Origin of the sequence: Pseudomonas sp. ABFPK, assembly GCF_001586765.1 — a bacterium.
Taxonomy (GTDB): domain Bacteria; phylum Pseudomonadota; class Gammaproteobacteria; order Pseudomonadales; family Pseudomonadaceae; genus Aquipseudomonas; species Aquipseudomonas asiatica.
The window spans coordinates 1-57,671 of the sequence record NZ_LQXW01000021.1 but is presented as its reverse complement, the minus strand read 5'-3'; the positions used below and the strand labels follow the sequence as shown (position 1 = coordinate 57,671).

Sequence of the window (57,671 nt, the reverse complement as noted above, 5' to 3'; positions counted from 1 at the left end):
TTGGGCAGACGGTACAGCGTGGTCATGGGAACTTCCAGTTCGTAACCTACGCCGTTGACGTCGATAATCAGGTGCGGCGGCTGTTTTTCCGCCAGGGTGCCGCGCAAACGTCCAATCACGTTCCGATCCTTCCTCTCGGGGAGCCGGTCAAAGACCGCTCAACCCTATCAGCAAATGCAGCGGGTGAACGCATCACCCGAACAAAATGTGTATCAGCGCATGAAGCGCCTACAGACGCAAGCGCCCGCCGCGCCGCCGTGCCGTGGCCAGGCCATGCGGCACCAGGCTGGAACGGGTGTGGGCGTGGCACAGGGCGATAGCCAGGGCGTCGGAAGCGTCGATCTGCGGCTTCTGCGTCAGTTTCAGCAGGTGCATGACCATCATCATCACCTGCTCCTTGTTCGCCCCACCGGTACCGGCTACAGCCTGCTTGACCTGGGTGGCGCTGTATTCGGCGATTTCCAGGCCGGCTTCGGCGGCGGCGACGATGGCTGCGCCACGGGCCTGGCCGAGCTTGAGCGCCGAGTCGGCGTTACGGGCCATGAACACCCGCTCGATGCCCATGGTTACCGGGCCGTGCTGGGCGATGATTTCACCCACGCCACGAAAAACGATCTGCAATCGCTCGTGCAGCTCGCCGCTGCCGGTGCGAATGCAGCCCGACGCCACGTATTCGCAACCACGGGCGGTCTGGCGTACCACGCCATAGCCGGTGATGCGCGAGCCGGGGTCGATACCAAGAATCAGAGTCATAGTGCCTGTCGAAAAATTGATGCATCTCTGCAAACTGTACCGGCCCTTTCGCGGGTAAACCCGCTCCCACAGGTACTGCACCGACTCTGAATGTGGTGCAGTACCTGTGGGAGCGGGTTTACCCGCGAAAGGGCCGGTACAGGCGCTGACAAACTTGAAGAACTGGCATGGATCGCCAGGACACCTTAGCCGAGGTTTTCCATGATCTCATCGGAAATCTGGGCATTGGAGTAGACGTTCTGCACGTCATCCAGGTCTTCGAGCATGTCGATCAGCTTGAGTACTTTCTCGGCACCGTCCTGGTCGAGTTCGGCGCTGGTGGTCGGCTGCATGACGATTTCCGCGTCAGCGGCCTTGAAGCCCGCCTCTTCCAGGGCATTGCGCACGGCGTAGAAGCTGTTGAACGAGGTGAACACGTCGAACGAGCCGTCGTCGTTGGCCACCACGTCGTCGGCATCGGCTTCCATCGCCGCTTCCATCAGCGCGTCTTCTTCCACGCCCGGAGCAAAGCTGATCTGCCCCTTGCGCTCGAACAGGTAGGCCACCGAACCGTCGGTGCCCAGGTTGCCACCACACTTGGTGAAGGCATGACGCACGGCGGCGGCAGTACGGTTGCGGTTGTCGGTCATGGCCTCGACCATGATCGCCACACCACCCGGGCCGTAACCTTCGTAACTGAGCTCTTCGACGTTGTCGCTTTCGTTGGTGCCGGCACCACGGGCCACGGCACGATCAATGATGTCGCGGCTCATGTTGGCACCCAGGGCCTTGTCCAGCGCCAAACGCAGGCGCGGGTTGGATGCCGGGTCAGCACCACCCTGCTTGGCAGCGACCGTCAGTTCACGGATCCACTTGGTGAAGATCTTGCCTCTCTTGGCATCCTGGCGCTCTTTGCGGTGCTTGATGTTCGCCCACTTGGAATGACCAGCCATAACGACTCCGAATCCTTTGAATCACAAACAGCCCCGCCCCTGTAGGGGGCGGGACGGGAAATTGCCTGCGCCGGAACGCAAAGGCGCATCCATGTGGATGCGCCCGGGGACTGCTTACTCGACCTTTGTCTGTTCGCGCAGTCGGATGTGCAGCTCGCGCAGGGCCTTGGCGTCGACCAGGCCAGGGGCCTGGGTCATGACGCACGCGGCGCTCTGGGTTTTCGGGAAGGCGATCACTTCACGAATCGACTGGGCACCGGTCATCAGCATGACCAGGCGGTCCAGGCCGAAGGCCAGGCCACCGTGAGGCGGTGCACCGAACTTCAGAGCGTCGAGCAGGAAGCCGAACTTCTCTTCCTGTTCTGCCGCTTCGATGCCCAGCAGGCGGAACACGGCCTGTTGCATCTCTTTACGGTGGATACGGATCGAACCGCCACCCAGCTCGGTACCGTTCAGGACCATGTCGTAGGCACGGGACAGGGCCACGGCCGGGTTGGCCTCGAGCTCTTCCGGGGTGCACTTCGGCGCGGTGAACGGGTGGTGCAGCGCGGTGAAGCTGCCGTCCTCGTTCTCTTCGAACATCGGGAAGTCGACCACCCACATCGGTGCCCACTCGCAGGTCAGCAGCTCGAAGTCGTGGCCCAGGCGGATACGCAGCGCGCCCAGGGCTTCGCTGACCACCTTGAACTTGTCGGCACCAAAGAACACGATGTCGCCGTCAACGGCGCCAACGCGGTCGAGGATGGTGTTGAGGTTGGCCTCGGGGATGTTCTTGACGATCGGCGACTGCAGGCCTTCGACACCCTTGGCGCGCTCGTTGACCTTGATGTAGGCCAGGCCCTTGGCACCGTAGATACCCACGAACTTGGTGTACTCGTCGATCTTGCTGCGCGGCATGCTGGCGCCGCCAGGCAGGCGCAGGGCGGTAACGCGGCACTTCGGATCGTTGGCCGGGCCGGCGAACACCTTGAAGTCGACATCCTTGAGCTGGTCGGCAACGTCGACCAGTTCCAGCGGGATACGCAGGTCCGGTTTGTCAGAGCCGTAGCGGCGCATGGCTTCTTCGAAGGTCATGTGCGGGAATTCGCCGAATTCCAGGTCCAGCACTTCCTTGAACAGCTTGCGGATCATGCTTTCGGTCAGGCCCATGATCTCGCTTTCATCGAGGAAGCTGGTCTCGATGTCGATCTGGGTGAATTCCGGCTGGCGGTCGGCACGCAGGTCTTCGTCACGGAAGCACTTGGCGATCTGGTAGTAGCGATCGAAGCCAGCGACCATCAGCAACTGCTTGAACAGCTGCGGCGACTGCGGCAGGGCAAAGAAGCTGCCGGCATGAGTACGGCTAGGCACCAGGTAGTCACGCGCGCCTTCCGGGGTGGCACGGGTCAGGATCGGCGTCTCGACGTCAAGGAAGCCGTTTTCGTCGAGGAAGCGACGGATGCTGCTGGTGATACGCGAACGCAGGCGCAGCTTGTCGGCCATTTCCGGGCGACGCAGGTCGATGAAACGGTAGCGCAGGCGGGTTTCTTCGCCGACGTCGGAGTATTCGTTCAGCGGGAACGGTGGGGTTTCCGCTTCGTTGAGCACGTTCAGCTGGTAGCCGAGGATCTCGATGGCGCCGGAAGCCATGTTGGCATTCACCGCACCCTCAGGGCGCTTGCGGACCTTGCCGGTGATCTGCACGACGTATTCGCTGCGCACGCGGTCGGCAGCGGCGAAGGTTTCGGCGCGATCCGGGTCGAACACGACCTGGGCCATGCCTTCGCGGTCACGGATGTCGAGGAAGATCACCCCGCCGTGGTCGCGGCGACGATGGACCCAGCCGCAAAGGGTGACTTCCTGGCCGTCCAGGCTCTCGTTCAGTTGGCCGCAATAATGGCTGCGCATCATGATGGTGGTTTCGCTTCTCGTGATTCGTGTATTCGGTGGAGGCCTTGGCCGCCCGGAGAGGGCTAATACTGCAAGACCCGGTCACAGCATTCAACTCAGTCGGCCTTGTCGCCGCCTGCCAGATTCTTTTTCGCCCCGGTCTTGAAGTCGGTTTCGTACCAACCGTTACCGCTCAGGCGGAAGCCTGGCACCGACAGCAGCTTCTTCAGCGCCGGCGCCTGGCAGGCCGGGCAATCGGTCAGCGGCGCGGCGCTGATCTTCTGCAGCACTTCCATGCGGTGCTCGCAGGATGCACATTGATAGTCATAAAGGGGCATGGGTGTCTCTCGTCAACCACAACGCTGGCTGCCGGGGCAGCAAAAAGCGGGATTATATATGGTTAACAAGCACTGCGCAGCCCGCCAGGCGATCAGCGCACACTTGGCGGGTCCAGCAGCCAGGCAACGCAGATCACCCGGATCAGCCCGCTGAAGTTGCGCACCCCGCCTTGTCGCAGGTGCACCTCACGGTCCACGTAGGACAGGACCGCACTGACCGAGCAGCGGTTGGCCGCGGCGATGCGCTCCAGGATACCCCAGTAGACGGCCTCCAGCCGCAGGCAGGTGGAAAAGCCGTTGAGCCGCACCGAGCGTGACACGGGCTGGGTCTGCAACATGTCGAAATCCGCCTTGAACGGGTCGATGCACTGTTTACCCGGCCAACGCCCCTGGCCAGCCACACGTTTGCTTGCTTGCATCATGCGCCACACTTCCTCGTCACAGGTACCAGGTGGCCTATGAAGCGCTGATGGGCGAACTTAAAGCAGCGGCAAAATCTTCCTGCACAAATTGCGCTGGGCCTGTAGGAGCGGCCTTGTGTCGCGATGGGCTGCGAAGCAGCCCCAGGGTTTGAGTGCAATTGCACAAATTGCTGGGGCTGCTTCGCAGCTCATCCCGACACAAGGCCGCTCCTACAAGGGCCGGTACAGCGTTGGGTATCTACTTGCCGTCGAGCAGCACCCGCAGCATCCAGGCGGTCTTCTCGTGCACCTGCATGCGCTGGGTCAGCAGGTCGGCGGTAGGCTCGTCACTGACCTTGTCCACCACCGGGAAGATGCTGCGCGCGGTACGCACCACGGCTTCCTGGCCCTGCACCAGCTGGCGGATCATCTCGTCGGCATGCGGCACCCCTTCCTCCTCCTTGATCGAGGAGTGTCGCGCATAAAATGCATAAGACCCCGGTGCCGGGAAGCCCAGGGCGCGAATGCGCTCGGCGATCGAGTCGACCGCCAGCGCCAGTTCGTTGTACTGCTCTTCGAACATCAGGTGCAGGGTGCGGAACGACGGACCGGTGACGTTCCAGTGGAAGTTATGGGTTTTCAGATACAGCACGTAGGTATCCGACAACAGGCGGGACAGCCCATCGACGATGGATTTGCGATCTTCTTCACTGATACCGATATCGATTGCCATGAAGTTCCCCTTTCCATAAGGCTTGAGACCCAAGCGGGTGCCGACCACTGTAGCAACACTTGGTCTGCACCGCATGTGACATGGCGCAACACATCGCCCATCGGGGACAGCGGTTTGAGTAGCCTGCGGCTTTACTGTTAAATAGGCATGGTGCCACCCGTGCGGATTGCCATTTGCCGGGTGCATAGGCTGGCCTGCCGCGTGTTCGCGCTCTACACCTCATGCGCACCGTGCTGCCAGCTCTTCCTGTGATCGGCCTTATCAACTGTGAGCCAACCCCATGTTCAAGATCGTCCATCTGGTGACGGGCGTGGCAGCCTTGCTGCTATCGCTCATGCCCAGCCTGAAAACCGATGCGTTACCCTTCCTGCAACAACCCGACGCGGTCTACCTCGCCCTGCTCGGCCTGCTCAACCTCGTACTGGCCCCCGTCGTGCCACTGTACTACCGTGGCGCGCGGCAACAACTGCAGCATCTGGCCTGCGCCCTGCTGGTGGTGGCTGTGGTGCTGCAGACCCTGACACTGCTGGCCCGCCCGGAAATGGGCAACCTGGCCGCACTGGTCTGCGCAGCGCTGGCCGTGGCCGTGCACCTGGCCGTAGGCTTTGCCCGCAGCGCACGCAAGGCACGCGCCAGCCAGCATACCGCGCAGGATGCCGGCAATCGTGATACCGGCACCGTGAAATGGTTCAACACGTCCAAAGGCTTCGGCTTCATCTCCCGCGACTCGGGCGATGATATCTTCGTGCACTTTCGCGCCATTCGTGGCGAAGGCCACCGCATCCTGGTGGAAGGCCAGCGCGTGGAGTTTTCCGTGATGCACCGCGACAAGGGCCTGCAGGCCGAGGATGTGGTTGCGGTAACCCGCCGCTGATCTTGTTTGCAGAAACCATCCCCTGCGGGAGCGGGCATGCCCGTTCCCGCAGGGGTTCAGGTATCAATAATGAGGCGGTGGCGCCTCGTCCCCTTCGCTGCCGTACTGGCCAACCATCTCTTCGTAACGCTTGATCAGCTCCGCCATCTGCAATTGCAGCCGCTCGATCACCCGCCCCTGCTCGACCACCACGTCATTCAGCGCCTGGATGGTGTCATCCTGAAACGCCAGGCGGGTTTCCAGTTCGACCACTCGTGATTCAAGCGACATGTCAGGCCTCCTGGTAACCGGCGAGCTGCAGCCCACGCAGGCGCTGGCGGATGGCTTGCACCTGGTCGTCAGTGTACGCCGTCGCCGGGCACTTGCCCCACACCGGTGCCGGCCAGGCCGCGTCGTCGCGCATGCGCACGATCACGTGCATGTGCAACTGACTGACCACATTACCCAACGTAGCCACGTTCATCTTGTCGGCGCTGTAGCTGGCTTTCAGCGCTTCGGCCAGACCGGTGGTTTCCTGCCACAACTGCTGCTGCTCTGCAGCATCGAGCTCGAACACTTCGCTGATGCCAGCGCGCTTGGGCACCAGGATGAACCATGGATAGTTGGCATCCTTGCTCAGCAGCAACTGGCACAGCGCAAACTCCCCCAGCACCAGCGAATCCTGCTGCAAACGCGAATCGAGGACGAACACGGCAAATCTCCTTCTGGCAGAACCAACCCGCTTCACGCGGAAAACAGGCCTGCAAGGATACCCTGCACGTTCCCGGTAACACAGCGCTACTTTTCGCACCAAAATGAGGCTACCGATACCCCACGCCCCACACTTGTCACCCCACGGGTGACGCTGCATGAACAAGTTGCGGTAACACATTGACTTTCATGACAGCTTTTCAAAATTTAATGATTCTTGACTGTACTACTGCATCAGGCGGCTCGCGCCCCGTGTTTACGGCACTTTCCGACCCCCGGTAGCAGGTTTTGTGAAAATTTCATGAAGCGTTGTGAATTTTGAGCACGCTTGTTGCATTCCTTTCACGCCAAGTCGGCACGACATCTGCATCGGCGGGTGAACGCGACAAATAACAACAGCGACAGTGGTTACCAGGGAGTTTCCCAACCGGAATCGGTAGTTACAGGTTCATTACGGTGAAAGAAGCAGCGCTGGTGTTGACGGCCCTTAAACCGGGGCGTGATTTGCGACATGGAACTACCTAGAAGCGACATGGTGAAAAAGTTCCGAAAAGGATGCTTATACCCATATCGCCAAGAACAGTCAGCGTGCTATACATTTTCGCCGACATAACAAGAAAGAGCTGCCCCATATAACTAGAACACTTGGACGCAGCGGTACTCTTCCTAAAAACCAAAGGAGCAAATCACGATGCGCGTGATGAAGTGGAGCATGATCGCCCTGGCCGTTGCGGCAGGGACCTCGCAGTTGGCATTGGCCTCTTCCCAGGACGAGTCCAAAGGTTTCATCGAAGACAGCAAGCTGAACGTCAAGACCCGCATGCTGTACTTCAGCCGTGACTTCCGTAACAACCCAGCCGGCACCCAGAGCCGTCGCGAAGAAACCGGCCTGGGCTTCCTCGGCACCTTCGAGTCCGGCTTCACCCAGGGCACCGTGGGTGTGGGTGTCGATGCCATCGGCATGCTCGGCCTGAAACTGGACAGCGGCAAGGGCCGCGCCGGTACCGGCCTGTTCCCTACCGGCTCTGACGGCCGTTCGCAGGATGACTACTCCAAGGCCGGCGGCGCGGTTAAATTCCGCATCTCCGACACCGTGCTGAAAGTGGGTGACCAGTTCACCGCTCTGCCGGTCTTCGCCACCGACGACAGCCGCCTGCTGCCGGAAATTGCCCAAGGCACCCTGATCACCAGCAACGAGATCGAGGGCCTGACCCTGCACGCTGGTCATTTCACCAGCCTGACCGCCCAGGAGCAGACCAACCGCGACAGCTTCGGCCTGAAGGAAGCCAACGTGGTAGGTGGTACCTACGCCTTCACCGACAACCTCAGCACCAGCCTGTACTACTCGAAGGTTGAAGACTACTGGCGCAAATACTACGCCAACGTCAACTGGGCACTGCCAATCTCGGACAAACAAGGCCTGGTGTTCGACTTCAACATCTATGACACCAAGAGCGAAGGCTCGGCCGAGTACCGCGCATTCGATGGCGACAAGCTGGACAACCGCGCGTTCAGCCTGTCGGGCGCCTACAACATCGGCGCTCACACCTTCACCCTGGCCTACCAGAAAGTCACCGGCGACGGCGACTATGGCTATGGCATCGACGGCGGCGGCACCATCTTCCTGGCCAACTCCGTGGCCCGTTCCGACTTCAACGCCGAAGACGAGAAGTCCTGGCAGGCTCGCTACGACCTGAACTTCGCCGAATACGGCATCCCGGGCCTGACCTTCATGACCCGTTATGTACGCGGTACCGACGCCAACGTCGCCGGCACCAGCAACGGCAAGGAATGGGAACGCGACGTCGACATCAAGTACGTGCTGCAGAGCGGCCCGGCAAAAGACCTGAGCTTCCGCGTGCGTCAAGCCACCTATCGCTCTTCCGATGGCGTCTACTACGATTCCCCATCGATCGACGAACTGCGCCTGATCGTGGAGTACCCGCTGAGCATCCTGTAAGCCTGGCTTGCAGTGCCCCGCACCTGAAAAAGCCCGGCGATCACGCCGGGCTTTTTCTTGGCTGACAAGCGTCACGCCCTGGGGCATCCTGTACGCCTTCGTTTCGCCCCCGTACAATGCGGGGTCATTTCAATGTCTTAGGCAATCGACACGGCTCACCATGCGCACCAGTCAATATTTGCTCGCCACCCAGAAAGAAACCCCTGCCGACGCAGTGGTCATCAGCCATCAGCTCATGCTGCGTGCCGGCATGATCCGCAAACTGGCCTCTGGCCTGTACACCTGGCTGCCGATGGGCTTGCGGGTGATGCGCAAGGTCGAGGCCGTGGTGCGTGAGGAAATGAACGCCGCCGGCGCCCTGGAAGTGCTGATGCCCAGCATCCAGCCCGCCGAACTGTGGCAGGAATCCGGCCGCTGGGAACAGTATGGCCCCGAGCTGCTGCGCCTGAAGGACCGCCACCAGCGCGACTTCTGCGTCGGCCCGACCCACGAGGAAGTGATCACCGACCTGGCCCGCAACGAGCTGTCCAGCTATAAACAGCTGCCGCTCAACATGTACCAGATCCAGACCAAGTTCCGTGACGAGATCCGCCCGCGCTTCGGCCTGATGCGCGGTCGCGAGTTCATCATGAAGGACGCCTACTCGTTCCATGCCGACCAGGCTTCCCTGCAGGAAACCTACGACCGCATGCACCAGGCGTATAGCAACGTGTTCACCCGCCTGGGCCTGGACTTCCGCCCGGTTCAGGCCGACACCGGCTCCATCGGTGGCAGCTATTCGCACGAGTTCCACGTACTGGCCGAGTCCGGCGAAGACGACGTGATCTTCAGCGACAGCTCCGACTACGCCGCCAACATCGAGAAGGCAGAGGCCATCCCGCGTGAAACCGTGCGCCCCGCCCCTACCGAGGAGCTGCGCCTGGTCGACACGCCGAACGCCAAGACCATCGCCCAGCTGGTGGAAAACTTCGGCCTGCCGATCGAGAAAACCGTCAAGACCCTGATCGTGCGCGGCGCCGAAGAAGGCAAGCTGGTAGCACTGATCGTGCGTGGCGACCATGAACTCAACGAAATCAAGGCGGCCAAGCTGGAACAGGTTGCCGACCCGCTGGTCATGGCCACCGACGCCGAACTGCGCGAGGCCATCGGTGCCGGCGCCGGCTCGCTCGGCCCGCTGAACCTGCCGCTGGAAATCGTCATTGACCGCTCGGTTGCCCTGATGAGCGACTTCGGCATTGGCGCCAACATCGACGACAAGCACTACTTCGGCGTGAACTGGGAGCGTGACCTGCCGGTTCCACAGGTCGCCGACCTGCGTAACGTGGTCGAAGGGGACCCGAGCCCGGACGGCCAGGGTACCCTGGTGATCAAGCGCGGCATCGAAGTGGGCCACATCTTCCAGCTCGGCACCAAGTACAGCGAGGCGCTGAAGTGCCAGGTGCTGGGCGAGAACGGCAAGCCGGTAACCCTGTCCATGGGCTGCTACGGCATCGGTGTGTCCCGCGTGGTCGCAGCTGCCATCGAGCAGAGCTACGACGACAAGGGCATCATCTGGAACGACGCCCTGGCCCCGTTCCAGATCGCTCTGGTACCGCTGCGCTACGAAACCGAGGTGGTTCGCGAGGCGACCGACAAGCTGTATGCCGAGCTGACCGCTGCCGGCTACGAAGTGCTGCTGGACGACCGTGACAAGAAGACCAGCCCAGGCATCAAGTTTGCCGACATGGAGCTGATCGGCATCCCGCACCGCATCGTCGTCAGCGATCGCGGCCTGGCCGAAGGCAACCTGGAGTACAAGCACCGCACCGAGCAAGACGCCCAGTCGTTGCCGCTCGATGAAGTGCTGACCTTCTTGCAGGCCCGCGTTCGCCGCTGATAACCAATGCACGAGTGATCATGTTCAAGCGAAGTACCTTTCCCCTGGGGGGCGCCGCACTGTGCGGCGCCCTGCTCGTCAGCGGCTGCGCCAACCAGATGTCCCAGCGCAGCGACCACGAGGAGCGCGTCGAGCGCAAACTGCTCGAGCACACCCTGCAGATCGATGTCGGCGAGCCGAAGGTGATGGAGCTTCCGCAACGACGTGTGCGCGTGCATGAGCAGAAGCGCTTCGAAGTCACCGAATTCGAAGTCACCCGCAGCTATGACCGCTATACGCCTTACCAGCCCTGGCGGGAGATCTACGAGATCCCGCTGGGTGCGGTGGCCGTGGTGGCAGGCGTGGGTGCCAACGTGGTCAATGTCTTCGCCCTGGGCAACCTCCCGGAAAGCATCACCCACGACTGGCTCAGCTACGGCGTGGACGGGCTCAACCCGTTCATGAACGTGCCGTCCAACGGTCGTGCCCAGCAGAACCTGGCTGGGATCAGCGAAGTGCAGAAAGGCAAGCGCGAGGAATCTACCAGCGTGCCCTGGAGCGAACGCCTGGTCGAGGTCAAGGCCGGCAAGATGACCCACGAGCTGACCACCGACAGGAACGGCGTGCTGCGCCTGAACCTGCTCGACAGCCCGTTCTCCGAGCAGAACCTCAACCACATCGGTACCCTGCACCTGCAGGTGCTGGACGAGGACAACGCGGTACGTGGCGATGCCAGCCTGCTGGTCAGCGCCACCCTGCGCAACAAACTGCTCGAGGCCCATGAACTGATCTTCGATGACCTCGAAGATGACGATGTCGGCCAATGGGTTCACCGGGTCAAGCGCTTGTCCGAACTCGGCCTGGAAGAAGAAGCCAGTGAAATGGAACAGAGCCTGATCGAACTGACCCGCAACGATCCGGAGTTGCAGCAGGAGTTTCTGCAGTCGCTGACCAAGGCCACTGGCCGGTTGGTGGCCGACCCGGGCGCGCAGTAACCCGCATCACGCAATACCTTGTAGGAGCGGCCTTGTGTCGCGATGGGCTGCGAAGCAGCCCCGGCAATTCATGCATCAAGGCTGAAATCATGGGGCTGCTTCGCAGCCCATCGCGACACAAGGCCGCTCCTACAGGGACCGCGTTAAATTGGCGGGCCATTTACTGAGGCGGGAACAGCTCCAGCTGCTCATGCGCCCCGCGCAAGTCGCGCAACCTCACGCCTACCCCAAGCAAGCGCACCGGCTTGCCACCACGGGCAAACGCCTGACCCAGCAACTGGCGATAACTCTCCAGGTCCCTGCCCGCCCCCGCCTGCTCCATGGTGGTCTGGCTGAAGTCATGGAACTTGACCTTGACGAAGGGCTTTTCCGGCCGGTAACTGCTATCCATGCGGGCGATACGCTCGTTCAGGCTCTCCAGAAGTTCGGGCAGCCGTGCCAGGCAACTGGCCAGGTCCGGCAGGTCGGTGTCGTAGGTGTTTTCCACGCTGACCGACTGCCGGCGACTGTCATTGTGCACGGCACGCTCATCGACACCCCGTGCCAGCCCCCACAAACGCTCGCCAAAGCTGCCGAACTCGCGCACCAGTGCCAGACGCGACCATTCGCGCAGCTCCAGGCAGGTTTCGATACCCAACCGCGCCAGCTTGTCTGCCGTTACCTTGCCCACCCCGTGCAACCTGGCCACCGGCAGGGCGGCGACGAATGCCTCCACTTCGCCCGGGGTAATCACGAACAGGCCATTGGGCTTGCGCCAGTCACTGGCGATCTTGGCCAGGAACTTGTTTGGCGCCACACCGGCCGAGACAGTGATATGCAGGGTGCGGGCGACACGGCGGCGGATATCCTCGGCAATGCGCGTGGCACTGCCCGAGTACCACTGGCTGTCACTTACATCCAGGTAGGCCTCGTCCAGCGACAGCGGCTCGATCAGCTCGGTGTAGTCACGGAAGATCGTGTGGATTTCCCGCGAGGCTTCACGGTAGGCCTCGAAGCGCGGCTTGACGATCAGCAGGTCCGGGCACAGCTTCAGCGCGTGCCGCGACGACATGGCCGAACGCACGCCGTAGGCACGCGCTTCATAGTTGCAGGTGGCGATCACCCCACGGCGGTCGGCCGAGCCCCCCACCGCCATGGGCCGCCCGGCCAGGCGCGGGTCGTCACGCATTTCGATCGCGGCATAGAAGCAATCGCAGTCGACGTGGATGATCTTGCGCAAGGACATGGATGACCGTCAGCACTGTAAATTCATACAGATAGTATCGCATGCGCCCTCGGGTATGCAGCCTGTGCGCGACATTGCTCGATAATCGGCCTGAAAGCCCCGTCGCGCCTGAGCTGCGAGCCATATACAGACGCTAAGAGTTTGAACAGGAAAGGTTTTTTCAGAAAAAAGCTTGACACCCACGGGTAAATCCGTAGAATTCGATCTCACAGGCGCGGGATGGAGCAGCCTGGTAGCTCGTCGGGCTCATAACCCGAAGGTCGTCGGTTCAAATCCGGCTCCCGCAACCAGATTCGAGAAAAGGCCACTGTTCACGCAGTGGCCTTTTTCTTTGCGTCAAATAATGCGCTGATAGAAATTTCAAAAAAATCAACGACTAGCGCTTGACACCCATTCTGAAAACTGTAGAATTCGCCCCACTGACGCGGGATGGAGCAGCCTGGTAGCTCGTCGGGCTCATAACCCGAAGGTCGTCGGTTCAAATCCGGCTCCCGCAACCATATTCGTCAGAACAAACCCCGCCTGTGTAACAGCAGCGCGGGGTTTGTTGTTTCTCCCCTCCTGCTTTTCGTCGCCCCCGATTCTCCCGTCCTCCAGCCAACCCGCAGGCTTGAGAGGTCATGCCCAGGATGAACTATCTTTAACCCTGCCAGGCCGCTGAAAGCGCTCGAGGCCGGAGTAACATTGGATACGTTTTTCCTAAGGGACTTTCACTTGGCCACACCTTTCCCTCACCTCGCGCTGCATGCCCGGGGCAATCCATGACTTCGCACAATCCCGAATCCCCGGTGCCGCTTGCCACAACGCTGCCTGGCGCCGCGCAACGTTTGCCCTTGCTGGAGCGTCTGAGCCGTTACCGCCAGCCCATCGGCCTGGTAGTTACCCTGGTGTTGTTCACCATGGCCTTGGTCGCCTGTCGCCACCTGTTGAGCGAGCTGGACATCTATGCCTTGCACGATGCCATGCTCAGCGTGCCTACCCAGTCGTTACTTGGCGCCTTGCTGGCAACTGTGCTCGGTTTCGTGATTCTGCTCGGTTACGAGTGGTCGGCCAGCCGCTATGCCGGCGTGAAACTGCCCGCGAGCAGCCTGGTGCTGGGCGGCTTCAGCGCTTTTGCCATAGGCAACGCCATCGGCCTGTCGATGCTTTCGGGCGGTTCGGTGCGCTATCGCCTGTATGCGCGCCAAGGGGTTGGCGCAGGTGAAGTTGCACGGATGACCGTTTTTGCCAGCCTGTCACTGGGCTGCGCGCTACCGCCCCTGGCCGCCTTGGCGACCTTGAGCGACCTGCCGGCGGCCTCGGCCGCACTGGGTTTGGCGCCAGGCTTGCTGGCGGGTATCGCCATAGCGGTGTTGCTGGTGTGCAGCGTGCTGGTGTTCGGCCTGTACCGCCGACGCCTGGCTGAACAGCCACTGGCCAACAACCTGCTGGTACAACTGGGCCGCCGCACGCTGCGCCTGCCGGGCGCACGCCTGGCGGCCCTGCAATTGCTGATCACCGCACTGGATGTCGCCGCTGCCGCCACCGTGCTGTATCTGCTGCTGCCCGAAGCACCGCCGTTCGGTGCCTTTGTCCTGGTGTACCTGCTGGCCTTGGCCGCAGGTGTGCTCAGCCACGTACCGGGCGGCGTCGGGGTATTCGAAGCCATACTACTGGCGGCTTTTGCCGACCAACTTGGCGCGGCGCCGCTGGCAGCGGCACTGCTGCTGTATCGGCTGATCTACGTGGTGCTGCCGCTGCTGCTGGCCTGCGCGCTGCTGCTGGCCAACGAGGCCCGGCGCTTGCTGTTCGCGCAACAGGCTATCAAGGCCGCTTCCGGGCTGGCTGCACCGATCCTTTCGATCCTGGTATTCCTGTCCGGGGTGGTGCTGCTGTTCTCCGGTGCCACGCCCGAAATCGACACCCGCCTGGAGCACATGGGTTTCCTGGTTCCGCACCGCCTGATCGATGCTTCGCATTTTGGCGCCAGCCTGATCGGCGTGCTGTGCCTGCTGCTGGCCCAAGGCCTGCGCCGGCGCCTGTCCGCCGCCTGGCTGCTGACCACCGTGCTGTTGCTGGTCGGTGCCCTGCTGTCGCTGCTCAAGGGCTTCGATTGGGAAGAGGCCTGCTTGCTGACCCTCACTGCCGCCCTGCTCGCTCTGTTCCGCCGTTCCTTCTACCGCCCCAGTCGTTTGCTCGAGTTGCCGTTCTCGCCGGTGTTTCTGGTAGCCAGCGCCTGTGTGGTCGGCGCATCGGTTTGGTTGTTGCTGTTCGCCTACCAGGATGTTCCCTACAGCCATCAGCTGTGGTGGCAGTTCACCCTCGATGCTGATGCCCCGCGTGGTCTGCGCGCCGCCATGGGCAGCGCCTTGCTGCTGGCGGCCGTGGCCCTGACCTGGCTGCTGCGTACCGCACCACCGGTGATCCACTTGCCTGACGAAGAAGAGCTGCTGCGTGCCAACCGCATTCTGCTGGCATCCGACCAGCCAGATGGCGGCCTGGCGCTGACCGGTGACAAGGCGCTGCTGTTCCACCCTGGCAACAACGCCTTCCTTATGTACGCCCGTCGCGGTCGCAGCTTGGTAGCCCTGTACGACCCGATCGGCCCGGCCCAGGAGCGCGCCGAGATGATCTGGCAGTTCCGTGACCTGTGCGACCTGCACCATGCCCGCCCGGTGTTCTATCAGGTGCGCGCCGAGAACCTGCCGTTCTACATGGACATCGGCCTGACTGCGCTGAAGCTGGGTGAAGAAGCCCGGGTCGACTTGCGCCGTTTCGATCTCGAAGCCAAGGGCAAGGAAATGAAGGACCTGCGCTACACCTGGAACCGTGGCGGCCGTGACGGCCTGAGCCTGGAAATCCACGAACCCGGGCATGCCCCGCTGGCAGAGCTGAAGGAAATTTCCGACGCCTGGCTTGGCGGCAAGAACGTGCGCGAGAAAGGCTTCTCGCTGGGGCGCTTCAGCCCTGAATACCTGCAGCATTTTCGCATTGCCCTGATCCGCTTCCAAGGCCGCCCGGTGGCTTTCGCCAACCTGCTGGAAACCCATGGCAAGGAACTGGCCAGCCTCGACCTTATGCGTGCGCACCCCGAGGCCCCGAAGCTGACCATGGAATTCATGATGATCGGCCTGATCTTGCACTACAAAAGCCATGACTACGCCCGCTTCAGCCTGGGCATGGTGCCGCTTTCCGGCCTGCAGCCACGGCGTGGGGCGCCCTTGACCCAGCGCCTGGGCTCGATGGTGTTCCGCCGTGGCGAGCAGTTGTACAACTTCCAGGGGCTTCGACGCTTCAAGGACAAGTTCCAACCGGACTGGGAACCCCGTTACATGGCCGTGCCGGCCGGGCTCGACCCGCTGGTGGCACTGGCTGACACCGCCGCCCTGATCGCAGGCGGCCTGACTGGATTGGTGAAACGTTGATGACCCGACGCTTTTGGCTGTACCTGCTGGTTCCCCTGCTGTTGGCTGCCCTGGGAGGCGCGCTGGCGTTCTGGCTATGGACGCGCCCGGCTCCCGAGGCACGCCTGGAACAACTGAGCATCAATGACACCCGCATCACCCGTGTGACCCCAGCCGTGCACCCCAAGGCCCGGGTGGCCATCGGCGTACCCCAGGACCAGGCGCTGACCGACAGGCAGCTGCTGGACCTGGCCCAGGCTGGCGAAGCGCAACTGGTGCAGGTGATCCTGCCGCCCAATGACTGCAGCAAACAACAACAGGCCCTGGACCAGGCCTTGGGCCAGTTACCGGAGAAGCCGACCCTGGTTGCCGGTATCGGCCCTGGCGCCGCCCAGGCCTGGCGCTGGCTGGCCAGCCAGAACAACGACAAGGCGCGGGCGATTTCCGTGGGCTTCAGCCTGGAACAGCCGGGCTGCCAGACAGCGCTGCCGAAGTCGGCCGCCCACGGCCACTGGAACGTCGCCTGGAACGATAACCCGGATGACGCCAGCGCCGCCTTCGTGCGCGACCAGGCCAATGCCGAAACCAGCATCAGTGACTACGACATCCACCTGCCACAAGTGCTCAAGGCCCAACTGACCCAGGCCCTGGTCGGCCACGACGGCAACGCCCTGGCCATTCCGGTAGTCGAGGTGCCAGCCGGGCAGACCACCGACACGGTCACCCTGTTCCTTTCCGGTGATGGCGGCTGGCGAGACCTGGACCGCGACGTGGCCGGGGAAATGGCCAAGCTTGGTTACCCGGTGGTCGGCATCGACACGCTGCGCTACTACTGGCAACACAAGACCCCGGAACAAAGCGCCGCCGACCTGTCCGAGCTGATGCAGCACTACAGACAGAAGTGGGGCACCAAGCGCTTCGTGCTGACCGGCTATTCGTTCGGTGCCGACGTCCTGCCGGCGATCTACAACCGCCTGCCGGCCGAGGACCAGCAGCGTATCGACGCGGTGATGCTGCTGGCCTTTGCCCGCAGCGGCAGCTTCGAGATCGAAGTCGAGGGCTGGCTGGGCAAGGAAGGCCAGGAAGCGCCAACCGGGCCGGAAATGGCCAAACTGCCGGCGTCCAAGGTGGTGTGTGTGTATGGCGTGGAAGAAACCGACGAGAGCGGTTGCACCGACAAGACTGCGGTGGGTGAACGCCTGAAGCTGCCGGGGGGGCACCACTTCGACGAAAACTACCCGGCACTGGCCAAGCGCCTGATCGGTGAGATCGAGACGCGCCAGGGCAAGTCGAGTGTGGCTGAGCAGAACTGATAAGGCTTGCGGCCCATTCGCGGGTAAACCCGCCCCCACAGGTACAGCGCAAGCTTTGAAAGCTATGCGCTCCCTGTGGGAGCGGGTACTGCCTTGAAATCTGTGTTGCCCCTCAGATCTCGACCTGGGTCCCCAGCTCGATCACCCGGTTCAGCGGCAGGTTGAAGAAGCGCAAGTTGCCGTTGGCATTCTTCAGCAGGAACGCGAACAGGTTGCCCCGCCAGCGCGACATCCCCTCCAGCCGTGAGGCGATCACGGTCTCGCGGCTGAGGAAGAAGGTGGTGCGCATCGGGCTGAAGTCAAGGCCTTCCAGGTGGCACAGCTTCAACGCCGCCGGCACGTCCGGTTCGTCCATGAAGCCGAAGTGCAGCAACACGCGGAAGAACCCATCGCCATAGGCCTCCACTTCAAAGCGCTCCTGTTCCGGCACGCGTGGCCGGTCCTCGCTGACCACCGTCAACAGCACCACCTGGCTGTGCAGCACCTGGTTATGCAGCATGTTGTGCAACAGCGCATGGGGCACCGCATCGGAGCGTGCCGTGAGGAACACCGCCGTGCCTTCGACCCGGTGCGGAGGCTGAATGCGGATACTGCTGATGAACAGCTGCAGCGGCAGCGCGCCTTCGTCGATGCGCTCCATCAGGATCTGCTTGCCACGCTTCCAGGTGCTCATCAACAGGAACAGCACAGCGCCGGCCAAGACCGGGAAGGCCCCGCCCTGGATGATCTTCGGCACGTTGGCGGCAAAGAACAGCCCATCCACCAACAGGAAACCCATCAGGATCGGCACCGCCAGCACCGGCGGCCACTTCCATAGCAGCAGCATCACCGCCGAAACCAGGATGGTGGTCATCAGCATGGTACCGGTCACAGCCACCCCGTACGCCGCCGCCAGGGCACCGGATGACTCGAAACCAAGCACCAGCAGTACCACGCCGACCATCAGTGTCCAGTTGATCGCACCAATATAGATCTGCCCTTGTTCATCGCTGGAAGTGTGCTGGATCTGCATGCGTGGGATGTAGCCCAGCTGAATGGCCTGGCGGGTCAGGGAGAACGCCCCCGAGATCACCGCCTGCGAAGCGATCACCGTGGCCATGGTAGCCAGGCCGACCATCGGCAGCAGTGCCCAGCCCGGCGCCAGCAGGTAGAACGGGTTACGTGCTGCATCCGGGTCCTGCAGCAGCAACGCGCCCTGGCCAAAGTAGTTGAGCACCAGCGCCGGCAGCACCAGGGCAAACCAGGCCCGAGCGATCGGCTTGCGGCCAAAGTGGCCCATGTCGGCGTACAGCGCCTCGGCACCGGTCAGCGACAGGACCACCGCGCCGAGAATGGCAACGCCCATGCCGGGGTGAACCACGAAGAAGTTGACCGCCCAGGCCGGGTTGAAAGCCTTGAGCACTTCCGGGCTCTGCGATATGCCGTACACGCCCAGCGAGCCCAGCGCCAGGAACCAGGTGACCATGATCGGGCCGAACAGCTTGCCGATCTTCTCGGTGCCGTGCTTCTGCACCAGGAACAGCGCCACCAGGATCACCAGCGAAATCGGTACAACCCAGTGATCGATACCATCAAACGCCAGGCCCATGCCTTCCACCGCCGACAGCACCGACACCGCCGGCGTGATCATGCTGTCGCCATAGAACAGCGAAGCGCCGATCAACCCGCACACCACCATCAACGTACGCAACCTCGGGTAGGCCGCCGTGGCCCGCCGCGCCAGCGCGGTCAGCGCCATGGTGCCGCCCTCGCCCTGGTTGTCGGCGCGCAGGATGAACATCACGTACTTGAACGACACTACCCATAGCAGCGACCACAGGATCAGCGACAGGATCCCCAGCACGCCGTCATGGTTGACCGGCACTCCGTACCCGCCGCTGAAGACCTCCTTGAGGGTATACAACGGGCTGGTGCCGATATCGCCATAAACCACCCCGACCGCCGCCACGAGCAGGCTCAACGACCGCGTCGCACCCTGCTTCCCCTCGTGCCCGCCCTCGGCGTGACTGCTTGCCTGAACCATCGACCACTCCCGCAGACGGCCTTGCAAGGCCAGTAAAATTCCCGATGCGCCAGGTGATACTGATACCCCCGGCGCAATGGCGCGAAGCATAGCGCAGCGTTCGTCGCATTTCTGCTGGTCAAGCGACCCTGCGCTCGCTAGAATTGCGCACTTTTTGATCAGAGGCGCCAAAAGCGCCCGTCAAGATCGCCCCCGATTCCGGCCGGGCGACCTGCATTCAATACCGAGGTTAGTCATGTCCACCACGCCCGCCACCCCCAAGGTAGGTTTCGTAAGCCTGGGTTGCCCAAAAGCCCTGGTCGATTCCGAGCGCATCCTGACCCAGCTGCGCATGGAAGGCTATGAAGTCGTGCCCACCTACGAGGACGCCGACGTAGTGGTGGTCAACACCTGCGGCTTCATCGACAGCGCCAAGGCCGAGTCGTTGGAAGTGATCGGCGAAGCGATCAAGGAAAACGGCAAGGTCATCGTCACCGGCTGCATGGGTGTCGAGGAAGGCAGCATCCGTGACGTGCACCCGAGCGTGCTGTCGGTCACCGGCCCGCAGCAGTACGAGCAGGTGGTCAACGCCGTGCACGAAGTGGTGCCACCACGCCAGGACCACAACCCGCTGATCGACCTGGTGCCGCCGCAGGGCGTCAAGCTGACCCCGCGCCATTATGCGTATCTGAAGATTTCCGAAGGCTGCAACCACAGCTGCAGTTTCTGCATCATCCCGTCGATGCGCGGCAAACTGGTCAGCCGCCCGGTCGGCGAAGTGCTGAGCGAGGCCGAGCGCCTGGTCAAGGCCGGGGTCAAGGAGATCCTGGTGATTTCCCAGGACACCAGCGCCTACGGCGTCGACGTCAAGTACAAGACCGACTTCTGGAACGGCCGCCCGGTCAAGACCCGCATGCTCGAGCTGTGCGAAGCCCTGAGCAGCCTGGGTGCCTGGGTACGTCTGCACTACGTGTACCCGTACCCGAACGTCGACGACGTGATCCCGCTGATGGCCGCCGGCAAGATCCTGCCGTACCTGGATATCCCGTTCCAGCACGCCAGCCCGAAAGTGCTCAAGGCCATGAAGCGCCCGGCCTTCGAAGACCGCACCCTGGCACGTATCAAGAACTGGCGCGAGCAGTGCCCGGAGCTGGTGATTCGCTCCACCTTCATCGTCGGCTTCCCGGGCGAGACCGAGGAAGACTTCCAGTACCTGCTGGACTGGCTGACCGAAGCCCAGCTGGACCGCGTGGGCTGCTTCCAGTACTCGCCGGTAGAAGGCGCCCCGGCCAACGACCTGGGCCTGGAAGAAGTGCCGGACGACGTCAAGCAGGACCGCTGGGACCGCTTCATGGCCCACCAGCAGGCCATCAGCGCCGCCCGCCTGCAACTGCGCATCGGCAAGGAAATCGACGTGCTGATCGATGAAGTGGAGGAGCAAGGTTCGGTTGGCCGCAGCTTCTTCGATGCCCCGGAAATCGACGGCAGCGTGTTCATCGATGGCGACCACGGCTTCAAGCCGGGTGACAAGGTACGTTGCCGCGTGGTGGATGCCGACGAATACGACATGTGGGCTGAACCCATCTAACGCAGCAGCAAACTGAAAAGCCCCTGCCCCGCCATTCCCCACAAGGAACTCCCGGGCCAGGGGCTTTTTCGTCAGAACGCGTGAAAAAGCATCAGGCCGCCCTCTGCATCCGGGCTGGCATCCGAGAAGCCTTTGACTGCATAGAGTTGCACTTTCCACTGCTGGTTGAGCTTGTGTGTCAGGAACAGGGTAAGTTCCTTGATCTGCGCACCCGTCGAAACGACCTTCTGCCGCCAGTCGTAGGAGGCACCCGCCGAAGTGCCTGCAGCCACGGGCATGGCGAAGCCGAGGCTGGCAAATATCGGGTCGTCGAAATCACTGTCCGGCGGGTCGCCGAACTTCTTCCAGCCCAGGGTCGCGAAACCGGTCACCGGGCCAAAGGCCTTGGCGATGTCGACCTGGCCGGTGTAGTCGTATTCACCGGTGCCCAGGCACTGGTCTTCATCGGCAGTGGGGAATTTGACCTTGCCGATCAGGTCCAGCATCAGGCCACCGTCACTGCCGTCGAGCAGGGCGTAACCGGCGCTGGCAACCGTGTCTCCCAGCCCGCTTTCCACATCCCGGCAGCCACCGGGCAAGGGGTCACCATTCGGGCCCACTTCAGGGTTGGTGATGCGCAGCCAGGGCACAGTGATCTTGTAGGTCATTGGGCCGGTTTCATACTTGCCGACCACGGGGATGTACCAGATTTCCGAGGTTGTACCCGTGCCATAGTCGCCACTTGAATAGTCCATACCTATGGCGGCGCTGAAGGTATCGCCCAGGACCGACGCGCTGGCGCATGACAGCAAGCAGGCGAAAAGAGGGAGCGTGGGTCTCATCTGCACCTCGGTATCCCGAACTGGAAAGGTGATCGCACCTACCCAGCCTAGTTGCCTAATGCCCGGATCGCTCTGGATGCTCCACTTTTTCGGCTTTCTCTACTGTCTCGGGTCTTTCGACCTTTTCGACCTTTTCGACCTTCTCTACTTTTTCGACCTTCTCTACTTTTTCGACCTTCTCTACTTTCTCGACCTTCTCAACTTTTTCTACCTTCTCGACTTTCTCAGGCTTCTCGATCTTCTCGACTTTTTCAGGCTTTTCGATCTTCTCGACCTTTTCGGGCTTCTCGGCTTTCTCGATCTTCTCTACTTTTTCTACCTTTTCAACCTTCTCTGCTTTTTCAATTTTTTCCACCTTTTCGAGCTCTACCTTCTCTACCCGGTCAGAGCTTCCGCTATTGCTGCTCTCGGGTCGCTCCATGGTGTCGCCATGTTCCGACTTTCCGGACTTGTCCACGCGCTCAGTACCGTCCCGACCACTGGAATCGTCAACACCGCCGTGCCCGCTGTGGTCATCACTGCTTTCAATGCGATCACTGGTCGCATCGCGTCCGCCATGCCCGCTATTGCTGGAACCTTCAGCGTCACGGGTGCCGTGCCCGCTGCCACGCCCCGAATGCCCTCTGTCCGGGTTGTCGGCACGGCCGTCATCGAACTCCACGCGGGTTGCCCGCAGCTCGTGCTTGCCATTGAACACCCCGCTCACCCGCACACGTTGATCGAGCGCCAATGCCGCGGGCTGCTTGCCGACGATCACGGTACCCTGCCCCAGCGTCACCTTGATGCCTGCCACCACCAGTTGTTGAGCGTGGCTGCGCTGTACCAGCCCCTCGATCACCGCCGTCTGCACACGGCCAGCAAAAGGCAGGCTCGGGTCTGGGCGGGTTTGCGCCACTTCCAGCTGGCGTCCGGTCCACTGCCCACGTACCAGCACTTCCCTCGCAGGTGCCACACGGGTTCCCAGCTTCAGCCCCTGGAGGCTGCCGGCGCGGTCTACCGCACCGATGGCACTGGCTTCCCTGAGCCCCGGCGCCCGTTCGATACGGCTGGCTACCACTTCGCCCTTGGCATCGCGCAGGCCACTGACCCTGACCGGCTCGCCCGGGCGCAACCCTTCAGCCACCCGCGCCCCTGCAGCCAGCCGCACGGGTTGGCCCATGACCCGCAGGGGGGCCGATGCATTGGGCAGTGCCGTCAGCGGCCCTTCGTAAACGTTGAGGATCGAGATGCGCCCTGCTTGCAAGCCGCGTTTGCCGGCAAATGCCTCAACCGCGACAACCTGGCCGATTGCCAGGTGAGCGCTACTGGCAGGCGCACCGTTTTCACTCACCGGTACGTCCTTGCCAAAGTGCACTTCCAGGCCATTGACGCAAATCGAGGCGAACCCGGTGATGGTGCCGACGATGCCCGTGCCACCGGTACCGCCCGGGCGCAGGATCGGTGCGCCGGTACCGCCTGCCCCGCCGTGATCGATGAAGGTGCCGTCCACACCGTCGGCCACCGCACCGGTCCCACCCGTGCCGCCGGGACGCTGCGGCAGCGGCGCACCGGTGCCACCCACTCCGCCGTTTTCGCTGCGTACACCGGTACCACCGACACCGCCCGTCCTGGCCCCGGTACCACCAATACCGCCGGGAAACTGCAAGCCCGCCGCCCCCGCCATACCCACTTCGTCACGGCTGACACATACCGGTGCTGCGGCCACTTCGGCAGGCGCCACCAGGTTCAGCCCGAAACCCAGGACCAGTGTGACCACACTGAGGCAGCGCGCGAGGGAAGTCATGGGTCGGGTGTCTTCGACAAATCGGGGTCGGTAGTTTCAGTGTAGAAATAAAGCCCTACCGTGATGCGCTGACGTTGCTCGGCGCTGGGCACATCGGCATCTTCCAGGTCTGATGCAAGCCGGCTGAAGGCAAGCAGCATCTGCATGCCGTCCTTGTCCACCGCTGCACGCAAATGGTCGACGCTGGCCGGGCTCAAGGCGTCGTAGTGCACACTGCGTTCAAAGAACGGCTGGCCGTCCCCACTCAGGTTGTGCACTGCTGCGCAGGCATGGTCATGCAGGTTGTGGCCAAAGTACGCGGCCTTTTCGTCGAAGCCCTTCTGCGGCACGAATGCCTGGGCTTCCAGGTGGACACAGTCCTGGTCGTCGAGCCGGACGATACCCAGGCGCAACCACTCATCCAGCACCACCCGCCCGCGGATGTCGGTGCTGATCTTCGCCACCAGCGCATCGAAGGAACGATCGCCGCCAACGCTCGCCAGACGCGGCAACGGCAGCGCCTGGCCAGGCTCCGAGCAGAACGGCTTGCCAGTGGTCCACATATTGACCAACTGTGCACCTAACGTAATGTTTTCCGGCAGCACGGCGAGCGACGCCCCTCCCTCGCTACGCAAACGCCGGACATCCTTGCGATGCACGCCCGTGAGGAGGCTGATGCGGCTGTCGGTCGGCACTGTACCGTCCAGGCGAAACTCGCGATGCGCCACATCGACGAACACTTCCTTGAGCAGGTCGGCGAACATCGTGTAGGTGACCCCTTTGCGCAGCATCAGGCGCACCAGAGGACGCATGACACGCCGCAGTGCGCTTAACATCGAAGGGGGGATGGTAGGCGATTGCATTGAGCGCATTCCTTGACAGATGAACCCAGTATACGACGCGGGAAAAGATCCCACACCAACTGTGACCATATCCCTGACGAGATGAGGGATAGTCGTCGGCGCTCATTGCATTCGCGTTGAGTGGGGCTGCCGTGTATCCGAACCTGGCCTCATACAGGCCCGCCCCGTGGGCGCTGCATGAGACCGTTCAGAGCCAGTCAGCTCCTGCTGTTGTCATCACCCGGTTCGCCACCCAGATGGTCGCCACGATCATCACCAGGTTCATCACCAACGTGATTGCCGTGGTCATCGCCAGGCTCACCGCCAACATGATTGCCATGATCGTCCCCGGGCTCACCGCCAACGTGATTGCCATGATCGTCACCGGGCTCACCGCCAACGTGATTGCCGTGATCGTCCCCAGGCTCACCGCCAACGTGATTGCCATGATCGTCACCCGCTTCAGCGTGGTTGCCGCTGCGCCCAGAGTTCGAGGAGCCGTCATGGCCGCGCCCACTGTTGCCGGCATGGCCATCTCCATGCCCACCAGCGCCGTGGCCGCCGCCTTCACCGCCATGGCCGCCACCACCACCGCCGTGACCACCACCACCACCACCGCTACCACCGCCACCACCGTGGCCACCGCCGCCACCACCATGGCCTCCACCGCCACCACCGTGGCCACCGCCGCCACCACCGTGACCACCGCCGCCGCCACCATGGCCACCACCACCCCCACCATGGCCACCGCCGCCACCTCCGTGACCGCCTCCACCACCACCATCCTTGGCGTAGGCGCTGGAGCCATTGGAAATCGAGTCAGGGACCAGAACGATGGAAGTCGACAGCACGCCAGCAACGGCAGCCGCCAATATCGCTTTTTTGAACAGCACATGGATTTGCATATTTCGTCTCCAGGTCGTCGCCGTGAGAAACGCCAAATCAAGCCGGGAATCCTGTGTCAGCTTCTTTCTTTTCATTCTGTGGGAATTTTTCCCACATGAAATTAATAGACCGCCACCCCCCGAGATTCAAGCAGCGCACGGAGAAGCCGACCGGTGGTTGGCCTGCTATGTTTGCCTTATCGTCATGGAGGAACACCGGCATGCATTCGGTACTGACGCTGCAAACCCCGCGCTTGAGTGACTACGGCGAACTGGTACAGGTGTGGGAAGAATCGGTACGCGCCACCCACGACTTCTTGCCGGATAGCTACATTGCCTTGCTGCGCGACCATGTGCTGCGTCGCTACCTCGACGCAGTGATGCTGATCTGCTGCAAGGACCGCCAACGCATCTGTGGTTTCGCCGGCGTTGCCAACGGGCGCGTGGACATGCTGTTCGTCGCACCGGACTACCGTGGCAAAGGGGTTGGCAAGCGCCTGCTGCACTATGCGATCGACGAACTGAATGCCGAGCGCCTGGACGTCAATGAACAGAACCCGCAAGCCCTGGGCTTCTACCTGCATGAGGGCTTCGAGGTGATCGGCCGTTCGGAAACCGACGGCCTGGGGCAACCCTACCCGCTGCTGCACATGCGCCTGCGCAAAACGGCGTAAATGACACAGATTCCCAGCCCCTCTGCCGCGCAGGCAGGTACAATGCAGGTCTTTCCCTGCCTTTGCGAATTGCCGTCATGTCCGAACCCGTCCGCCTGTCCAAACGCCTTATCGAGCAGCTTGGCTGCTCCCGCCGCGAGGCCGAGCTGTATATCGAGGGCGGCTGGGTCACGGTCGATGGCGTGGTGGTCGAGCAACCGCAGTTCAAGGTCGAGCAGCAGCGCGTCGAACTGCTGCCGGGTGCCCGTGCCGAAACGCTGGAACCAGTAACCCTGCTGCTGAACCAGGCGGCCAACGTGGACAGCGAAACTGCCCGTGCCAGCATGAACATGGGCACCCTCAGCGAAACCCACCGCGAAGGCGTGCGCGCACTGCACGGGCATTTTGCCCGGCAGGCCTGCGTGGCTCCGCTGGAGCGCGGTGCCAGCGGCCTGCAGGTATTTACCCAGGACTGGCGGGTAACCCGCAAGATCGACGCCGACCTGCGCCGCCTGGAACAGGAATTCATCGTTGAAGTGCGCGGCGAGACCACACCCCAGGCGCTGGAACGCCTGGCGCGCGGTGCCACCCGCAATGACCGCGAGCTGCCTAAAGCCAAGGCCAGCTGGCAGAACGAGACCCACCTGCGCATGGCCCTGAAAAACCCGCAGCCCGGGCAGATCGCCGAGCTGTGCGCCTACCTGCGCCTGGAGCTGGTAGGCATGCGCCGCATTCGCCTGGGCGGCGTATCGATGGGCAAGTTGCCCCTGGGCCAGTGGCGCTACCTGGCCACTACCGAACGTTTCTAAGCAATACGCCGCGCCACAGGTGCGGCACCTGAACAGGATTCTGCAACAATGAACCACAACGACGTCCTGCGCAGCCTGCGCTACATGCTCAAGGTGAATGACGCCAAGATGGCCGAAATCATCGGGCTATCCGGCCTCGACGTGCATCCACTGGTGCTGGCCACCTACCTGAAGAAGGAGGACGAGGAAGGCTTCGTGCGTTGCCCGGAACGGGTCATGGCGCACTTTCTCGACGGCTTGGTGATCCACCGTCGCGGCAAGGATGACAGCCGCCCGCCGCAGCCGATCGAGCTGCCGGTAACCAACAACCTCATCCTCAAGAAGCTGCGGGTGGCCTTCGAGCTCAAGGAAGATGACCTGCATGCGATCCTCAAGTCGGTCAATTTCCCGGTCAGCAAGCCCGAGCTCAGCGCACTGTTCCGCAAGGCCGGCCATGACAACTACCGCCCGTGCGGCGACCAGTTGCTGCGCAACTTCCTCAAGGGCCTGACCCTGCGCGTGCGCGGCTGATTGGCCATGCAGCATACGGTTACCCCGGTCGGCATCATCCGCTCCTGTTTCAAGGAAAAGTTCGCCATCCCGCGCCAGCCGCAACTGGCGCCCGCCGCACGAGGCGTGCTCGAGCTGCTGCCGCCGTTCGACCAGGGCGATGCGGTCGAGGGGCTGGAACAGGTCAGCCATGTCTGGCTGCTGTTCCTGTTCCACCAGGCACTGGAAGACAAACCCCGCCTGAAGGTGCGGCCACCGCGCCTGGGTGGCAACAAGAGCATGGGTGTGTTCGCCACCCGCGCCACTCACCGGCCCAATGGCATCGGCCAGTCGGTGGTGCGCCTGGAAGGCATGGAGCCAGGGCGCCTGCTGCTGTCTGGGATCGACCTGCTCGACGGTACGCCGGTGCTGGATATCAAACCGTATGTGCCGTACGCCGATAGCATCCCTGGCGCCAGCAACCAGATGGCCAGCCAAGCGCCTGTCGCGATCGCCGTTCAGTGGGTCGACAACGCCCTGCCCCAGGCCCGCGAACATGCACTGCGCCTGGGTGAACCGCTGGTGGAGCTGATCGAGCAGTGCCTTGCGCAGGACCCACGGCCGGCCTACCAGATGCCGCCGGCCGAGCGGGTGTATGGGGTGAAGTTCTGGGATGTGCAGGTAAGGTGGCATTACCCGCAGCCGGACGTGATCCGGGTGCTGGAGGTGGTGCTGGCCTGACCTCTGGACTGTACGCGGTCTTCGCGCCTGTACGCGGTCCCTTGTAGGAGCGGCCTTGTGTCGCGAAAGGGGCGCGTAGCGGCCCCAGGATCTCGGCCATCCTGCAAGGTTGCCGGGGCTGCTACGCAGCCCTTTCGCGACACAAGGCCGCTCCTACAGAGGACCGCGCACAGGTATGAAGGCACATGAAAAAGGCGACCCTGAGGTCGCCTTTTTCTTTTCACCATCCCGCGATCAGCGAGCCGGGCCTTCAGCCACGCCCAGGTCGTCGGTCGGACGGGTATCGACCAGCGGCGCACCACCGGAGGCCAGCTCCGATGCCAGCTTGTCGTTGTCCATTTCCTTCACCCACTTGGCCACGACCACGGTGGCAACGGCGTTGCCAACCAGGTTGGTCAGCGCGCGGGCTTCGGACATGAAGCGGTCAATGCCGAGGATCAGCGCCAGGCCGGCAACCGGCAGGTGGCCAACGGCCGACAGGGTGGCGGCCAGGACGATGAAGCCCGAACCGGTAACACCGGCAGCACCTTTGGAAGCCACCAACAGCACCAGCAGCAAGGTGATCTGGTGAGTGATGTCCATGGTGGTGTCAGTGGCCTGGGCGATGAACACCGCAGCCATGGTCAGGTAGATCGAGGTGCCATCGAGGTTGAACGAGTAACCGGTCGGGATCACCAGGCCAACCACCGACTTCTTCGCACCCAGGCGCTCCATCTTGGCCAGCATGCGTGGCAGGGCCGACTCCGAGGACGAAGTGCCCAGCACGATCAGCAGTTCTTCACGGATGTAGCGGATCAGCTTGAGGACACTGAAGCCGTGGGCGCGGCAGATACCGCCCAGCACCACCAGCACGAACAGCAGGCAGGTGATGTAGAAGCAGGCCATCAGGTAGCCCAGTTGCACCAGCGAGCCAACGCCGTACTGGCCGATGGTGAAGGCCATTGCACCGAAGGCACCGACCGGGGCCAGTTTCATGATCATGTTGATGATGTTGAACATGACATGGGCGAAGCGGTCGATCATGTCCAGCACCGGCTTGCCATAGCTGCCCAGGCGGTGCAGGGCGAAGCCGAACAGCACGGAGAACATCAGCACTTGCAGGATGTCGCCGTTGGCGAAGGCGCCGACCACGGTGTTCGGGATGACGTTAAGCAGGAAGCCGACAGTGGTCTGCTGCGCGCCGGCGGCGGCGTAGGCAGCCACGCTGCTGGCGTTCAAGGTGCTGACATCGATGTGCATGCCAGCGCCCGGCTTGACCACGTTGACAACGACGAGGCCGATGATCAGGGCGACCGTGGAGACGATTTCGAAGTACAGCAGCGCGTAGCCGCCGGTCTTGCCGACCGACTTCATGCTCTGCATGCCGGCGATGCCGCTGACCACGGTGCAGAAGATGATCGGGGCGATGACCATCTTGATCAGTTTGACGAAGCCGTCCCCCAAGGGTTTGAGGGCGACGCCCGTCTCCGGATAGTAGTGGCCGAGCAGGATACCGATGGTGATGGCGACCAACACCTGGACATACAGGGATTTGTACAGCGGCTGACGTGTCGTCATGGCTAATTTTCCTCAAGTGTGCCGGTTCACCCTTCCCAGGGCGATGGGGCACCTGAATCGCTAACCCTCCTGCACCCGGAGGGATTTGTCGTTGTGTTCGAGCTGCCTGGGCAGGCCTCTGCGAGGATCAATAGCAAGGGTGGTGCCAAAATGCCCACGAAGGGTGCAAGTGCCGTATTTGCGAGGGATAAACGCCCAACGACGGGGCGAATTGCCTGAGGAAGGCTGGCGGATTTCCGCCCGGTGGCGGGATTTGTACAGGGGCATTGGCGGGAATCCGCCCATTGTGGTTTGCCTGTGCCGGCCTCTTCGCGGGTAAACCCGCTCCCACAGGAACCGCACAGGTCTCGAGTGCAGTGCACCCCTGTGGGAGCGGGTTTACCCGCGAAGAGGCCGGCCAAGCCAGCAAATCACTCGAGGTTGAAGGTGATCCTGAACGCAGCACCCCCCAGAGGAGAATCCCCCAGGCTCAGCTCGGCGTCATAGCTGTCGACGATATCCTTGACCACTGCCAGCCCGATCCCCTGCCCCGGGTGCTGGCTGTCCAGGCGCTCCCCACGCTCCAGAATCCGCTCACGCTGGTCCGCCGGCACCCCCGGTCCGTCGTCCTCGATGCACAAGGTCAACCGCCCAGGCGCCTGCTCCAGGCTCACGCGCACCTGGCCCAGGCTCAGGCGGTAGGCGTTCTCCAGCAGGTTGCCCAGCAGCTCCAGCAACGCGCCCTGCTCCATCGGCACCTGCGCCGCATCGGGCAGTTGCAGCGTCACGTCCACCCGCTTGTCCCGGTACACCTTGGCCAAGGTGCTGCACAGGCTTTCGAGCAACGGCCGCAGCAACACGCTGTGGCGCACCAGGCCGCTCTTGCGCAGGCTGGCGCGTTGCAACTGGTAGTCGATCTGCTGGCTCATGCGCTCGATCTGGCTCTGCAGCACGCGCGCCTGCTCGCGCTCGCCGCTACGCTGCTGCAGGCTTTCGCCCACCCCTTGCAACACCGCCAGCGGCGTCTTCAGGCTGTGCGCCAGGTCATCGAGCGAATCACGGTAGCGCTGACGCTGCTCGCGCTCGCTGCGCAACAGGCGGTTCAGCGAGCCGGTCAGACGCAGCAGCTCCCGTGGGTGTTCGCCGCTCAGGCCATCCCGCACTCCCGACTCCACGTCGTCCAGCTCGTGGCTGAGCCGGCGCAACGACCGCAAGCCCCAGGTCAAACCGGCCCACAGCAGCACCAGCAGCGCCAGCAAGGCCGCGCCAAAGCCCAGGTAGAGCTTTTCGCGCAGGCCATCAAGGGTGTGCTGGTACTCGCGCACAGGTTGCAAGGCAACGATGCTGTAGGCGGCGCTCTGGCCACCCAGCAGCTTGATCTCGACGTCGTACACAAAGAACTCTTCGCCGTCGGCCTGGTGAATGCGGGCGAATTCGTTGCCGCGGCCGTCGTAGCGCGGGCGGTAGTTGATGTTTTGCGCGGCGGTTGCCCGCGACTGCCAGACCAGCTTGCCGTCGCGGTCGAAGATATAGCCGAGCAAGCCGGTGTACGGCAGGTTGTAGCGCTCGTCCGGCAGCAACGTCGGCATCTGCAGTTGGCCGTGTTCGATACGCGCTGCGGAAATCAGCGTGGTCACATCCGAGGCCAGGCGTTGTTCGATCGACTCCTGCAGGGCCAGGCTGAAGGCCTTCTGCAAGGCCGGCAGCAACGCCAGCATGAACAGCAGCGCCAGCACCGCGGCCGCCAGCATCAGGCGCACCCGCAGCGAACGGATCATCGGCAGCGCTCGGTGAACAGGTAGCCCAGGCCGCGCACGGTGTCGATCGGTTTGAAGCCGTGCTCGCCCTCGAGCTTGCGCCGCAAGCGGCCGACCAGCACTTCGATGACATTGGGGTCGCGTTCCTCGTCACCTGGGTACAGTTGCTCCATCAGGCGGTCCTTGGCCACCACCTGCTGGTGATGGCGCATGAGGTATTCGAGGATGCGGTATTCGTAGGCGGTCAGGGCCAGGGGCTGCTCGTCCAGCGTCGCCTGCTTGCGGTTGAGGTCGAGCACCAGCGGGCCGGCGGCAATGGTCGACTGGGTGAAGCCGCTGGAGCGGCGCAGCAGGGCGTTCAGGCGTGCCTCGAGTTCTTCGAACTGGAACGGCTTGACCAGGTAGTCGTCGGCACCGGCGGCCAGGCCCTCGACCTTGTCCTGCCAGTTGCCCCGGGCGGTGAGGATGAGAATGGGGAAGGTCTTGTCCTGGCTGCGCAGCCGCGTGATCAGTTCCAGCCCGCTGATGCCGGGCAGGCCCAGGTCGATGATGGCCAGGTCGAAGTGGTATTGCCCGGCCTGGTAAAGCGCCTCCTCGGCATCGGCGACCGCCTCGACCACATGGCCGCCTTCGCCCAGGCGGGTGTAGAGGTGATGGCGAAGCAGGGCTTCGTCCTCGACCACCAGCAGTTTCATGTGCAGCTCCTTGATATGTATTGCCTGTACCGGCCCTTTCGCGGGTAAACCCGCTCCCACAGGTACTGCACAGGTTTGAAGAACTGCGCGATCCCTGTGGGAGCGGGTTTACCCGCGAAGAGGCCGGTACAGGATAACCCGGCTCGCCCGTCAGAACTTGTAGCTTGCAGCCAGGTAGGTCTGCGCGCTGCTGGTCAGGCGCAGGGTGCCGTCCTTCGGCCCGCCGTGCGCACCCACTTCGGTGGCGGCATTGGTACGCAGGTAACGGTAGCCCAGTTCCACAGAAGCCTTGTCGGTGATGTCCTGGATCACGCCGGCCTGCAGGCCATAGGCGTAACCGTAGTCGGTATCCCGGCTGGCCCCCGGCGAGTCCTGGGTCAGCTTGGTCACGCCCAGGCTGCCGCCGCCGAACAGCTTGGTGGTATCGCCCACCGGCAGGAACAGGTCGTAGCTGCCCAGCAGGTTTTCCTGGCGCAGCTTCAGGCCGCTGTGGTCGCCCGAGACATTGTCGTAAGACATGTAGTAGCGGCCCTGGTCATTGATCTTGCCCACTCGCACGCCCCAGGTGTCGTCCTTGCCGATGATGCCGTCGGCGTTGAGGTGGTCGGTGTTGCGCTGCAGCAGGCCGGACTTGCGAACCTTGTCGCTGGTCTGGCCGTAGGTCAGGCTGGCGAAGTTGTCGTCAGCGGCCTGTGCGGTGGTGATGCCAGCGGCGCAGACGGCCATGGCGGCAAGCAGGGTGTTGAAGGTTTTCATGGCTGGATACTCCAGTTGAGTGCGCTGTTTCGGTCTGGAAGCTAGAGTAAGCAGGGCACCCTGAACCGCGACTGAACCCTGGCTGAACCCCGGCTGAACGAACCGTTTGAAGAACAAGGAGTAGTGACCATGCGCGCCCTGCTGGCCTTGACCCTGATGTGCAGCGCCGCCCTCGCCCAAGCGGCGGTACAAACCCGCGAGATCCCCTACCAGGACGCCGACGGCAATCGCCTGGTCGGTTACTACGCCTATGACGACGCCATCGAAGGCAAGCGCCCCGGCATTGTCGTGGTGCATGAATGGTGGGGGCTGAACGACTATGCCAAGCGCCGCGCCCGCGACTTGGCAGCACTGGGCTACAACGCCCTGGCCATCGACATGTATGGCGACGGCAAGCAAACCGAGCACCCTGCCGACGCCAAGGCATTCATGACGGCAGCGATGAAAGACCCCAAGGCCGCGGAGCGGCGCTTCGATGCCGGCCTCGAACTACTGAAACTGCAGCCGAACACCAACAAGCACCAGTTGGGGGCGGTCGGTTATTGCTTCGGCGGCAAGGTGGTACTGGATGCCGCACGCCGCGGCGAAAAACTGGACGGCGTGGTGAGCTTCCATGGCGCACTGGCCACCCAGACCCCGGCCAGGCCTGGGGTGGTACGCGCGGAGATCCTGGTCGAGCACGGCGCGGCAGATAGCATGGTTACTCAGCAGCAGGTGGAGGCATTCAAGGCCGAGATGGATGCAGCCAAGGTCAACTATGAGTTTGTCAGTATCGAAGGGGCCAAGCATGGGTTTACCAACCCGGATGCAGACCGGCTGAGCCATGGCGAGCATGGCGGGCCGGATATCGGCTACAACAAGGCGGCGGATGAAAGATCGTGGGCGGATATGCAGGCGTTCTTCAAGAAGGTGTTCAAGTAAACAACGCGAGGGGCCGCTTTGCGGACCAATCGCCGGCAAGCCAGCTCCCACAGGGGCCGCGCAAAGCTTGGGCCGTGCCCTGTACCTGCGGGAGCTGGCTTGCCGGCGATTGGGCTGCAAAGCAGCCCCTGCGATCCGATCTCCCACACCGTCGCCTCGGCTGGCACAATACCCACCATGAACACACTTCCCGCCTGCTGCGCCCCGCTCCAGCACCACTGGCCCCTGCCCCGCCCCCTACCCGGCGCGGTGCTGGTCAGTTGCGCCTTCGACCCCGCCCGCCTGGCACCCGATGATTTCCAGCGCGCCGGTGTCGTGCCAGGCGACAGCCTGCAGCGCTCGGTGGCCAAGCGCCAGGCCGAGTACCTGGCCGGCCGGGTATGTGCCCGCGCCGCGCTGCAGCGCCTGGACGGCCGTGACTACGTGCCCGGCACCCACGAGGACCGCTCACCCATCTGGCCCGCCGGCATCCACGGCTCGATCACCCACGGTAAAGGCTGGGCTGCTGCCGTGGTTGCTGCCGAGGGCAGTTGCCGGGGCCTGGGCCTGGATCAGGAAGCGTTTCTGGATGACCAGCGTGCCGAGCGGCTGATGGGCGAAATCCTCACCCCGCCCGAGCTCGAACGCCTCGACCACCGCCAGCTCGGCCTTGCCGTCACCCTGACCTTCTCGCTGAAGGAAAGCCTGTTCAAGACGCTCTACCCGCTGACCCGCCAGCGCTTCTACTTCGAGCACGCCGAAGTGCTGGACTGGTCCGCCGACGGCCTGGCCCGCCTGCGCCTGCTCACCGACCTGTCGCCGCAGTGGCGGCATGGCGCCGAACTGCAGGGCCAGTTCTGCCTGCAGGACGGCCACCTGCTCAGCCTGGTCAGCGTCTGACCGTCACAGCGGTGCCTGCTGCCGTGGCCAGTTCAGGCTGAAGCAGGCGCCACCCAGCGCGGCGCTGCGCCCCACTGTGGCTCGGCCCGCGTGCCAGTAGATGATCCGCCGCACGATCGACAAGCCCAGGCCATGCCCGCCCGAAGCGCGGGTACGGCTGTCGTCGAGGCGGGTGAACGGTGTGAAGATACGGTCCCAGACGCCCTCGGGGATCCCCGGGCCGTCATCCTCCACATCGATGCGGCAGCGTTGCTGCCCCAACTGGTAGCTCAGGCGCACCTCGGCCTCGGCGTGGCGCATGGCGTTGCCCACCAGGTTCTGCAGCGCCCGGTGCAGGTAGCGCGGTTCGGCTTCGACCCAGGCGCCTCCGCCATCGGCACCCTGGCACTCACCGCGCACCACCCTTACCTCGGCACGCAACGGCGCGAGTTCTTCGATCACCCGGTCGAGCAAGGCGTCCAGGTCTACCCGCTCGAACTTCAGCGCCGGTGCGCCCTGCTCCAGGCGGGCGTAAGTGAGCATCTCGTCGACCAATTTGTCGAGGTCCTGGATATCGCCGTCCATGCCCGCCAGGTGCTTGGCCCGGGCCTGCTCGGTGGTGGCACTTTCGATCATCTCCAGGCCAAAGCGCAGACGTGCCACTGGCGTGCGCAGCTCGTGGGAAACCGCCCGCACCAGTTCGCGCTGCATGGTCAGCGAGCGCTGCAGGTGCTCGGCCATGCCGTTGAAAGCCGCGGCCAGACGCCCCACCGAGTCGGCGCCGCCGGCCGGCACGCGGGTGTCCAGGCTGCCTTGGGCGATGCGCGTGGCGGCAATCTCCAGGCCCGACACGCGCCGCTCCAGTTGGCGTACCAGCAGGTAGACCACCAGGCCGATCAGGCACAGACCAAGAAAGGTTATCAGGATCAGCAACTGCGGCGGATAGGGGTTGAGCTGGTACAGCGGGCCGATTTCCAGTACCCAGGGCGAACCCGCCAGCCCGGCGAACACACGGATCGAGTCGCCATCCTTGCCCAGGGCCATGACCGTGTCGCCCTCCTCGACCCGGCGCCGCTGGTCATCGTCCAGGCTCACCCGCTCGATGCGCTGCAGGGCCACGCCAAAGCCGAAGCCCTTCTCTTTCTTGATCTGTGCCAGGCGCTGCTGCTGTTCGGTCACCGGGTAGCGCACCAGTTCGTCGGCCAGCAGATAGAGGGTGGCCCGCGCCAGTTGCTCGCTGATCTGTTTGATCTGCGCCACAAGCATCAGGTCTTCCTGGCCGACCTTGCGTAGCACCTCGGCCGCATGCGGGCCAGTCTTCTCGACCACCACCAGGCCGCGGTACAGGCGCGCCCGCTGGCCGCCATCGAGTGTGCGCGCGGTCATGGGCTGCAGCGCCAGTGGCACGCCGAGCAGGCGCTCCCAGATCAGCAGCGAGCGCTTTCGCTCGGTATCGTTCTGCAGCGCCAGGTTGTCGGCCATCAGGCTGAAGGTGCCCTGGGCCAGGCCTTCTCGGTGCTGGGCGGCACGCACTTCGTTGACCAGGTGCAGGCTGAGTACACCGAGCAGGGCCACCAGCACCAGCACGGCCAGCATGCCGCCATAGATACGCAGGAAGATCGAATTGTTCATGGGGCCTCGCCGACGAACAGGTAGCCCTTGCTGCGAAGGGTCTTGATCAGCCTTGGCTGGAGCGGGTCGTCGCCGATCTTTGGGCGGATCTTGGAAATGCGTATGTCGATGGAACGGTCCTGCCCGTCGTAGCCGACCCCACGTAGCGCGGTGAAGATCTGCTCGCGCGTCAGCACCCGGCCGGCGTTGCTGGCCAGCAGCCAGAGCAGGTCGAATTCGGCGCCGGTCAGCTCTATCAGCTGTTCGCCCAGGCGCGCCTCGCGCAGGCGATTGTCGATGCGCAGCGCGCCGAAGGCCAGGTCCTGGCGCTTGCTGTCCGGTGCTTCGCTGCGCCGCAGCAGTGCCTGGATACGCGCCAGGAGGAGCCGTGGGCGTACGGGTTTGCAGACATAGTCATCGGCCCCAAGGTCCAGGCCCTGGACCTGGTCGAGTTCATCGCTGCGGGCGGTCAGCATGAGGATCGGGCCGGGGTACTGGCTGCGCACCCGACGACAGATGCTCAGACCGTCCTCGCCGGGCAGCATCAGGTCGAGAATGACCAGGTCAGGCTGGCTGTCGACGATGCGCCGCGCGGCGCGAGCGCCATCGCCCTCGACGCTGATTTCGTAGCCGTTGGCCTGCAGATACTCGGCGGTGAGCTCGGCCAGGCGCTGGTCGTCTTCGACAATGAGAATGCGGGGTGCGGGGTGGTCCATGGCTTGTGCCTTATCTTGTTGTTCTTCTGTTGCCTGCACCGGCCCCTTCGCAGCACAAGGCTGCTCCTACAAGGTATGGCGCTCCCCGGTAGGAGCAGCCTTGTGCTGCGAAGGGGCCGGTGCAGGCAACATAACCCTTTAACCAAAAGGCAACATCTGCTTCGGATACTACGTCCCGCCCCCGGGCACTGCCAACCTGCCAGCAGCCCCTCGACTGAACCGTTTTTTGTGATAGGGTTCGCGCCCGAAAAATTCTGCCCCGGGGCTGCAAGACGCAGAAAAATACTGCAAACCACTTGGCACAAGGCCTACAGCGAATACCCACCATTCACTCACAAAGTACGCACAAGTTATCCACAGGCGCTCGCCTTGCAAAGCCCCCGATACCGCATTATCTTGTATCCCGATCGCAGCGAACCACTAGATATAGGGTTTCGTGCAAAATCACACACAAAAGTCAACCCGCAAAATCAAGCGATTTTTCGGGTGAACTTCAAGTGATTCCAGCAGCCAAACCGCTCCTGCGGAGGCGACCGAGGCAAGCCCGCCAGGGCCTTGTTCGGGTATGGGTGTTGCAGGCCAGGCCTGGCATCCATCAGCAACAGTTTTTGGGCCCGGCCCAGAACCTTTGACTTCGGCCAGGGAGCGGCGAGCCATTGCCCCTTATTCCTGAGTCTGTCCCGAAGTTGGTACGCCCGCGCGGGCGGATGCGCATGCATTGCCCATCCCCGCCAGGCCATCGAGCAAGTGGACGGAACGGTGGGCGCCCAAAAGGCGCCTGAACAATATAGAAACTGTGGAGACACCCACCCATGCAAACCGACACAACTCGCGAGAACCCGCAGGCCAAGGTGCCGCAGGCCGCCGATTCCAACCAGGATCTGGCCGCCACCGCTCCCGGCCAACTGCGCGTGATCAAGCGTAACGGCACTGTCGTCCCCTACACCGACGACAAGATCACCGTGGCCATCACCAAGGCGTTCCTCGCAGTTGAAGGCGGCACCGCCGCCGCTTCGTCGCGCATCCACGACACCGTCGCGCGCCTGACCGAGCAGGTCACCGCCACGTTCAAGCGTCGCATGCCATCGGGTGGCACCATCCACATCGAAGAAATCCAGGACCAGGTCGAACTGGCCCTGATGCGCGCCGGCGAGCAGAAGGTCGCCCGTGACTACGTGATCTACCGTGAGCAGCGCGCCAAGGAGCGTGCCACCCGCGTCAACACCGAGTCCGTGGTCGAGCCGCACCCGAGCATTCGCATCACCCTGGCCGACGGCAGCCTGGCGCCGCTCGACATGGCCCGCCTGAACACCATTATCAGCGAAGCCTGCGAAGGCCTGGCCGAAGTCGATGGCGACCTGATCCAGCGCGATACCCTGAAGAACCTGTACGACGGCGTGGCCATCAAGGACGTCAACACTGCCCTGGTGATGACCGCCCGTACCCTGGTGGAGCGCGAGCCGAACTACTCGTTCGTGACCGCCCGCCTGCTGATGGACACCCTGCGTGCCGAAGGCCTGGGCTTCCTGAACGTGGCCGAGAGCGCCACCCACCACGAAATGGCCGACCTGTACGCCAAGGCCCTGCCGGCCTATGTCGAGAAAGGCGTCGAGTTCGAGCTGCTGGACCCGGCCCTGAAAGGCTACGACCTGGAGCGCCTGGGCAAGGCCATCGACCACGAGCGTGACCAGCAATTCACCTACCTGGGCCTGCAGACTCTGTACGACCGCTACTTCATCCACAAGGATGGCGTGCGCTTCGAGCTGCCACAGGTGTTCTTCATGCGTGTGGCCATGGGCCTGGCGCTGGAAGAGAAAGACAAAGAAGCCCGTGCCATCGAGTTCTACAACCTGTTGTCGTCCTTCGACTACATGGCCTCGACCCCGACCCTGTTCAACGCCGGCACCCTGCGCCCGCAGCTGTCCAGCTGCTACCTGACCACCGTGCCGGACGACCTGTCGGGCATCTACCACGCGATCCACGACAACGCCATGCTGTCGAAATTCGCCGGTGGCCTGGGCAACGACTGGACCCCTGTGCGTGCACTGGGCTCCTACATCAAGGGCACCAACGGCAAATCCCAGGGCGTGGTTCCGTTCCTGAAAGTGGTCAACGACACCGCCGTTGCCGTCAACCAGGGTGGCAAGCGCAAGGGCGCCGTGTGTGCCTACCTGGAAACCTGGCACCTGGACATCGAAGAATTCATCGAGCTGCGCAAGAACACCGGTGATGACCGTCGTCGTACCCACGACATGAACACCGCCAACTGGATCCCTGACCTGTTCATGAAGCGTGTCTTCGATGACGGCAAGTGGACCCTGTTCTCGCCTTCGGAAGTACCAGACCTGCACGACCTGACCGGCAAGGCCTTCGAAGAGCGCTACGAGTACTACGAAGCCCTGACCGAGTACAACAAGATCAAGGTGTTCAAGACCATCCAGGCCAAAGACCTGTGGCGCAAGATGCTGTCGATGCTGTTCGAGACCGGCCACCCGTGGCTGACCTTCAAGGACCCGTGCAACCTGCGTTCGCCGCAGCAGCACGTGGGCGTGGTCCACAGCTCGAACCTGTGCACCGAGATCACCCTGAACACCAACAAGGACGAGATCGCGGTCTGCAACCTGGGCTCGATCAACCTGCCGAACCACATCGTCGACGGCAAGCTGGATACCGCCAAGCTGCAACGCACCGTGAACACCGCCGTGCGCATGCTCGACAACGTGATCGACATCAACTACTACTCGGTGCCGCAAGCGCGTAACTCGAACTTCAAGCACCGCCCGGTCGGCCTGGGCATCATGGGCTTCCAGGATGCGCTGTACCTGCAGCACATTCCGTACGGCTCCGATGCTGCCGTCGAGTTCGCCGACAAGTCGATGGAAGCGGTCAGCTTCTACGCCATCCAGGCGTCCTGCGACCTGGCCGACGAGCGCGGTGCGTACGAGACCTTCCAGGGTTCGCTGTGGTCCAAGGGCATCCTGCCGCTGGATTCGCAACAGATCCTGATCGAGGCCCGTGGCGCCAAGTACATCGACGTCAACCTGGAAGAGTCCCTGGACTGGGCCCCGGTGCGCGAGCGCGTCAAGAAAGGTATTCGTAACTCGAACATCATGGCCATCGCGCCGACCGCGACCATCGCCAACATCACCGGCGTGTCGCAGTCCATCGAGCCGACCTACCAGAACCTGTACGTGAAATCGAACCTGTCGGGCGAGTTCACCGTGATCAACCCGTACCTGGTCCGCGACCTGAAGGCCCGTGGCCTGTGGGATTCGGTGATGATCAACGACCTGAAGTACTACGACGGTTCGGTGCAGCAGATCGAGCGTATCCCGCAAGAGCTGAAGGACCTGTACGCCACCGCGTTCGAAGTCGAGACCAAGTGGATCGTCGATGCCGCCTCGCGTCGCCAGAAGTGGATCGACCAGGCCCAGTCGCTGAACCTGTACATCGCCGGCGCCTCGGGCAAGAAGCTGGACGTGACCTACCGCATGGCCTGGTACCGTGGTCTGAAGACCACCTACTACCTCCGTGCCCTGGCCGCGACCAGCACCGAGAAGTCGACCATCAACACCGGCAAGCTCAACGCCGTTTCCAGCGGTGGCGACAGCGCCCCGGTCCAGGCAGCCGGCCCTGCGCCAGTGCCGAAGGCCTGCGCGATCGACGAGCCTGACTGCGAAGCCTGCCAGTAAGGCCAGGCCGAGGCTTCCTGCGGGAAGCCTCAACGCGTTTTCCGCACCACTGCGGACCCTGTGGGAGCGGGTTCACCCGCGATGAGGCCGGCACTCCCGCCGCCTCTCCACAGCCAGACACAACAAGCCATGGCTACAAAGCCGCGGCCGGCCCTTTCGGGCACCTCAGATTTGCGTGCACCGCACCGCAACCAAGATCCACCGGCCATACTTGATAGATGGCCCTCAAGCAGGAGAATCTCACCATGCTGAGCTGGGACGAATTCGATAAAGAAGACGGCGAAGTAGCCGCCAAAGGCAACACCCCTGCGCAGGCCGCTGCCGCCGCCACCCTCGACAAACTCGACAGCGCCGGTGGTGCCGCCGCCCTGGAAGCCCGTGCCGCCACCGCCGACGACTCCGACGCCGTCAAACGCGCCAAGGCTGCCCTGAACGACCTCGACATCGCCGAAGGCCTGGCCGAGCTGGAAGGCTCCGGCGCCCGCGTGCGTGTTGACGAAAAGCGCATGATCAACTGCCGCGCCGACCTCAACCAGCTGGTACCGTTCAAGTACGACTGGGCTTGGCAGAAGTACCTGGACGGCTGCGCCAACCACTGGATGCCGCAAGAGGTCAACATGACCGCCGACATCGCCCTGTGGAAGAGCATGGACGGCCTGACCGAAGACGAGCGTCGCATCGTCATGCGCAACCTTGGCTTCTTCTCCACTGCCGACTCGCTGGTAGCCAACAACCTGGCCCTGGCCGTGTATCGCCTGATCACCAACCCGGAGTGCCGCCAGTACATCCTGCGCCAGGCCTTCGAAGAGGCGATCCACACCCACGCCTACCAGTACTGCATCGAGTCGCTGGGCATGGATGAAGGCGAGATCTTCAACATGTACCATGAGATCCCGTCGGTAGCGAAGAAAGCCGCCTGGGGCCTGAAGTACACCCGCGCCATCTCCGACCCGGAATTCAACACCGGCACCGTCGAAACCGACAAAGAGCTGCTGCGCAACCTGATCGCCTACTACTGCGTGCTGGAAGGCATCTTCTTCTACTGCGGCTTCACCCAGATCCTGTCCATGGGCCGCCGCAACAAGATGACCGGCGTGGCCGAGCAGTTCCAGTACATCCTGCGTGACGAGTCGATGCACCTGAACTTCGGTATCGACGTGATCAACCAGATCAAGATCGAGAACCCGCACCTGTGGGACGCGGCGATGAAGGAAGAAGCGACCCAGATGATCCTGCAAGGGACCCAGCTGGAGATCGAATACGCCCGTGACACCATGCCACGCGGCGTGCTGGGCATGAACGCAGCGATGATGGAAGACTACCTCAAGTTCATCGCCAACCGTCGCCTGACCCAGATTGGTCTGAAGGAAGAGTACCCAGGGACCACCAACCCGTTCCCTTGGATGAGCGAGATCATGGACTTGAAGAAAGAGAAGAACTTCTTCGAGACCCGTGTGATCGAGTATCAGACTGGTGGGGCGTTGAGCTGGGATTGATAATCCGAGCGAAGCATAGAGAAGGCTGCCGATTGGCAGCCTTTTTTATTGGCAGGAAAAAAGCCGAAGAGGAAGCTTCCTACAAGGTTCTCATTGTGACTTTTGTATCGTCGCGATAACGTCTGTTGGCGCTTAAGAACGCTCACGCAGCGGTATTCCGTTCCCGTTAGCAGCGGCTCTCCAATTCAGGATGGCCAATATGGACAGTTTCAATACACCTACCCTCTTCACCCACCGCAACCGCCCCCTCCACACCCTCTGGCTCGAATCCCAAGCCTGGTTTTGCGCCCACGAACTCGGCCGGCTGAGTGGTCACTTCTACGACGAACACTGCATGCGCAAGCTAGACCCAGATCAGTACCGCTCCGTGCAGTTGCTGCGCTATGGCAAGTACCAGGAAACCACGATGGTCAGCGAGTCCGGGGCCTATACCTTGCTGGCGCATCACCATGTGCCGGAGAACCGGCATCTGCGTTGGTGGCTGACGCATGAGGTGGTGGCGGTGTTGCGTGATCGGCAGGCGGACGGGATGGAGGATGTCCCGCGACTGGGGCAGATGTGCTGGCCTGGGGGACAGAGCGCGACGTTGTTGTATTGGCAGAGTGAGCCTTGGGTGAGGATGCGGGATATGCCGGTGGTGCTGGCTGGGGAAGTGCAACAGCTGCCGCCGGTAGAGTAGCCGAAGTTGAGTTGGCGGGAGTGTGCGCAGCGGGCGTTGCGGTTGCATGGGGTTTAAGCGGCAGGTTTGCCGGGGCGGGCCTCTTCGCGGGTGAACCCGCTCCCACAGATAATGCGCTGGCTTCGAGCTCACGCTGTACCTGTGGGAGCGGCCGTGGCCGCGAACACCGGCGCAGCCGGTGCCATGCACCGCACCGCCTGCTTCGCGGGCTTGCCCGCTCCCACAGGTACTACGTTGGCTTCGGGTTCACGCTGTACCTGTGGGAGCGGCCGTGGCCGCGAACACCGGCGCAGCCGGTGCCATCCACTGCGTCGCCTGCTTCGCGGGCTTGCCCGCTCCCACAGGTACTGCGCAGGCTTCGGGATCACGCTGTACCTGTGGGAGCGGTCGTGGCCGCGAACACCGGCGCAGCCGGTGCCATACACCGCGCGGCGCACATTCATACAGAAGCCTCGCTACACCAGCAAAAATGTTACTTGGCAGCTTTCGCCGCCTGCCGGTTGGCCCAGCGAATGTCCCGGTAGCCCACCAGGCGCACGCGCATTTCCCGGTAGCGCTGGGTATTGATGACCAGCAAGGCCAGCAGCCCGAACAGCAAAACCGAGACGTAGCCGCCCATGTGCGGCCGGTAAGCGTAGCTCGGCAGCGCGGCCAACACGGCCAGCCCGTTCAGGCCGATCAGCCCCTGCACGCCCCATGCATAGCCCCGCACCATGGCGATATGCGAAGCGGCGCTCAGCGCCCCTGCCAGCGCCAGTGCCAGCACCGACAGCGACCGGTCCGGGCTGCGCAGCCAGGTGGAGAACACCAGTGAAACACTGCCGCCAATGGCGAAGCAGGACAGCAGGAACTCGGCGATGAAAACGCCGAAATAGCGGGAAAGAAATCTTTGCAGTTCCTGACCCTTTTGAAACTTCGATCCATTCATATGAGTGAGCACTGTCGTCCTTGAAAACCGTAGAGCGCGGCTAGCTTACCTTGACAATTGCGAATGAATAAACCATAAAACCCGACTTCGAAGTGCCTGCCAGCGCGATATCACTTTGGCACTTTATGTAAGTTTCGCACCTGTGCATATTAACAACTCCGCACAGGCACACGCCCTCCCCAGGGCCGATAGGAGATCGAATTCTGGTGAATGAATCGCCGTTGCTTTCAGCGCTGTTCCCGCAGGCCGGTTCTGGGGAACTGAAATGAAGCGTGTGTCCAAAGCCCTGCCGACGCTGCTGGCTGCAATCGCCCTGAATGCATGCGCGCAGGCGCCCGCCCCGTCATCGAATGCGGGGCCTGAAGTTATCCTTGCCGGGCACAAGCTTGCACTTGTGAACCACGAAGGTCGTTGCGCACTGCGCAGCTCCGATGCATCACTGCTAGAGTTGGACATGCCCTGGCCCTGCCAATTCAGCCCGGATAGGGATGGAGGCAAGCCTCGCGTGGAACAGTTCAATGGTGTGCAGATCATCATTGTCAGCCATGTGCAGCCAGCCCCGTCGCTGCCCGGAGGTTGCGATAGCCAGTACCAGGCTGTTCGCCAGGTGGGCAACCGCCTCGAGCCTTCCATCCTGGCACGTGGCGCCAGTTGCTCAAGCGGCCCTGTGGACCAGAAAAACTTCGTAGGGCTGTTCGGGTGGTAACCGAAATCGCTGACTAGCCGTCGCTACGCCAGGTCGTCCGCAAGCGCAAAGGGTGTTACCAGCCATGAAGAAAATCCTCTTGTCCCAACAAGATCGCGGCTTCGGCCAGATCGGTGGCGCGGCTTTGCTCAAGGACCTCTCCTTGTGGCCGAGAAACCCTGAAACCGGCATGTTGCTGACGCCCATCCTGACCCTGAGCGAGCACTTCCAACCGGCCATGTTCGTCCCACCAGGCATGGCCATCACGGTTTTCCTCGCCGTCGAGCAACATCAGGATGGCAGTTTCAGCCGCCCTCTCCAGCGTCGCTATACGGTCAATCAACAAGTCGAACTGCTGAACATCGTCAGCAGCGGCTTTGCCCGGGTCATCCTGCACGAACTCGCCAGCCAGCCGCTGGAGCCCGCCAATCCCCCCTTGCTGCTGGAGCGAGCGTTCATCGATTTCGAAGAAATGACTGACGAAGAGCATGACGAGGAACATCAGGATGAGGACAGCGGGATCGGCCTGAGCAAACCCAGCGGTAGGCCCTGCTGGATGCAGGACACGATCTACGAACCAATGCGCTACATGTTCATGATGCAACTGATAGATGCTGACGTGGCCGAAGCCAGCCCTCAGCATGCGGGGCTGTTCGGCGAAGGTATCGGCTATCTGTTCGTGGACATGCAGGCACGCCGTGGCAAGCAAGGCGACGACGCCGGTTTCTTCTTCATTCAGTTCGCCTGAATGACCAGCCAGGATCAAGGCCCGCCCATGAACATAGCTACGGCACGAATGGCAAGATCTCGGGGGCCTGGTATGAATATCTACCATTTAGACAACGCGCCAGCGCCCTGGGGAGACTGGGGCGCGGCACTGGTCCAGGGCATGATCGCCTGGGACGAAGATACCGATGTAGACAGCATCAAGCGGGCCGGCCCGTATACCCCGGCCGCCTACATACGTTCGGGTTCTCTGGTGCTCACCCAGCCGGTCAAGGAAGCCCTGGAAAAAAGCGGGCTGAAGGGGGTCGGGCGTTACGAGCACCTGGAGAAGACCCATATCGTGCACATCGACTGGCTGCACTGGGATACCAGCAAACCCATTACCGAATACCTCGATCTGGAAGGCGAGCCAACCTGGATCATCGATTCCCTGCCCCATGACCCTGAGCTTGCCGCACGTATGCCGGAGTACTGGCAGGCATTCGTGGTGGGCAAGCTCAACCTGCTCAAGGACCCGCAGCATGACCCTGCCGACCTCGGCCAGTATCTCAAGGTGCTCAAGGCCGACGAGCAAGCCGATTTATTCAAAGGGGATGTCTATCGTGGGTATTTCCTGAGCGAACGCGCCAAGGAGTGGCTGGAACAGCAGTGCCCAGGTTGCTTTACATTCACCCTGCTCGGTTGAATCAGTCCAGCTGCCGAGCCCTCAGCGCCTGCGCCAGCATGTCAATGAAGGCGCGGACCTTGGCCGAACCGTACTTGCTCTCCCGGTGCAGTATATGGATTGGCCACGGCGCCTCTTCGTATTCGGCAAGGATCACCTGCAACTGCCCACTGGCCACCTCATCCGCGACCTGATACGACAGCAGGCGGGCAATGCCCAACCCGCCGCTGGCGGCAGCGATTGCCCCGTCATTGCTGGTCACCATCAAGCGAGGCTTCATGCGCACCAGAGTCGGCTCATCGGTCACCCCGAAACGCCAGCCGGCTCGCGGCGACAGGTTGGTGGTGCCGATCACCGCATGCTCCGCCAGGTCGGACGGGTGCTTCGGCACGCCGTGGCGCGCCAGGTACTCGGGAGAGGCGCACAGCATGCGCCGGACCCTGCCCACCCGCAGTGCTTTGAGCCCGGAGTCGGGCAAGGGGCCGATACGAACGGCCACATCCATGCCCTCTTCGACCATGTTGACGATGCGGTCGAGGAAGTAGGCGGAAACGTCGACCTCGGGGTACTGCTGCAGGTAGTGGACGATGCACGGCATGACGAACTTCTTGCCGAACAGGATAGGCGCGGTGACGGCCAGGTCGCCCTTGGGCGTGGCGTTGATGCCGGCGGCGGCTTCGTTGGCCTCGTTGATGCTGGCGAGGATATGCCGGGTGTCTTCCAGGTAGCGGCCACCGGCTTCGGTCAGGCGTACGCTGCGGGTGGTGCGCAGCAGCAGCTTGACCCCCAGCTGATCCTCCAGGGCGCTGACGGCACGGGTGACCGCAGCTGGGGAGATGTCCAGGCGGCGGGCAGCGGCGGCGAAGCTTTCCAGCTCGCCTACGGCGACGAACACCTTCATCAGGTGGATCTGGTCCATGCGGGTTCCTGGGAGGCTATGAAGTGCCGGGATTATCTTTCATCTGGGCGTTTTGTGTTGCCTGTTCTGACCTCATCGCCGGCAAGCCAGCTCCCACAGGTACTCCACAGGTTTCGGCAACGGTGGAGTACCTGTGGGAGCTGGCTTGCCGGCGATGAGTCGGTAAAGGCATATCAGATATCCAGTACCAACGCCTGCCCTCCCTCCTCCACCCGCGCCGGTATCGCGCAACAGATTAGCGCAGTCCCACTTTCCGGCATTTCCGCCGGCGGATACGGGTAATGCACCCGGCCACTGACCAACCGGGTCTTGCAGGTACCACACGACCCACCTCGGCAACTGAACTCCGGCGACAATCCGCGAGCCTCGGCCAGCTCCAGCAGCGTCCCGCTACCGGGCGCCCAGCGCGCTTCTTTCGCCGAAGCCGCAAAGTACACCGGCACCGGCTCACTGGCCGCGGACGGCTGTTGCAGGGTGGGCTGGTCATCGTCGGTGTGCCGCCGGAGCGTTGACGGGCCAAAGGCTTCGGCATGAATCCGCGCATCCGGCACATGCAGCCCGCGCAGCCCTTCATACAGGTCCTGGGTAAAACTGCCTGGGCCGCACAGGTAGAAATCGTAGTCGTCCAGCGCCAGCGTCGCCTTGACCTGCTCGATACCCAGCCGACCGGCAAACTCGTAATCACGCCCCGTCAGCGCATGCTCTTCCGGCTGGCTCAGGGCGCGGTACACGTGCAGCAGGCCGCCGGCCTGTTGCCGCAAACTTGCCAGTTCCTCACGGAACGGCAGGTCGGCCAGGCTGCGCGCACCATGGAACAGATGAATGCGCCGTGCCTGCCCCTTGCTCAACTGCTCGCGCAGCATTGCCAGTAACGGCGTGATACCCACACCCGCGCAGATCAGCACCAGCGGCCGCGTACTCTGCTGGTCCAGCGTGAAGCTGCCCATCGGCGAGCGCACGTTCAGCACATCGCCTGCCACGACGTGCTCATGCAGGTGCCGCGAGGCCCGACCCTGGGCTTTGACGCTGATGCGCAGGTAACCGTCGGAAGGCGCGCTGGACAGGCTGTAGGTGCGGATCAGCGCCGCCTCACCGTCGAGCTGGACTTGCACCGGAACATGCTGCCCGGGCGCAAAGGCCATCGCACTGCCAGCAGGAGGCTCAAGGTAGAACGAGCGGATATCACGGCTTTCCTGCTCCACCCGCAGCACACGCCAGGCCTGCCATTGGCGCTGCCGCTGGCGTTGCTGCAGGCGTATGTCGGCCTCGGCCCAGGTGCCGGTCATCAGGCTGGTCGGGGCGTACTCCTTGAAGGCCCAACGCAGGGAAACGGCAGCCGGGCGCCGTACCACCTGCTCGACCTCCAGCGTCCACAAGCGCTCGGCGCCTTCGAACGCCTGGATGGCGGGGCTGTCCAGCAGCAACTCGGCATGCCCGTATAGCTGCAACACGTTGCCGTTGCTGAAATCGATGAATAGCAACCCTGCTTGCGGGTTCACCAGCAGGTTGCCCAAGGTGTTGAAGTGCAGGTTGCCAGCATAGTCGGGAATGGTCAGGCGGTTGCCTTCGACCTTGATGAACCCGGGCCGCCCGCCACGGTGGGAGACGTCCACCGAACGCTGGCCGTCGACATGCTCGACATAGCTGGCGACAAAGAAGGTGTCGGCTGCCTGGATCATGCTGACAGCCGAGGCATCGAGTGTCGTCGCATCGACACGCCCTTGGGCGGGTTCCGCGACACGGGTGTAGTCACGCAGCTGGATATACTGCGGGCAGTTGCCGAACGACTGCTCCACAGTCACCTGCAGTTGCCCGTCGCCGGCCTGGTGGATCTGGCCGTTGAGGCGGTTGCGCCGGCGGGTGTGCAGTTCGATCCCCAGCAGGCCGACCGCCTGCCCGGCAGCCAGCCCCGGGGTGGCGGGATCGTCTGCTGGCAGTTGAGTGTCGATCGTCAGCTGGCGCGGGTCCGGCGAGCTGACGAAACCTTCCGGCCCTTCCAGCAGCGTTGCCCAGGGCCGCCCCAGTGCGTCCACGCTGGCGGCGACCATGAACGGCAACTGGTGATAGAAAATACGATGCTGGTCGGGCATGTAGTCACGAATGACCTTCTGCCCGAACGCCTCCATGCGCTCCGCGACACCGGCTTTTTCTTGCAGGGTCTTCTCCCCCGCATGCCAGGGCGAGGAGTGGTGGTCCGGGTTCTGTTGCATGGCGGCGTTCCTCGCAGTGGCGGGATATCAGGCGCTGGTCTGCAGGCCGATCACGGTGCGTGGCATGGGCACGAAGCGCGGCAGCGCCTCGATCCGCGCCAGCCAGCTGCGTACGTTGGCATAGGGCTCCAGCGACACATTGCCCTCCGGTGCGTGGGCGATGTAGGAGTAGTTGGCGATATCGGCGATGGTGGGTGTGCTACCGGCCAGGAAGGGCGTTTTGGCCAGCTCGGCGTCGATCACCTTCAGCAGGGTATGGGCGCGGGTAATCACTTCGTCGGTGTTGAACGAGGCTCCGAACACCGTGACCAGACGCGCGGCAGCAGGACCGAAGGCCAACGGGCCGGCAGCGACCGACAGCCAGCGCTGGACGCGGGCGGCGGCAGCGGGTTCCTCAGGGAGCCAGGTGCCGTTGTCGTACTTCTTGGCCAGGTACACCAGGATGGCATTGGAGTCAGCGATCACCGTGCCGTTGTCGTCGATGACCGGGACCTGGCCGAACGGGTTGAGGGCCAGGAAGTCCGGCTGATTGTGCGCGCCTTTGGCCAAGTCGACGAACACCAGCTCGGTGGGCAGGTTCAGCAGCGAAAGCATCAGCTCGATGCGATGGGCGTGGCCGGACTTGGGGAAGTTGTAAAGCTTGATCGGGTTCGACATGGGCTTGGCTCCTGATCAGCACCGGGGTGGGCTGGTGGAGCACATGCTGCACCGGTTCGGCTGGCAGCAGAATCCGTGTGGCGGGGAAACCATAATTTCGCGGAGCGGAATAATGGAAGTATCCAGATCCGCGTATGCCCTGTGTAGGAGCGGTCCTATCGCGACACAAGGCCGCTCCTACAAACCGATATTGGCCGGTATTATCAAGGCAGGTGCAAGATCAGTGCAGCTTGTTGAAATACCGGAACAACCCACGCGCAGCCTCGATCACCTGCGGCACACAGGCCTGGATGTCCTCTTCGCTCATCTGGTCCAGCAGCTCGAAGTTGTCCTCCAGCCCATGCAGCGAAATGGCCTTGAGCAGTCGGTCCTGCTGCGGCGGCAGCTCGGCCCAGCCAGCGACCTGGGTGCCGCGCATATAGCCGAAGCACCATTCCTCCATCACGACCACCGTGCCTGCCTCGCCTTCACTTTCCTCGAACAGCGGCTCGAAGTGATCGACGTCGTCCCCCAACTCCTCCGCCACCTGGCTGGCATAGCGCAGCATCAATGCCGTATACGCCTCTTCATGCGCCGGCTTCTTGAATTTCGGCACCTTGCCGCCAGCCACCGCGGGCAGCCACTGTTCCGGGGTGACAGTGGTCGGTGAGCTGGCCAGTGCAGTGAAAAAGCCATTGAGCTCGGCCAGGTTGAGTACCGAGTAGTCATTGCCGTAGGTGATCAACAGGTCTTCGAGGCGGTCGAGTTCTTTTTCGCTGAGTGCGGGGAGCATGGGTGAACATCCTGGGAAGCAAAAGTGTGTGCACCCTAGCACAGCAACGCCAGAAGGGCTGCCCGCGCTTACAGCTTTGCGGGCAGATTGCTTAACGTGGCAACCAGCCATGCAGCAGTTGCTGCCTGCCAGTTCCGATCAACAGCCATAGCAGAATGCGACACTTGCGCGGACACAACTGCCCCGCCATATGTACCCCCTTGCTCTGCAGATCGATCTCGGCACCGGCAAAACCGTAAGAGGCCGTGGCTGTTGGGCCACTGCCTGTGCGGCTAGCAACAATCACTGGCAAGGTCGGCGCGAGATGGCCAAGCACTTCGGACCAGCTACCGGAAACGTGGCCGGCACCAAAACCGGCGATGACCAGCCCCTCGTAGCCCAGTGCCGCTGTAGCCTTCAACAACGCCGTATCTGCGTCCAGGCACGCTTCCAGCATTGCAACCCGGTGCCCGGTGCGATGCGGTAACGGCAGCACCTCTCGTGGGCCAGATGGCTGACGATATACCACAGCACCTTCCACAATATCGCCCAGCGCTCCGCACCCGGGCGATTCGAATGCAGCCATCGCGAGGCTTGCCGTCTTGCGAACCCTTGCAGCACAGTGGACCTGATCATTCATCAGTACCAGAACGCCGCGCCCACGGCTGCCCGGCGCCAGTGCAACCTGCGCCGCAGCCAGCAGGTTGGCCGGGCCGTCGTTGCCCGGCTGGCTGGCCGCGCGCATGGCACCGGTCATTACCAATGGCGCATCGAACGGCCAGAGCAGATCGAGGAAATACGCCGTTTCCTCGAGGCTGTCGGTACCTTGGGTCAGTATCACCGCGTGTGCTCCGCGAGCCACCTCGCCCCGGGCCCAGGCCAGCACCTCGAGCATCGCCGCAAAGCCCAGCGAGGCACTGGGGAGCAGACCCAAAGTGGCAGCTTCAAGCTGGGCCATCTCACGCAGTTGCGGCAACTCGGCCAGTTGTTCATCGCAGTCAAGCTTGGGCATCACCCCGCATTCGCTCGCACTTGCCCGCATGCTCACCGTCCCTCCAAGGCTGGCAATCGACAACTTGGGCAGGTTTGCATGCGCTTTCATACGCCACCTCCAGCAAGCAGCCCGACCAGCGGAACGATCGCCAGTGTGCTGATGGCCATCGACACTACATTGCCGATGTAACCATGCATGTAGGCCGGCAAGCGCTGACTGATGGCCACTGCCAACGGTGGCGCTACCAGCGCGCCCAGCACTGCACTGGCTACGACCACTTGCCAGTCTCCACCGTGGGTGAGCACAGCGGCAGGTACGATAGAGACGATGGGAATGTAAGTGGGGTACCAGCCTCGCGCCTGCCATTGGCGACGCCAGAACACGACTCCCACCAGTGATGCCAGCGCCTGCCCGGCAACCAGCGGTATCAGCAGCAGCGAACCGTAGACTGGCGCAGCGGGGGCCAGCATGTATGCCAGGAACACCCCCAACAGCAGCCCGAGGCTGGCCAGTTCATTACCAAAGAATGGCGCTTCGCTGAAATCGGCCAGTACACGCCGCAAGGTCCAGGCCACACCGTAGTCGGGCTGGGCCGCATCGGATTCAGGTGCGGCGGTCGGGTGGCTGGGCCGTACCCATGATGGAAAGCGCCAACACAGCATGAACGCAATCACGCTTGCCAGCGCCATGCCACCTACGTTGCCGACTACCACCGGCAACTGCAGGGGATAGCACAGGTAGTTGACCATCAACAGGCTGGCTGGTGTTACCAACAGCGCTCCCAGCAGTGCGCCGGTGATGGTCACCTGCCAACCCGCACCAAACAACAGCACCATGGCTGCTGGCAAGGATACGAAAGCAACGAAGGTTGGTTGCCAGGTGCCACTGGCCAACGTCCATCCCCACAACGCGTGACTGAGCAACAAGCCCAGCAGCGAACTGGTGAACACCCACGGCCATAGTCCGCTGCCGTAGCAGATGGCAAAGCCGTGCCAGCGATACCCATGCACATGGGCCCAATGCGCCAGGCAAGCTCCCAGTAGCAAGCCCAGGGCGGGCAACTCGTGCTTATAGAAGGCCACTTCGCTGATATCACCAACTATCCAGCGCAGGCGGCTTAGCGGCTGATCGAGCGTCGCGGCCAGTTGCATGTAGTCCGGCCATTGGCCCTGTACAAGGCTGGCTGCCAGCAGCACCAGCAGGCAGGCAAGGATCAACACCGACGAACGCTGCCGGTTGGGGAAGAGTAGCGTTTTCATGTGCAACTCCTCAGCGGGGCATAGGTGCATGAAGGCGATAGCCAAGCGTCGCATCGTAAAGGTCGGTGCGCCTGTCCCGCGGCAAGTCGTTGAGGCTGTTCCAGATCGGCGCCGAGCGGGCGCTGCTGAGGTCGACATCGGCGTAGAGAATGCCCTCCTCCTCTGCACTGGCCACCTCGCCGATGGGCCAGCCATTGGTACCGGCAATCAGCGAACAGCCCAGGAAGCGACCGCCCCGCTCGCTACCTATGCGATTGGCGGCAGCGATGTAAACGTTGTTGGCGTGTGCCGCCGTCATGGTCAGGTAGGACGCCATGCAGCGCCCTGATTCATCGAACAGTGGTGGTGGCGTCCATACCCAGTTGTTCAGGCTGCAGATGATGTCGGCGCCTTGCGCAGCCATCAGCCGCGGCACTTCCGGGAACCAGATATCCCAGCAGATCAGCAGGCCGATACGGCCGATCGGTGTCTCGAACACAGGGAAGCCCAGGTCGCCAGGGGTGAACCAGAGCTTTTCCTGGTTCCACAGATGGGCCTTGCGGTAATGCCCGAGCAAGCCTTGCGGACCGAACAGAATGGCACTGTCGAAAAGTTTCAGTCCCTCACGTTCGGCAAAACCCGCAGCCAGATATACCTGGTACTCCTTGGCGAAATCCGCCCAGGCTTTCAGGCTGCGCCCCTCCTCCAGCGTTTCGGCGTGGGCATAGGCCTCTGCACGCGTGTGGAAGGTGTAGCCGGTGTTGGCCAACTCGGGTAGCACGATCAGGTTGGCGCCTTCACGCGCCGCGCACCGGGCCAATGCCAGGCCCTTGCTCAGGTTGCCATCACAATGCTCCAGCCCGACCTGAGGGTCGTACTGGATGACAGCGATACGTACGGGGCTGACGGGCGTGCAGTGTTCAGACATGGCGGCTTCCTTTTATGGTTGTTTTGGAAGGGCGCCAGTAAAGCGGGGTTGGGCGGGGGAGTGACAGTCGGGGAGTTCCTATGGGATCGAAGGACAAGAGAGGTGTTCCAGTAGGAAACTCCCTACAAAAACGCCCGGATGCAGCTATTTCCCAACTTGATAATGTGGGTAGTGGTTCAGGGTAAAGCCACCATTGAACGATGCCGATGTTCTGTTGCACAGGTTGATGACCACATCAAGCGCCGTGCGTAAACACGGCTCGGTCCAGCCGGCGTCAACAGAGAAGGACTCTCCAGCCAGATACAACCCTGAGCTGGCACTCAGATCACGGTTGTACTTCATCAAGCTCACTGCATCGTAATAGGTCCCAGCCCGATACAACTTTGCGCAACCAAGCGCGTTTCGATCAGTCATCCAACGCTGTATGCGAATGTTTCGGGTATCGATATAAGGCGATATGGGTTCAGCCACGTTGCTGCAGCTAAGGAGGATCCGATCGAGTTCCTTCACGCACTTGTCGCCCAGTTCTTCATCTGAGAACGCGGCCAGTTTCGTTGCATCGTCTTCCCAGGTGTAACTGAGCAGGATGCAGTCATCAGCGTAATGGTCGTTGTAGCGGTAGGCATAGACATCGTGAACGAAACTGTCAGTGACCAGGATTTGCGGAAAAGCTGGGTTGCGGTCCAGGAAGCTCTTATTCAGCGGGGCATAGACCTTGCAGCTTGTCTCCCAGTGAGCATGCTTCCAGGCATCCATGATCGTCTGCGGCAATATCTGACGGCTGAAACCGTCGAGGCGGATGTTGGTTTCGATCAGCCAGGAAGGAATGGTCAAGATCACGCTGTTGAAGTCTTCGTATTGGACGTTCCCCTGCACCGGATCACTGCAATGCCAACGGTATCCGACCCGTACGCGACCATCCTCCAGCTTTTGTAGGGAACAGACCGAAGTGTCAGTCAGTAACCCATCATCTCGTTGCAGCAGGTGGTCATACAGCGAGGAACCGCCCATCCCGACGTCCAGAAACATGAGGCTTTCGTCCATCGCCGCAAGCCCGATATAGGCTGGCCCCTGAAACATCAATCCTTTACTGTCAGGGACGCTGCTGGCTTCAAGATGGGGCGCAGCGTAAGGCACACCGTCCTGGTCAACACGCCCATGCACCAACTGCAAATGACTGCTGAAACCAAAGATTGCTGTACGCAGCGGGTAAAGGCAGCAGACGTCATAAAACGCTCCCCAGCTACCATCTCCAATACCGATTGCATAGAAGATGGCCGACTCGTCGCCACTCATGCCTAGCCCGCCAAAATCACCAGGGGTTGCGGGGTCCCAAGCAGTAAGAGCGGGTAAACGCACCAGATCTCTAAACGATATTCGATGATAGCGCTTGACGATCGCCGACCACATCGACTCCCAACCATAAGTGCCATAAACCGCAGCAATACGCTCGGCGAACTGCTCCGCAAAATGGCGCCATTTATCGTAGACCTGCTGAAGCGTCGCAGAAGGGGGTGGTGTCGTTCCTTCGGGATTGCGCCAGACCAACAGCTCAGGGTCTCTCTCACCCTCTAATTGCCCGTCACGAAGATATATTCCAGTGGCATTCACCCAAGGTGTCCCTGGATTTGGAAAATTGGAAATTCGTAGCTCGAACAGCTTGGCGTAATAGGCCATAAGCGAACGCCCATCTTTTGGGGGCTCACCAGTCCTGTTGAAGAACGGCATGCGCATGGCCCCCATTTCAAAAGGGGTTACAGGCTGTTTGTGATTTCCTGCGTTACTCACCAGCGTGAGGTGGCGCCCACCCACACGCCGGGACTGCTCGATCAAGGTGATATGGGTAAAGCCGCAACGAAGCAATTCCCGGGCTGCAGTCAGCCCGGTAACACCAGCACCGACAATACAGATCCGGTGATCCGGCTGAGTGGCGTATGCAACTCCGCCCTCTTGTTCGAGTAGACGGCGATAATCAAAGCAAAGATCAGGAGGGTTAGGGTAACGCGCAGCCCATGGCTTTACGGACAGGGATGGCTCGATAGCCAGATCAGCAGGATGGTTGTGTGTTGAGCCGATGGTCATGGTCTCGTGTTCTCAATGAGTTGGGAACATGAGAATGATCAATCAAGAGATGCGTGAGGAGGTTGTTAATTAGCACCAACTGGCCACCACAGGATCGGGAGATATCTGTGGTGGCCCGGTTGATGTCAATAAAGCCGTTACACCTTACACCGCCAGCGCGCGCTCACGCAGCTCGCTATTGAGGATGCGGTCGTTCTCGCTGTAATCGACCGGGCAGTCGATCACGTGCACGCCCGGGGTCTTGATGCAGTGCTCCAGCAGCGGCAGCAAGCCTTCGGCGCTTTCCACGCGGTGGCCGTTGGCACCGTAGGCTTCGGCGTACTTGACGAAGTCCGGGTTGCCGTAGTCCAGGCCGAAATCGGTGAAGCCCATGTTCGCCTGCTTCCAGCGGATCATGCCGTAGCCGTCGTCACGCAGGATCACCACGGTGATGTGCATGCCCAGGCGTACCGCAGTCTCCAGCTCCTGGCGGTTCATCATGAAGCCGCCGTCGCCGCAAACTGAGATCACCGGGCGGTCCGGGTGCACCAGGTGCGCGGCCATGGCCGATGGCAGGCCGGCGCCCATGGTCGCCAGGGCGTTGTCCAGCAGCACGGTGTTCGGCTTGTGCGCCTTGTAGTTGCGGGCGAACCAGATCTTGTAGATGCCGTTGTCCAGGGCAACGATGCCTTCGGACGGCAGCACGCGACGGATGTCGGCGACCATGCGCTGCGGGTAGACCGGGAAGCGGTTGTCGTCTGCACCTTCGGCGATCTGTGCTTCGTTGGCTTCACGGATCGCCATCAGGCGGGTGAAGTCCCAGTGTGTGGTGTCGGTCAGCGCTTCGCTGATCTGCCATACGGCATTGGCGATATCGCCGATCACTTCAACCTGCGGGAAGTACACGGCATCGACTTCGGCGGAGCGGAAGTTGATGTGAATGACTTCGGTGCCGCCACGGACCATGAAGAACGGCGGCTTCTCGATCACGTCGTGGCCGATGTTGACGATCAGGTCGGCGGCTTCGACGGCGCGATGCACGAAGTCACCCGACGACAGTGCGGCGTTGCCCAGGAAGCGCGGGTGGCGCTCGTCGACCACACCTTTGCCCATCTGGGTGGTGATGAACGGGATACCGGTCTTGTCGATCAGTTGCTTGAGGACCTTGGCGGTCATCTTGCGGTTGGCGCCGGCGCCGATCACCAGGATCGGGTTGCGAGCTTTCTGCAGTTTTTCCACGGCGGCTTCGATGGCCTTGTGCTCGGCCAGCGGGCGGCGGCTCAGGCTAGGCGGAATCGGCAGGCTTTCGGTCTGCTCGGCGGCGATGTCTTCCGGAAGCTCCAGGTGCACGGCACCCGGCTTCTCTTCTTCGGCCAGGCGGAAGGCTTCGCGCATACGGGCCGGGATGTTGTCGGCGGAGGCGAACTGGTGGGTGTACTTGGTGATGGGGTCCATCATGCCGCAAACGTCGATGATCTGGAAGCGGCCCTGCTTGGACTTCTTGATCGGCTTCTGGCCGGTGATCATCATCATCGGCATGCCGCCCAGGTAGGCGTAGGCACTGGCGGTGACCAGGTTGGTAGCGCCAGGGCCGAGGGTCGACAGGCTGACGCCGGTCTTGCCGGTCAGGCGACCATAGGTGGCAGCCATGAAGCCTGCGGACTGCTCGTGGCGAGTCAGTACCAGCTTGATCTTCGACTTGCGCAGGGATTCCAGCAGATCGAGGTTTTCTTCACCGGGAATACCGAATACATACTCGACACCTTCGTTTTCCAGGCATTGCACAACGACATCGGCGGCCTTGGCCATCTTGCTTGCTACCTCAAGTGATGGGACGGTGGAAGTCCGGAAATGCGCAGCACGGTACGCTGGCATCGCTCAGCCCGGGGCCAGGAGTGCCCCGAACCAAAGTCTTGACGTAGGGTGGACGCGGGAAAGTCACGTGAATGTGACGGGAATATTTTCGCAGCCTGGGTATTGCGCGCTCAGAGTAGGAGTTGTGGGAGCGGGCAAGTCGAGGCGTCGAACTGCCGCGAACACCGGCGAAGCCGGTGCCATACACCGCGTCGTCTGTTTCGCGGCGGTTCGACGCCTCGACGCGCCCGCTCCCACAGAGGAGGGTTGTGCAGGCCTGGGAGTTTTTGCACCACAAAGACAAAACCCCTACCTGCATGTGCAGATAGGGGTTTTGCGAAATGAATCTTGACGATGACCTACTCTCACATGGGGAAACCCCACACTACCATCGGCGATGCATCGTTTCACTGCTGAGTTCGGGATGGGATCAGGTGGTTCCAATGCT

General features: G+C 62.4%; 50 protein-coding genes, 2 tRNA genes and 1 rRNA gene (1 of these 53 running past the window's edge). 21 read left to right on the top strand and 32 right to left on the bottom strand.

Going from position 1 to position 57,671, the window contains the following annotated elements:
- The 7 genes from ruvA to WM94_RS14950 form a co-directional block, all read right to left on the bottom strand.
- Positions 1-119, bottom strand: partial view of a Holliday junction branch migration protein RuvA gene (gene ruvA, locus WM94_RS14980; RefSeq protein ID WP_015271473.1) — the beginning only. It extends 499 nt beyond the left edge of the window; 119 of the gene's 618 nt are visible here — the first part of the coding sequence; the start codon lies at positions 117-119; its stop codon lies off the left edge, out of view.
- Positions 120-228: 109 nt separating this feature from the next.
- The gene (ruvC, locus tag WM94_RS14975; protein WP_004375291.1) at positions 229-753 is read right to left on the bottom strand and encodes a crossover junction endodeoxyribonuclease RuvC; all 525 of its coding nucleotides are present in this window, start codon (positions 751-753) and stop codon (positions 229-231) included.
- 185 nt (positions 754-938) lie between these two features.
- On the bottom strand, positions 939-1,685 hold the full coding sequence (locus WM94_RS14970; RefSeq protein WP_013973810.1) for a YebC/PmpR family DNA-binding transcriptional regulator: 747 nt from the start codon (positions 1,683-1,685) through the stop codon (positions 939-941).
- 114 nt (positions 1,686-1,799) lie between these two features.
- On the bottom strand, positions 1,800-3,575 hold the full coding sequence (gene aspS, locus WM94_RS14965; RefSeq protein WP_023661313.1) for an aspartate--tRNA ligase: 1,776 nt from the start codon (positions 3,573-3,575) through the stop codon (positions 1,800-1,802).
- A gap of 95 nt (positions 3,576-3,670) precedes the next feature.
- Positions 3,671-3,892, bottom strand: a complete 222-nt coding sequence (locus WM94_RS14960) for an FmdB family zinc ribbon protein (protein WP_003254776.1) — start codon at positions 3,890-3,892, stop codon at positions 3,671-3,673.
- A gap of 92 nt (positions 3,893-3,984) precedes the next feature.
- The gene (locus tag WM94_RS14955; protein WP_024087590.1) at positions 3,985-4,314 is read right to left on the bottom strand and encodes a ribbon-helix-helix domain-containing protein; all 330 of its coding nucleotides are present in this window, start codon (positions 4,312-4,314) and stop codon (positions 3,985-3,987) included.
- 238 nt (positions 4,315-4,552) lie between these two features.
- Positions 4,553-5,026 carry a Dps family protein gene (locus WM94_RS14950; RefSeq protein WP_013973814.1) on the bottom strand — a complete coding sequence of 158 codons (474 nt, stop codon included), beginning with the start codon at positions 5,024-5,026 and terminating at the stop codon, positions 4,553-4,555.
- A gap of 280 nt (positions 5,027-5,306) precedes the next feature.
- Between WM94_RS14950 and WM94_RS31020 the strand changes: the two genes are divergently transcribed.
- The gene (locus WM94_RS31020) at positions 5,307-5,900 is read left to right on the top strand and encodes a cold shock domain-containing protein (RefSeq protein ID WP_039613963.1); all 594 of its coding nucleotides are present in this window, start codon (positions 5,307-5,309) and stop codon (positions 5,898-5,900) included.
- A gap of 63 nt (positions 5,901-5,963) precedes the next feature.
- Here the strand turns inward: WM94_RS31020 and WM94_RS14940 are convergent, their stop codons facing one another.
- Positions 5,964-6,170: a SlyX family protein gene (locus WM94_RS14940; protein ID WP_061551555.1), complete on the bottom strand. Its 207-nt coding sequence runs from the start codon at positions 6,168-6,170 to the stop codon at positions 5,964-5,966.
- 1 nt (position 6,171) lies between these two features.
- Entirely contained in the window at positions 6,172-6,591 is a 420-nt protein-coding gene (locus WM94_RS14935) for an HIT domain-containing protein (RefSeq protein ID WP_039613962.1), read from the bottom strand.
- Positions 6,592-7,281: 690 nt separating this feature from the next.
- On the opposite strand from WM94_RS14935, the gene WM94_RS14930 reads away from it, so the two are divergent.
- From WM94_RS14930 to WM94_RS14920, 3 genes are all read left to right on the top strand, one after another.
- A complete protein-coding gene (locus WM94_RS14930) occupies positions 7,282-8,550 on the top strand; it encodes an OprD family porin (RefSeq protein ID WP_013973818.1) in 1,269 nt (422 codons plus the stop codon).
- A 160-nt stretch (positions 8,551-8,710) separates the two neighbouring features.
- Positions 8,711-10,426 carry a proline--tRNA ligase gene (locus tag WM94_RS14925; protein WP_003257369.1) on the top strand — a complete coding sequence of 572 codons (1,716 nt, stop codon included), beginning with the start codon at positions 8,711-8,713 and terminating at the stop codon, positions 10,424-10,426.
- A 20-nt stretch (positions 10,427-10,446) separates the two neighbouring features.
- A complete protein-coding gene (locus WM94_RS14920) occupies positions 10,447-11,400 on the top strand; it encodes a hypothetical protein (protein WP_023661807.1) in 954 nt (317 codons plus the stop codon).
- 160 nt (positions 11,401-11,560) lie between these two features.
- Here WM94_RS14920 and dinB read toward each other — a convergent pair whose 3' ends face one another.
- Entirely contained in the window at positions 11,561-12,619 is a 1,059-nt protein-coding gene (gene dinB, locus WM94_RS14915) for a DNA polymerase IV (protein ID WP_161551482.1), read from the bottom strand.
- Positions 12,620-12,838: 219 nt separating this feature from the next.
- On the opposite strand from dinB, the gene WM94_RS14910 reads away from it, so the two are divergent.
- From WM94_RS14910 to WM94_RS14895, 4 genes are all read left to right on the top strand, one after another.
- Positions 12,839-12,915: transfer RNA gene (locus WM94_RS14910), tRNA-Met, on the top strand.
- A gap of 133 nt (positions 12,916-13,048) precedes the next feature.
- Positions 13,049-13,125 (top strand) — tRNA-Met (locus tag WM94_RS14905).
- A gap of 261 nt (positions 13,126-13,386) precedes the next feature.
- Positions 13,387-16,029, top strand: a complete 2,643-nt coding sequence (gene mprF / locus WM94_RS14900; protein WP_039613961.1) for a bifunctional lysylphosphatidylglycerol flippase/synthetase MprF — start codon at positions 13,387-13,389, stop codon at positions 16,027-16,029.
- Positions 16,029-17,321, top strand: coding sequence for a virulence factor family protein (locus WM94_RS14895; protein WP_015271483.1), 1,293 nt, complete (start codon positions 16,029-16,031; stop codon positions 17,319-17,321). Before mprF ends, WM94_RS14895 begins: the two co-directional genes overlap by 1 nt.
- A gap of 112 nt (positions 17,322-17,433) precedes the next feature.
- On the opposite strand, the gene WM94_RS14890 is transcribed toward WM94_RS14895, so the two are convergent.
- Complete coding sequence (locus tag WM94_RS14890; RefSeq protein ID WP_061551554.1) at positions 17,434-19,344, bottom strand: potassium transporter Kup; 1,911 nt, start codon at positions 19,342-19,344, stop codon at positions 17,434-17,436.
- Between the two features lie 235 nt (positions 19,345-19,579).
- Here WM94_RS14890 and rimO point away from each other — a divergent pair, with 235 nt between their 5' ends.
- Positions 19,580-20,911: a 30S ribosomal protein S12 methylthiotransferase RimO gene (gene rimO, locus WM94_RS14885; protein ID WP_013973825.1), complete on the top strand. Its 1,332-nt coding sequence runs from the start codon at positions 19,580-19,582 to the stop codon at positions 20,909-20,911.
- 71 nt (positions 20,912-20,982) lie between these two features.
- Here the strand turns inward: rimO and WM94_RS14880 are convergent, their stop codons facing one another.
- The 4 genes from WM94_RS14880 to WM94_RS30790 form a co-directional block, all read right to left on the bottom strand.
- The gene (locus tag WM94_RS14880) at positions 20,983-21,732 is read right to left on the bottom strand and encodes a hypothetical protein (protein WP_061551553.1); all 750 of its coding nucleotides are present in this window, start codon (positions 21,730-21,732) and stop codon (positions 20,983-20,985) included.
- A 55-nt stretch (positions 21,733-21,787) separates the two neighbouring features.
- Entirely contained in the window at positions 21,788-23,515 is a 1,728-nt protein-coding gene (locus WM94_RS14875; RefSeq protein WP_061551552.1) for a DUF5666 domain-containing protein, read from the bottom strand.
- Positions 23,512-24,357, bottom strand: a complete 846-nt coding sequence (locus WM94_RS14870) for a DUF6502 family protein (RefSeq protein WP_061551551.1) — start codon at positions 24,355-24,357, stop codon at positions 23,512-23,514. Before WM94_RS14870 ends, WM94_RS14875 begins: the two co-directional genes overlap by 4 nt.
- Positions 24,358-24,554: 197 nt before the next feature.
- Positions 24,555-25,241 carry a hypothetical protein gene (locus WM94_RS30790; protein ID WP_256207022.1) on the bottom strand — a complete coding sequence of 229 codons (687 nt, stop codon included), beginning with the start codon at positions 25,239-25,241 and terminating at the stop codon, positions 24,555-24,557.
- Between the two features lie 200 nt (positions 25,242-25,441).
- Between WM94_RS30790 and WM94_RS14860 the strand changes: the two genes are divergently transcribed.
- From WM94_RS14860 to tsaA, 4 genes are all read left to right on the top strand, one after another.
- Complete coding sequence (locus tag WM94_RS14860) at positions 25,442-25,894, top strand: GNAT family N-acetyltransferase (protein WP_003257379.1); 453 nt, start codon at positions 25,442-25,444, stop codon at positions 25,892-25,894.
- A gap of 77 nt (positions 25,895-25,971) precedes the next feature.
- Positions 25,972-26,682 (top strand): rRNA pseudouridine synthase, encoded by a 711-nt coding sequence (locus WM94_RS14855; RefSeq protein WP_061551549.1) that lies wholly within the window; start codon positions 25,972-25,974, stop codon positions 26,680-26,682.
- 48 nt (positions 26,683-26,730) lie between these two features.
- Positions 26,731-27,192 (top strand): DUF1456 family protein, encoded by a 462-nt coding sequence (locus WM94_RS14850; RefSeq protein WP_013973832.1) that lies wholly within the window; start codon positions 26,731-26,733, stop codon positions 27,190-27,192.
- Positions 27,193-27,198: 6 nt separating this feature from the next.
- Positions 27,199-27,891: a tRNA (N6-threonylcarbamoyladenosine(37)-N6)-methyltransferase TrmO gene (gene tsaA, locus WM94_RS14845; RefSeq protein WP_061551548.1), complete on the top strand. Its 693-nt coding sequence runs from the start codon at positions 27,199-27,201 to the stop codon at positions 27,889-27,891.
- Positions 27,892-28,125: 234 nt separating this feature from the next.
- On the opposite strand, the gene WM94_RS14840 is transcribed toward tsaA, so the two are convergent.
- The 4 genes from WM94_RS14840 to WM94_RS14825 form a co-directional block, all read right to left on the bottom strand.
- Positions 28,126-29,448: a dicarboxylate/amino acid:cation symporter gene (locus tag WM94_RS14840; protein WP_013973834.1), complete on the bottom strand. Its 1,323-nt coding sequence runs from the start codon at positions 29,446-29,448 to the stop codon at positions 28,126-28,128.
- 410 nt (positions 29,449-29,858) lie between these two features.
- The gene (locus WM94_RS14835) at positions 29,859-31,205 is read right to left on the bottom strand and encodes an ATP-binding protein (protein WP_061551547.1); all 1,347 of its coding nucleotides are present in this window, start codon (positions 31,203-31,205) and stop codon (positions 29,859-29,861) included.
- On the bottom strand, positions 31,202-31,879 hold the full coding sequence (locus tag WM94_RS14830; RefSeq protein WP_004375868.1) for a response regulator: 678 nt from the start codon (positions 31,877-31,879) through the stop codon (positions 31,202-31,204). Before WM94_RS14830 ends, WM94_RS14835 begins: the two co-directional genes overlap by 4 nt.
- A gap of 150 nt (positions 31,880-32,029) precedes the next feature.
- Positions 32,030-32,635 carry an outer membrane beta-barrel protein gene (locus WM94_RS14825; protein ID WP_061551546.1) on the bottom strand — a complete coding sequence of 202 codons (606 nt, stop codon included), beginning with the start codon at positions 32,633-32,635 and terminating at the stop codon, positions 32,030-32,032.
- A 129-nt stretch (positions 32,636-32,764) separates the two neighbouring features.
- Here WM94_RS14825 and WM94_RS14820 point away from each other — a divergent pair, with 129 nt between their 5' ends.
- Together WM94_RS14820 and WM94_RS14815 are read left to right on the top strand one after the other, a co-directional pair.
- Entirely contained in the window at positions 32,765-33,556 is a 792-nt protein-coding gene (locus tag WM94_RS14820; protein WP_015271495.1) for a dienelactone hydrolase family protein, read from the top strand.
- A gap of 177 nt (positions 33,557-33,733) precedes the next feature.
- Positions 33,734-34,435, top strand: coding sequence for a 4'-phosphopantetheinyl transferase (locus tag WM94_RS14815; RefSeq protein WP_061551545.1), 702 nt, complete (start codon positions 33,734-33,736; stop codon positions 34,433-34,435).
- Between the two features lie 3 nt (positions 34,436-34,438).
- Here the strand turns inward: WM94_RS14815 and WM94_RS14810 are convergent, their stop codons facing one another.
- Positions 34,439-36,046 (bottom strand): ATP-binding protein, encoded by a 1,608-nt coding sequence (locus tag WM94_RS14810; protein WP_061551544.1) that lies wholly within the window; start codon positions 36,044-36,046, stop codon positions 34,439-34,441.
- Positions 36,043-36,741: a response regulator transcription factor gene (locus tag WM94_RS14805; protein WP_015271498.1), complete on the bottom strand. Its 699-nt coding sequence runs from the start codon at positions 36,739-36,741 to the stop codon at positions 36,043-36,045. Before WM94_RS14805 ends, WM94_RS14810 begins: the two co-directional genes overlap by 4 nt.
- 812 nt (positions 36,742-37,553) lie before the next feature.
- Between WM94_RS14805 and WM94_RS14800 the strand changes: the two genes are divergently transcribed.
- From WM94_RS14800 to WM94_RS14790, 3 genes are all read left to right on the top strand, one after another.
- Positions 37,554-40,433 (top strand): ribonucleoside-diphosphate reductase subunit alpha, encoded by a 2,880-nt coding sequence (locus WM94_RS14800; protein ID WP_013973842.1) that lies wholly within the window; start codon positions 37,554-37,556, stop codon positions 40,431-40,433.
- A gap of 245 nt (positions 40,434-40,678) precedes the next feature.
- On the top strand, positions 40,679-41,929 hold the full coding sequence (locus WM94_RS14795; RefSeq protein WP_024087598.1) for a ribonucleotide-diphosphate reductase subunit beta: 1,251 nt from the start codon (positions 40,679-40,681) through the stop codon (positions 41,927-41,929).
- A gap of 199 nt (positions 41,930-42,128) precedes the next feature.
- A complete protein-coding gene (locus tag WM94_RS14790; protein WP_061551543.1) occupies positions 42,129-42,608 on the top strand; it encodes a Bro-N domain-containing protein in 480 nt (159 codons plus the stop codon).
- Positions 42,609-43,080: 472 nt separating this feature from the next.
- On the opposite strand, the gene WM94_RS14785 is transcribed toward WM94_RS14790, so the two are convergent.
- Positions 43,081-43,536 (bottom strand): hypothetical protein, encoded by a 456-nt coding sequence (locus WM94_RS14785; protein WP_061551542.1) that lies wholly within the window; start codon positions 43,534-43,536, stop codon positions 43,081-43,083.
- A 505-nt stretch (positions 43,537-44,041) separates the two neighbouring features.
- Between WM94_RS14785 and WM94_RS30785 the strand changes: the two genes are divergently transcribed.
- The 3 genes from WM94_RS30785 (at position 44,042) to WM94_RS14770 (ending at position 45,632) form a co-directional block, all read left to right on the top strand.
- Positions 44,042-44,242, top strand: a complete 201-nt coding sequence (locus WM94_RS30785) for a hypothetical protein (RefSeq protein ID WP_061551561.1) — start codon at positions 44,042-44,044, stop codon at positions 44,240-44,242.
- A 79-nt stretch (positions 44,243-44,321) separates the two neighbouring features.
- Positions 44,322-44,969, top strand: coding sequence for a hypothetical protein (locus WM94_RS14775; protein WP_247846458.1), 648 nt, complete (start codon positions 44,322-44,324; stop codon positions 44,967-44,969).
- Between the two features lie 72 nt (positions 44,970-45,041).
- Complete coding sequence (locus WM94_RS14770) at positions 45,042-45,632, top strand: hypothetical protein (RefSeq protein WP_177342390.1); 591 nt, start codon at positions 45,042-45,044, stop codon at positions 45,630-45,632.
- A gap of 1 nt (position 45,633) precedes the next feature.
- On the opposite strand, the gene WM94_RS14765 is transcribed toward WM94_RS14770, so the two are convergent.
- The 10 genes from WM94_RS14765 to rrf form a co-directional block, all read right to left on the bottom strand.
- Positions 45,634-46,530 carry a LysR family transcriptional regulator gene (locus tag WM94_RS14765; protein ID WP_013973893.1) on the bottom strand — a complete coding sequence of 299 codons (897 nt, stop codon included), beginning with the start codon at positions 46,528-46,530 and terminating at the stop codon, positions 45,634-45,636.
- Between the two features lie 173 nt (positions 46,531-46,703).
- Positions 46,704-48,740 carry a pyridoxamine 5'-phosphate oxidase family protein gene (locus WM94_RS14760; RefSeq protein ID WP_061551539.1) on the bottom strand — a complete coding sequence of 679 codons (2,037 nt, stop codon included), beginning with the start codon at positions 48,738-48,740 and terminating at the stop codon, positions 46,704-46,706.
- A 27-nt stretch (positions 48,741-48,767) separates the two neighbouring features.
- The gene (locus tag WM94_RS14755; protein ID WP_061551538.1) at positions 48,768-49,397 is read right to left on the bottom strand and encodes a glutathione S-transferase family protein; all 630 of its coding nucleotides are present in this window, start codon (positions 49,395-49,397) and stop codon (positions 48,768-48,770) included.
- Positions 49,398-49,617: 220 nt separating this feature from the next.
- On the bottom strand, positions 49,618-50,169 hold the full coding sequence (locus WM94_RS14750) for a UPF0149 family protein (RefSeq protein ID WP_061551537.1): 552 nt from the start codon (positions 50,167-50,169) through the stop codon (positions 49,618-49,620).
- Positions 50,170-50,260: 91 nt separating this feature from the next.
- Positions 50,261-51,250 carry an asparaginase gene (locus WM94_RS14745; protein ID WP_061551536.1) on the bottom strand — a complete coding sequence of 330 codons (990 nt, stop codon included), beginning with the start codon at positions 51,248-51,250 and terminating at the stop codon, positions 50,261-50,263.
- Positions 51,247-52,401, bottom strand: a complete 1,155-nt coding sequence (locus WM94_RS14740; RefSeq protein WP_061551535.1) for a hypothetical protein — start codon at positions 52,399-52,401, stop codon at positions 51,247-51,249. Before WM94_RS14740 ends, WM94_RS14745 begins: the two co-directional genes overlap by 4 nt.
- Before the next feature lie 10 nt (positions 52,402-52,411).
- Complete coding sequence (locus WM94_RS14735) at positions 52,412-53,308, bottom strand: nitrilase family protein (RefSeq protein ID WP_013973899.1); 897 nt, start codon at positions 53,306-53,308, stop codon at positions 52,412-52,414.
- A gap of 144 nt (positions 53,309-53,452) precedes the next feature.
- Positions 53,453-55,390: an FAD-dependent oxidoreductase gene (locus WM94_RS14730; RefSeq protein ID WP_061551534.1), complete on the bottom strand. Its 1,938-nt coding sequence runs from the start codon at positions 55,388-55,390 to the stop codon at positions 53,453-53,455.
- Positions 55,391-55,534: 144 nt separating this feature from the next.
- A complete protein-coding gene (locus WM94_RS14725; RefSeq protein WP_061551533.1) occupies positions 55,535-57,178 on the bottom strand; it encodes an acetolactate synthase large subunit in 1,644 nt (547 codons plus the stop codon).
- A 391-nt stretch (positions 57,179-57,569) separates the two neighbouring features.
- Positions 57,570-57,671 (bottom strand): 5S ribosomal RNA (gene rrf / locus WM94_RS14720); the annotation flags it as partial.

Coding starts and splice junctions, on each gene's coding strand:
- WM94_RS14815 (WP_061551545.1), top strand. CDS start 33,734: ATGAACACACTTCCCGCCTGCTGCGCCCCGCTCCAGCACCACTGGCCC.
- WM94_RS14770 (WP_177342390.1), top strand. CDS start 45,042: ATGAATATCTACCATTTAGACAACGCGCCAGCGCCCTGGGGAGACTGG.
- WM94_RS14760 (WP_061551539.1), bottom strand. CDS start 48,740: ATGCAACAGAACCCGGACCACCACTCCTCGCCCTGGCATGCGGGGGAG.
- WM94_RS14875 (WP_061551552.1), bottom strand. CDS start 23,515: ATGACTTCCCTCGCGCGCTGCCTCAGTGTGGTCACACTGGTCCTGGGT.
- rimO (WP_013973825.1), top strand. CDS start 19,580: ATGTCCACCACGCCCGCCACCCCCAAGGTAGGTTTCGTAAGCCTGGGT.
- WM94_RS14880 (WP_061551553.1), bottom strand. CDS start 21,732: ATGAGACCCACGCTCCCTCTTTTCGCCTGCTTGCTGTCATGCGCCAGC.
- WM94_RS14830 (WP_004375868.1), bottom strand. CDS start 31,879: ATGAAACTGCTGGTGGTCGAGGACGAAGCCCTGCTTCGCCATCACCTC.
- WM94_RS14940 (WP_061551555.1), bottom strand. CDS start 6,170: ATGTCGCTTGAATCACGAGTGGTCGAACTGGAAACCCGCCTGGCGTTT.
- WM94_RS14765 (WP_013973893.1), bottom strand. CDS start 46,530: ATGGACCAGATCCACCTGATGAAGGTGTTCGTCGCCGTAGGCGAGCTG.
- WM94_RS14790 (WP_061551543.1), top strand. CDS start 42,129: ATGGACAGTTTCAATACACCTACCCTCTTCACCCACCGCAACCGCCCC.
- WM94_RS14725 (WP_061551533.1), bottom strand. CDS start 57,178: ATGGCCAAGGCCGCCGATGTCGTTGTGCAATGCCTGGAAAACGAAGGT.
- WM94_RS14955 (WP_024087590.1), bottom strand. CDS start 4,314: ATGATGCAAGCAAGCAAACGTGTGGCTGGCCAGGGGCGTTGGCCGGGT.
- WM94_RS14735 (WP_013973899.1), bottom strand. CDS start 53,308: ATGTCTGAACACTGCACGCCCGTCAGCCCCGTACGTATCGCTGTCATC.
- WM94_RS14870 (WP_061551551.1), bottom strand. CDS start 24,357: ATGCAATCGCCTACCATCCCCCCTTCGATGTTAAGCGCACTGCGGCGT.
- WM94_RS14810 (WP_061551544.1), bottom strand. CDS start 36,046: ATGAACAATTCGATCTTCCTGCGTATCTATGGCGGCATGCTGGCCGTG.
- WM94_RS14755 (WP_061551538.1), bottom strand. CDS start 49,397: ATGTCGAACCCGATCAAGCTTTACAACTTCCCCAAGTCCGGCCACGCC.
- WM94_RS14745 (WP_061551536.1), bottom strand. CDS start 51,250: ATGAAAGCGCATGCAAACCTGCCCAAGTTGTCGATTGCCAGCCTTGGA.
- WM94_RS14825 (WP_061551546.1), bottom strand. CDS start 32,635: ATGAAAACCTTCAACACCCTGCTTGCCGCCATGGCCGTCTGCGCCGCT.
- WM94_RS30790 (WP_256207022.1), bottom strand. CDS start 25,241: ATGCAAATCCATGTGCTGTTCAAAAAAGCGATATTGGCGGCTGCCGTT.
- WM94_RS14800 (WP_013973842.1), top strand. CDS start 37,554: ATGCAAACCGACACAACTCGCGAGAACCCGCAGGCCAAGGTGCCGCAG.
- WM94_RS14890 (WP_061551554.1), bottom strand. CDS start 19,344: ATGGTTCAGGCAAGCAGTCACGCCGAGGGCGGGCACGAGGGGAAGCAG.
- WM94_RS14785 (WP_061551542.1), bottom strand. CDS start 43,536: ATGAATGGATCGAAGTTTCAAAAGGGTCAGGAACTGCAAAGATTTCTT.
- WM94_RS14820 (WP_015271495.1), top strand. CDS start 32,765: ATGCGCGCCCTGCTGGCCTTGACCCTGATGTGCAGCGCCGCCCTCGCC.
- WM94_RS14805 (WP_015271498.1), bottom strand. CDS start 36,741: ATGGACCACCCCGCACCCCGCATTCTCATTGTCGAAGACGACCAGCGC.
- WM94_RS14855 (WP_061551549.1), top strand. CDS start 25,972: ATGTCCGAACCCGTCCGCCTGTCCAAACGCCTTATCGAGCAGCTTGGC.
- WM94_RS14835 (WP_061551547.1), bottom strand. CDS start 31,205: ATGATCCGTTCGCTGCGGGTGCGCCTGATGCTGGCGGCCGCGGTGCTG.
- WM94_RS31020 (WP_039613963.1), top strand. CDS start 5,307: ATGTTCAAGATCGTCCATCTGGTGACGGGCGTGGCAGCCTTGCTGCTA.
- mprF (WP_039613961.1), top strand. CDS start 13,387: ATGACTTCGCACAATCCCGAATCCCCGGTGCCGCTTGCCACAACGCTG.
- WM94_RS14850 (WP_013973832.1), top strand. CDS start 26,731: ATGAACCACAACGACGTCCTGCGCAGCCTGCGCTACATGCTCAAGGTG.
- WM94_RS14930 (WP_013973818.1), top strand. CDS start 7,282: ATGCGCGTGATGAAGTGGAGCATGATCGCCCTGGCCGTTGCGGCAGGG.
- WM94_RS14970 (WP_013973810.1), bottom strand. CDS start 1,685: ATGGCTGGTCATTCCAAGTGGGCGAACATCAAGCACCGCAAAGAGCGC.
- WM94_RS14750 (WP_061551537.1), bottom strand. CDS start 50,169: ATGCTCCCCGCACTCAGCGAAAAAGAACTCGACCGCCTCGAAGACCTG.
- WM94_RS14925 (WP_003257369.1), top strand. CDS start 8,711: ATGCGCACCAGTCAATATTTGCTCGCCACCCAGAAAGAAACCCCTGCC.
- WM94_RS14920 (WP_023661807.1), top strand. CDS start 10,447: ATGTTCAAGCGAAGTACCTTTCCCCTGGGGGGCGCCGCACTGTGCGGC.
- tsaA (WP_061551548.1), top strand. CDS start 27,199: ATGCAGCATACGGTTACCCCGGTCGGCATCATCCGCTCCTGTTTCAAG.
- WM94_RS14740 (WP_061551535.1), bottom strand. CDS start 52,401: ATGAAAACGCTACTCTTCCCCAACCGGCAGCGTTCGTCGGTGTTGATC.
- WM94_RS14730 (WP_061551534.1), bottom strand. CDS start 55,390: ATGACCATCGGCTCAACACACAACCATCCTGCTGATCTGGCTATCGAG.
- WM94_RS14895 (WP_015271483.1), top strand. CDS start 16,029: ATGACCCGACGCTTTTGGCTGTACCTGCTGGTTCCCCTGCTGTTGGCT.
- WM94_RS14860 (WP_003257379.1), top strand. CDS start 25,442: ATGCATTCGGTACTGACGCTGCAAACCCCGCGCTTGAGTGACTACGGC.
- WM94_RS14840 (WP_013973834.1), bottom strand. CDS start 29,448: ATGACGACACGTCAGCCGCTGTACAAATCCCTGTATGTCCAGGTGTTG.
- aspS (WP_023661313.1), bottom strand. CDS start 3,575: ATGATGCGCAGCCATTATTGCGGCCAACTGAACGAGAGCCTGGACGGC.
- ruvC (WP_004375291.1), bottom strand. CDS start 753: ATGACTCTGATTCTTGGTATCGACCCCGGCTCGCGCATCACCGGCTAT.
- WM94_RS14950 (WP_013973814.1), bottom strand. CDS start 5,026: ATGGCAATCGATATCGGTATCAGTGAAGAAGATCGCAAATCCATCGTC.
- WM94_RS14960 (WP_003254776.1), bottom strand. CDS start 3,892: ATGCCCCTTTATGACTATCAATGTGCATCCTGCGAGCACCGCATGGAA.
- WM94_RS14795 (WP_024087598.1), top strand. CDS start 40,679: ATGCTGAGCTGGGACGAATTCGATAAAGAAGACGGCGAAGTAGCCGCC.